The 57,671-nt window shown below is 40.5% G+C and carries 51 protein-coding genes and 5 pseudogenes (1 of these 56 cut by a window edge); 43 read left to right on the forward strand and 13 right to left on the reverse strand.

Features of this window, described 5'->3' with window-relative positions; translation table 11 throughout:
• The 12 genes and pseudogenes from urtC to NSS70_RS08365 all read left to right on the forward strand — a co-directional run.
• A protein-coding gene (urtC, locus tag NSS70_RS08310) for an urea ABC transporter permease subunit UrtC (protein ID WP_311067166.1) crosses the window boundary here: on the forward strand, positions 1-1,027 show its 3' portion. 38 nt of this gene lie to the left of the window's left edge; 1,027 of the gene's 1,065 nt are visible here — the last part of the coding sequence; its start codon lies off the left edge, out of view; it ends in the stop codon at positions 1,025-1,027.
• Complete coding sequence (gene urtD / locus NSS70_RS08315; protein WP_094245566.1) at positions 1,002-1,751, forward strand: urea ABC transporter ATP-binding protein UrtD; 750 nt, start codon at positions 1,002-1,004, stop codon at positions 1,749-1,751. The genes urtC and urtD overlap by 26 nt, the downstream gene beginning before the upstream one ends.
• The gene (gene urtE, locus NSS70_RS08320; RefSeq protein WP_066248741.1) at positions 1,745-2,446 is read left to right on the forward strand and encodes an urea ABC transporter ATP-binding subunit UrtE; all 702 of its coding nucleotides are present in this window, start codon (positions 1,745-1,747) and stop codon (positions 2,444-2,446) included. The genes urtD and urtE overlap by 7 nt, the downstream gene beginning before the upstream one ends.
• 210 nt (positions 2,447-2,656) lie before the next feature.
• On the forward strand, positions 2,657-2,959 hold the full coding sequence (locus tag NSS70_RS08325) for an urease subunit gamma (protein WP_063386861.1): 303 nt from the start codon (positions 2,657-2,659) through the stop codon (positions 2,957-2,959).
• Between the two features lie 13 nt (positions 2,960-2,972).
• Positions 2,973-3,296 (forward strand): urease subunit beta, encoded by a 324-nt coding sequence (locus NSS70_RS08330; RefSeq protein WP_063386862.1) that lies wholly within the window; start codon positions 2,973-2,975, stop codon positions 3,294-3,296.
• Positions 3,293-5,002 carry an urease subunit alpha gene (gene ureC / locus NSS70_RS08335; RefSeq protein ID WP_063386863.1) on the forward strand — a complete coding sequence of 570 codons (1,710 nt, stop codon included), beginning with the start codon at positions 3,293-3,295 and terminating at the stop codon, positions 5,000-5,002. Before NSS70_RS08330 ends, ureC begins: the two co-directional genes overlap by 4 nt.
• Positions 5,003-5,013: 11 nt before the next feature.
• Positions 5,014-5,463 carry an urease accessory protein UreE gene (gene ureE / locus NSS70_RS08340; protein ID WP_063386864.1) on the forward strand — a complete coding sequence of 150 codons (450 nt, stop codon included), beginning with the start codon at positions 5,014-5,016 and terminating at the stop codon, positions 5,461-5,463.
• The gene (locus tag NSS70_RS08345; protein WP_340733535.1) at positions 5,456-6,139 is read left to right on the forward strand and encodes an urease accessory protein UreF; all 684 of its coding nucleotides are present in this window, start codon (positions 5,456-5,458) and stop codon (positions 6,137-6,139) included. The genes ureE and NSS70_RS08345 overlap by 8 nt, the downstream gene beginning before the upstream one ends.
• Positions 6,140-6,306: 167 nt before the next feature.
• Entirely contained in the window at positions 6,307-6,915 is a 609-nt protein-coding gene (ureG, locus tag NSS70_RS08350) for an urease accessory protein UreG (RefSeq protein ID WP_063386865.1), read from the forward strand.
• Positions 6,916-6,917: 2 nt separating this feature from the next.
• Positions 6,918-7,727 carry an urease accessory protein UreD gene (locus NSS70_RS08355; protein WP_339211317.1) on the forward strand — a complete coding sequence of 270 codons (810 nt, stop codon included), beginning with the start codon at positions 6,918-6,920 and terminating at the stop codon, positions 7,725-7,727.
• A gap of 26 nt (positions 7,728-7,753) precedes the next feature.
• Positions 7,754-8,386: a HoxN/HupN/NixA family nickel/cobalt transporter gene (locus NSS70_RS08360; RefSeq protein ID WP_327859255.1), complete on the forward strand. Its 633-nt coding sequence runs from the start codon at positions 7,754-7,756 to the stop codon at positions 8,384-8,386.
• Between the two features lie 100 nt (positions 8,387-8,486).
• Positions 8,487-9,338 (forward strand): annotated as a pseudogene (locus NSS70_RS08365) (ABC transporter substrate-binding protein); the annotation flags it as partial.
• Positions 9,339-9,518: 180 nt separating this feature from the next.
• Here NSS70_RS08365 and NSS70_RS08370 read toward each other — a convergent pair.
• Positions 9,519-10,262 (reverse strand): DUF3784 domain-containing protein, encoded by a 744-nt coding sequence (locus tag NSS70_RS08370; protein WP_242009367.1) that lies wholly within the window; start codon positions 10,260-10,262, stop codon positions 9,519-9,521.
• Between the two features lie 220 nt (positions 10,263-10,482).
• Here NSS70_RS08370 and NSS70_RS08375 point away from each other — a divergent pair, with 220 nt between their 5' ends.
• A complete protein-coding gene (locus NSS70_RS08375; RefSeq protein ID WP_340881267.1) occupies positions 10,483-11,280 on the forward strand; it encodes an ABC transporter ATP-binding protein in 798 nt (265 codons plus the stop codon).
• A 141-nt stretch (positions 11,281-11,421) separates the two neighbouring features.
• Here NSS70_RS08375 and NSS70_RS08380 read toward each other — a convergent pair whose 3' ends face one another.
• The gene (locus NSS70_RS08380) at positions 11,422-12,759 is read right to left on the reverse strand and encodes a 5'-deoxyadenosine deaminase (RefSeq protein ID WP_339199658.1); all 1,338 of its coding nucleotides are present in this window, start codon (positions 12,757-12,759) and stop codon (positions 11,422-11,424) included.
• A 176-nt stretch (positions 12,760-12,935) separates the two neighbouring features.
• Between NSS70_RS08380 and NSS70_RS08385 the strand changes: the two genes are divergently transcribed.
• From NSS70_RS08385 to NSS70_RS20840, 13 genes and pseudogenes are all read left to right on the forward strand, one after another.
• Positions 12,936-13,298 carry a Na-translocating system protein MpsC family protein gene (locus NSS70_RS08385; RefSeq protein WP_340881269.1) on the forward strand — a complete coding sequence of 121 codons (363 nt, stop codon included), beginning with the start codon at positions 12,936-12,938 and terminating at the stop codon, positions 13,296-13,298.
• Positions 13,299-13,467: 169 nt separating this feature from the next.
• On the forward strand, positions 13,468-14,310 hold the full coding sequence (locus tag NSS70_RS08390) for a creatininase family protein (protein ID WP_340881271.1): 843 nt from the start codon (positions 13,468-13,470) through the stop codon (positions 14,308-14,310).
• Between the two features lie 52 nt (positions 14,311-14,362).
• Entirely contained in the window at positions 14,363-15,703 is a 1,341-nt protein-coding gene (locus tag NSS70_RS08395; RefSeq protein ID WP_340881272.1) for an FAD-binding oxidoreductase, read from the forward strand.
• Positions 15,704-15,826: 123 nt separating this feature from the next.
• Complete coding sequence (locus tag NSS70_RS08400) at positions 15,827-16,837, forward strand: ABC transporter substrate-binding protein (RefSeq protein ID WP_063386891.1); 1,011 nt, start codon at positions 15,827-15,829, stop codon at positions 16,835-16,837.
• Between the two features lie 42 nt (positions 16,838-16,879).
• Complete coding sequence (locus NSS70_RS08405) at positions 16,880-18,238, forward strand: amidohydrolase family protein (RefSeq protein WP_340881274.1); 1,359 nt, start codon at positions 16,880-16,882, stop codon at positions 18,236-18,238.
• Positions 18,231-19,466, forward strand: a complete 1,236-nt coding sequence (gene codA / locus NSS70_RS08410; RefSeq protein WP_094245579.1) for a cytosine deaminase — start codon at positions 18,231-18,233, stop codon at positions 19,464-19,466. Before NSS70_RS08405 ends, codA begins: the two co-directional genes overlap by 8 nt.
• A gap of 93 nt (positions 19,467-19,559) precedes the next feature.
• On the forward strand, positions 19,560-20,258 hold the full coding sequence (wrbA, locus tag NSS70_RS08415) for an NAD(P)H:quinone oxidoreductase (protein ID WP_063386893.1): 699 nt from the start codon (positions 19,560-19,562) through the stop codon (positions 20,256-20,258).
• Positions 20,259-20,319: 61 nt separating this feature from the next.
• Complete coding sequence (locus NSS70_RS08420; RefSeq protein WP_340881277.1) at positions 20,320-21,345, forward strand: XdhC family protein; 1,026 nt, start codon at positions 20,320-20,322, stop codon at positions 21,343-21,345.
• Between the two features lie 142 nt (positions 21,346-21,487).
• Positions 21,488-21,688, forward strand: a complete 201-nt coding sequence (locus NSS70_RS08425; RefSeq protein ID WP_340856242.1) for a hypothetical protein — start codon at positions 21,488-21,490, stop codon at positions 21,686-21,688.
• 100 nt (positions 21,689-21,788) lie between these two features.
• Positions 21,789-22,658, forward strand: a complete 870-nt coding sequence (locus NSS70_RS08430; RefSeq protein ID WP_340881279.1) for an FAD binding domain-containing protein — start codon at positions 21,789-21,791, stop codon at positions 22,656-22,658.
• Positions 22,659-22,708: 50 nt separating this feature from the next.
• Positions 22,709-24,964, forward strand: coding sequence for a xanthine dehydrogenase subunit D (gene pucD, locus NSS70_RS08435; protein WP_340881281.1), 2,256 nt, complete (start codon positions 22,709-22,711; stop codon positions 24,962-24,964).
• Positions 24,946-25,476, forward strand: coding sequence for a (2Fe-2S)-binding protein (locus tag NSS70_RS08440; RefSeq protein ID WP_082829479.1), 531 nt, complete (start codon positions 24,946-24,948; stop codon positions 25,474-25,476). Before pucD ends, NSS70_RS08440 begins: the two co-directional genes overlap by 19 nt.
• A 764-nt stretch (positions 25,477-26,240) precedes the next feature.
• Positions 26,241-26,312 (forward strand): annotated as a pseudogene (locus tag NSS70_RS20840) (IS3 family transposase); the annotation flags it as partial.
• 384 nt (positions 26,313-26,696) lie between these two features.
• On the opposite strand, the gene NSS70_RS08445 reads toward NSS70_RS20840, so the two are convergent.
• Positions 26,697-27,086: a hypothetical protein gene (locus NSS70_RS08445; protein ID WP_340881283.1), complete on the reverse strand. Its 390-nt coding sequence runs from the start codon at positions 27,084-27,086 to the stop codon at positions 26,697-26,699.
• Between the two features lie 177 nt (positions 27,087-27,263).
• Between NSS70_RS08445 and NSS70_RS08450 the strand changes: the two genes are divergently transcribed.
• Positions 27,264-28,514, forward strand: a complete 1,251-nt coding sequence (locus NSS70_RS08450; protein ID WP_339192832.1) for an IS4 family transposase — start codon at positions 27,264-27,266, stop codon at positions 28,512-28,514.
• Positions 28,515-29,647: 1,133 nt separating this feature from the next.
• On the opposite strand, the gene uraH is transcribed toward NSS70_RS08450, so the two are convergent.
• The 4 genes from uraH to NSS70_RS08470 all read right to left on the reverse strand — a co-directional run bounded on the left by uraH (position 29,648) and on the right by NSS70_RS08470 (position 33,937).
• The gene (gene uraH, locus NSS70_RS08455; RefSeq protein WP_094245585.1) at positions 29,648-30,010 is read right to left on the reverse strand and encodes a hydroxyisourate hydrolase; all 363 of its coding nucleotides are present in this window, start codon (positions 30,008-30,010) and stop codon (positions 29,648-29,650) included.
• Positions 30,011-30,281: 271 nt separating this feature from the next.
• Positions 30,282-30,791: a 2-oxo-4-hydroxy-4-carboxy-5-ureidoimidazoline decarboxylase gene (gene uraD, locus NSS70_RS08460; RefSeq protein ID WP_340881284.1), complete on the reverse strand. Its 510-nt coding sequence runs from the start codon at positions 30,789-30,791 to the stop codon at positions 30,282-30,284.
• A 20-nt stretch (positions 30,792-30,811) separates the two neighbouring features.
• Positions 30,812-32,134, reverse strand: a complete 1,323-nt coding sequence (locus NSS70_RS08465; RefSeq protein ID WP_340881285.1) for a nucleobase:cation symporter-2 family protein — start codon at positions 32,132-32,134, stop codon at positions 30,812-30,814.
• A gap of 186 nt (positions 32,135-32,320) precedes the next feature.
• Positions 32,321-33,937 (reverse strand): PucR family transcriptional regulator, encoded by a 1,617-nt coding sequence (locus NSS70_RS08470; protein WP_339229162.1) that lies wholly within the window; start codon positions 33,935-33,937, stop codon positions 32,321-32,323.
• A gap of 178 nt (positions 33,938-34,115) precedes the next feature.
• On the opposite strand from NSS70_RS08470, the gene allC reads away from it, so the two are divergent.
• From allC to NSS70_RS08495, 5 genes are all read left to right on the forward strand, one after another.
• Positions 34,116-35,363 (forward strand): allantoate deiminase, encoded by a 1,248-nt coding sequence (allC, locus tag NSS70_RS08475; protein WP_066249038.1) that lies wholly within the window; start codon positions 34,116-34,118, stop codon positions 35,361-35,363.
• Between the two features lie 20 nt (positions 35,364-35,383).
• Positions 35,384-36,628, forward strand: coding sequence for a pyridoxal-phosphate-dependent aminotransferase family protein (locus tag NSS70_RS08480; protein ID WP_340881288.1), 1,245 nt, complete (start codon positions 35,384-35,386; stop codon positions 36,626-36,628).
• Positions 36,629-36,829: 201 nt separating this feature from the next.
• Positions 36,830-37,552, forward strand: a complete 723-nt coding sequence (locus tag NSS70_RS08485; protein ID WP_066249032.1) for an ABC transporter ATP-binding protein — start codon at positions 36,830-36,832, stop codon at positions 37,550-37,552.
• A 14-nt stretch (positions 37,553-37,566) separates the two neighbouring features.
• The gene (locus NSS70_RS08490; RefSeq protein WP_339195139.1) at positions 37,567-38,412 is read left to right on the forward strand and encodes an ABC transporter permease; all 846 of its coding nucleotides are present in this window, start codon (positions 37,567-37,569) and stop codon (positions 38,410-38,412) included.
• Between the two features lie 17 nt (positions 38,413-38,429).
• Complete coding sequence (locus NSS70_RS08495) at positions 38,430-39,482, forward strand: ABC transporter substrate-binding protein (RefSeq protein WP_066249026.1); 1,053 nt, start codon at positions 38,430-38,432, stop codon at positions 39,480-39,482.
• A 4-nt stretch (positions 39,483-39,486) separates the two neighbouring features.
• On the opposite strand, the gene NSS70_RS08500 is transcribed toward NSS70_RS08495, so the two are convergent.
• Complete coding sequence (locus tag NSS70_RS08500) at positions 39,487-40,848, reverse strand: IS4 family transposase (protein WP_094245809.1); 1,362 nt, start codon at positions 40,846-40,848, stop codon at positions 39,487-39,489.
• 224 nt (positions 40,849-41,072) lie between these two features.
• Here NSS70_RS08500 and NSS70_RS08505 point away from each other — a divergent pair, with 224 nt between their 5' ends.
• Positions 41,073-42,422 (forward strand): allantoinase, encoded by a 1,350-nt coding sequence (locus NSS70_RS08505; protein WP_339212499.1) that lies wholly within the window; start codon positions 41,073-41,075, stop codon positions 42,420-42,422.
• A 408-nt stretch (positions 42,423-42,830) separates the two neighbouring features.
• Here NSS70_RS08505 and NSS70_RS08510 read toward each other — a convergent pair whose 3' ends face one another.
• Positions 42,831-44,072 (reverse strand): MFS transporter, encoded by a 1,242-nt coding sequence (locus tag NSS70_RS08510; RefSeq protein WP_130158205.1) that lies wholly within the window; start codon positions 44,070-44,072, stop codon positions 42,831-42,833.
• A 334-nt stretch (positions 44,073-44,406) separates the two neighbouring features.
• On the opposite strand from NSS70_RS08510, the gene NSS70_RS08515 reads away from it, so the two are divergent.
• A complete protein-coding gene (locus NSS70_RS08515) occupies positions 44,407-44,583 on the forward strand; it encodes a hypothetical protein (RefSeq protein ID WP_165381953.1) in 177 nt (58 codons plus the stop codon).
• Here NSS70_RS08515 and NSS70_RS20845 read toward each other — a convergent pair.
• Together NSS70_RS20845 and NSS70_RS08520 are read right to left on the reverse strand one after the other, a co-directional pair.
• On the reverse strand, positions 44,572-44,685 hold the full coding sequence (locus tag NSS70_RS20845) for an HAD hydrolase family protein (RefSeq protein WP_130158207.1): 114 nt from the start codon (positions 44,683-44,685) through the stop codon (positions 44,572-44,574). The two genes, NSS70_RS08515 and NSS70_RS20845, sit on opposite strands and share 12 nt — an antisense overlap.
• A 40-nt stretch (positions 44,686-44,725) precedes the next feature.
• Positions 44,726-45,667: a Gfo/Idh/MocA family protein gene (locus NSS70_RS08520; RefSeq protein WP_063386903.1), complete on the reverse strand. Its 942-nt coding sequence runs from the start codon at positions 45,665-45,667 to the stop codon at positions 44,726-44,728.
• Between the two features lie 245 nt (positions 45,668-45,912).
• On the opposite strand from NSS70_RS08520, the gene NSS70_RS08525 reads away from it, so the two are divergent.
• Positions 45,913-46,092: a hypothetical protein gene (locus NSS70_RS08525; protein ID WP_340881292.1), complete on the forward strand. Its 180-nt coding sequence runs from the start codon at positions 45,913-45,915 to the stop codon at positions 46,090-46,092.
• A 246-nt stretch (positions 46,093-46,338) separates the two neighbouring features.
• A pseudogene (locus tag NSS70_RS08530) lies at positions 46,339-47,704 on the forward strand (ISLre2 family transposase).
• 324 nt (positions 47,705-48,028) lie between these two features.
• Here NSS70_RS08530 and NSS70_RS08535 read toward each other — a convergent pair.
• Positions 48,029-49,198 (reverse strand): IS256 family transposase, encoded by a 1,170-nt coding sequence (locus NSS70_RS08535; protein WP_339199677.1) that lies wholly within the window; start codon positions 49,196-49,198, stop codon positions 48,029-48,031.
• Between the two features lie 239 nt (positions 49,199-49,437).
• Between NSS70_RS08535 and NSS70_RS08540 the strand changes: the two genes are divergently transcribed.
• From NSS70_RS08540 to NSS70_RS08555, 4 genes and pseudogenes are all read left to right on the forward strand, one after another.
• Positions 49,438-51,609, forward strand: coding sequence for a YhgE/Pip domain-containing protein (locus NSS70_RS08540; protein ID WP_062679142.1), 2,172 nt, complete (start codon positions 49,438-49,440; stop codon positions 51,607-51,609).
• Positions 51,610-51,872: 263 nt separating this feature from the next.
• Positions 51,873-52,010, forward strand: coding sequence for a LacI family DNA-binding transcriptional regulator (locus NSS70_RS08545; protein ID WP_233504918.1), 138 nt, complete (start codon positions 51,873-51,875; stop codon positions 52,008-52,010).
• 246 nt (positions 52,011-52,256) lie between these two features.
• Positions 52,257-52,735: pseudogene (locus tag NSS70_RS08550) on the forward strand (PH domain-containing protein).
• Between the two features lie 112 nt (positions 52,736-52,847).
• Positions 52,848-53,054, forward strand: a pseudogene (locus NSS70_RS08555) (PH domain-containing protein); the annotation flags it as partial.
• Positions 53,055-53,083: 29 nt separating this feature from the next.
• Here the strand turns inward: NSS70_RS08555 and NSS70_RS08560 are convergent.
• Positions 53,084-54,862 carry an IS1182 family transposase gene (locus tag NSS70_RS08560; protein ID WP_339195154.1) on the reverse strand — a complete coding sequence of 593 codons (1,779 nt, stop codon included), beginning with the start codon at positions 54,860-54,862 and terminating at the stop codon, positions 53,084-53,086.
• 216 nt (positions 54,863-55,078) lie between these two features.
• On the opposite strand from NSS70_RS08560, the gene NSS70_RS08565 reads away from it, so the two are divergent.
• The 3 genes from NSS70_RS08565 (at position 55,079) to csx20 (ending at position 57,356) form a co-directional block, all read left to right on the forward strand.
• Entirely contained in the window at positions 55,079-55,459 is a 381-nt protein-coding gene (locus tag NSS70_RS08565; protein ID WP_339195156.1) for a hypothetical protein, read from the forward strand.
• 137 nt (positions 55,460-55,596) lie between these two features.
• On the forward strand, positions 55,597-56,967 hold the full coding sequence (gene csx2, locus NSS70_RS08570; protein WP_339199690.1) for a TIGR02221 family CRISPR-associated protein: 1,371 nt from the start codon (positions 55,597-55,599) through the stop codon (positions 56,965-56,967).
• Positions 56,964-57,356: a CRISPR-associated protein Csx20 gene (gene csx20, locus NSS70_RS08575; RefSeq protein WP_339195163.1), complete on the forward strand. Its 393-nt coding sequence runs from the start codon at positions 56,964-56,966 to the stop codon at positions 57,354-57,356. The genes csx2 and csx20 overlap by 4 nt, the downstream gene beginning before the upstream one ends.
• Positions 57,357-57,671 lie beyond the last annotated feature (315 nt).

The following is a 57,671-nucleotide window of genomic DNA, read 5'->3' on the forward strand; positions in this document are numbered from 1 at the left end:
GATTTTACTTCTGGCCCCGTTTTATTTAACCGAATTCCGCTTAGCGTTGCTCGGAAAATTTCTTTGCTATGCGATCATTGCAGTAGGAATCTGTCTTATTTGGGGGTACACCGGGATATTAAGCTTAGGTCACGGCGTGTATTTTGGGATTGGAGCTTATTGCATGGCGATGTATTTAAAATTGGAGGCTTCAAAAGGAGCGTTGCCGGATTTTATGGAATGGAACGGAGTGCAGGAGCTTCCGTGGTTTTGGAAGCCCTTCTTTAATCCTTTCTTTTCCATAATGGCAGCAATTTTCATACCAGCTATGCTGGCAGCGGTTTTGGGCATGCTTACGTTTAAAAACCGGATCAAAGGCGTCTATTTTTCTCTTTTGTCACAGGCAGTCGTTGTTGTCGTCGTCACACTTTTAATTGCCAAACAGGATTTGACAGGCGGTACAAACGGATTAACCAATTTTAGCACCGTTTTTGGGTTTTCTTTATCCTCACCAATAGTACAAATTGTTTTATATGCTATTACCGTTTTCGCTTTGTTTGCCATTTTTATGTTATCTGTTTGGATTACCAAAAGCAGACTTGGCCATGTATTAATTGCCATTCGGGACGGCGAAAACCGCCTTCGGTTTTTAGGATTTGATCCGGCTGTTTTTAAAGTGTTTATTTACAGTTTATCGGCTTCGTTTGCCGGAATAGCTGGCGCGTTGTTTGTTTTGCAGGTCGGTCTCATTTCTCCTTCGATGATGGATATTATCCCTTCAATTGAAATGGTTTTATGGGTAGCCATCGGCGGCCGTCATTCGTTATTCGGCGCCATAATCGGAGCGATTTTAACAAACGGAGCCAAAAGCTTTTTCAGTGAAACATATCCGGATGTTTGGCTTTTCTGCTTAGGCATTCTATTCATTTTGATCGTTGTTTTTTTCCCGAAAGGAATTGCCGGGTTGTTCGAAGCTTTTCCAAAGCGTATTGCGAAATTTTTTGAAAAAGGTGTGAAAAAAGGTGAATCCGATTCTGTCGTGTCATGATATTATTGTTGATTTTGACGGCTTTAAAGCGCTTCAAGGTGTCAATTTAGATGTTCATCACGGAGAAATTCGTTTTTTAATTGGTCCGAATGGTGCGGGCAAAACGACTCTTCTTGATGTCATCTGCGGCAAAACAAAAGCAGCAGATGGAAAAGTGATGTTTCAAGGAGTAGATTTGACAAAGCGGAGAGAGCACGAAATCGTTCGGCATGGAATCGCTAGAAAATTTCAAAATCCGTCCGTTTTTACTGAATTAACCGTATTTGAAAACATGGAGTTATCGATCAAACAAAATAGAAATCTTGTTTCCGTTATGAAGGCGAAATTAACCGCGGATGAAAAAGACGAAATTACGGCAATGCTTGAGAGAACCGATCTTTTAGATCGAGCTTATGACCCAGCAGGCTTGCTGTCCCACGGCCAGAAACAATGGCTTGAAATCGGCATGCAGCTGCTGCAAAAACCGGAAGTTTTACTTCTTGATGAACCGATTGCCGGCATGACTGGGGCGGAAAGGGAAAAAACCGGCTTGTTTATTCAAGAAATAGCTGAGAAATGCGCAGTGCTGATTGTTGAACATGATATGGATTTTGTTCGGAATTTTGCTGAACAGGTAACAGTTATGCATGAAGGGAAAATTTTGTGTGAAGGTTCCATGGAGGAAGTGCAGCAAAATGAGCTTGTTGCAGAGGTTTATTTAGGAAGGGAGGCAAAGGTGTGCTAAAAATATCTAGTTTGAAAGCAGGATATGATGAAACGATGGTGTTGAATAATGTCCATCTTGAAGTTGAAAAAGGAAAGGTCGTTTCCATTCTTGGAAGAAACGGGGCGGGAAAAACAACATTGATCAAAACGATTATTGGATTGTTAAAGCCGATGGACGGGACTATTTATTGGAATGATCAGGAAATTACACATGAGCTTCCGGAAAGGAGGGCAAAAAAAGGAATCGGATATGTTCCCCAAGGCAGGGAGATTTTCTCTTCGCTGACTGTGGAAGAAAATCTCATTTTAGGCTTTGAAGCTGTTTCGAAAAAGATAGAAAAAACGCTTGTTTTAGAGGAAATTTTCGAGCTTTTTCCTGTTTTAAAGGAAATGTTGAAGAGAAAAGGAGGAGATTTAAGCGGCGGGCAGCAGCAGCAATTGGCCATTGCGAGGGCTCTTGCCGGGCAGCCCGAGCTATTATTGCTGGACGAACCGATGGAAGGGATTCAACCATCTATAGTAGAGCAAATACAGGAGGTCATTGTAAAAATTGCGTCCAAAAAAGGAATTGGCGTCGTTTTAGTTGAGCACAGCATAGATTCAGCCTTTGCCTGTTCTGATGAATACTATATTTTGGACAAAAGAACTGTTGTATCAAAGGGTGTAGTAAAAAACACAAATATTGAAGACATTCAACAATATTTAGTAGTTTAAATTAAAACTTCCTCCTTCCCCTAGAAAAATTTTTTTAAATTTTCCATGTTAAAAAATGTAACATAACACTTGGTGTTTCACATGGTGTGGATTATATTTGTAATAAAAAATAACATAAAAACAAACACCTTTTATCTTCAACCCATTGAGGGAAATGGAATGTAAGAAAATCGTGTTATTTTTGATTGTCTGTTAGAAAGGGAGAGTGTTATGAAGCTGACAGCCCGAGAGCAGGAAAAATTGATGGTCGTTGTTGCTGCAGATTTAGCGCGCAGAAGGCAGAGAAAAGGCTTGAAGCTGAACTATGCGGAAGCAGTGGCCATCATCACATATGAGATTATGGAGGGCGCAAGGGAAGGACGGACGGTTTCGGAGTTGATGCAATATGGCACAAAAATTTTAACTAGAGATGATGTGATGGAAGGCGTTCCGGAAATGATCGAAAATATCCAGGTGGAGGCAACATTTCCAGACGGAACGAAGCTTGTAACCGTCCATGATCCGATCCGGTAAAAGAGGTGAAAAAATGATTCCAGGGGAATATCGATTAAAATCAGCTCCGATTGTTTGCAATAAAGGGAAAGAGGCGATCAAGCTCAATGTTGTCAATAGAGGGGACCGTCCAGTACAAGTCGGTTCGCATTTTCATTTTTTTGAAGTAAACAGGGCGCTCGAATTTGACCGGCAGCTGGCGTTCGGCAGGCATTTAAACATTCCGTCCGGAACGGCGGTAAGGTTTGAGCCGGGCGATGCGAAAATCGTAGAGCTCGTTGAATTTTCGGGAAAAAAAGAAGTGTACGGTTTAAATAATTTGACGAACGGACCGTTGACAAAGGAGGCGGACAAATGAGTTTTCAAATGCCGCGCAAACAATATGCCGATATGTTCGGCCCGACAACTGGAGACAGCATTAGATTGGCTGATACGGAACTCTTCATTCAAATCGAAAAAGATTTTACCGTATACGGAGATGAAGTAAAATTCGGCGGTGGGAAAGTGATTCGCGACGGAATGGGACAGCATCCATTTGCCGAAAGGAAAGACGTGATGGATCTTGTTCTCACAAACGCCATTATTATTGATTATACAGGTATTTATAAAGCGGATATCGGCATAAAGGATGGGAAAATTGCCGCGATCGGAAAGGCGGGAAATCCATTATTAATGGATGGCGTCACAATGGTAATCGGAGCTTCAACCGAAATCGTTGCGGCAGAAGGAATGATTGTTACGGCAGGCGGAATCGATACCCATATTCATTTTATATGCCCTCAGCAAATTGAAACAGCTTTGACATCTGGAATTACAACAATGATAGGAGGAGGAACGGGGCCTGCAACAGGGACAAATGCAACGACTTGTACACCGGGTGAATGGAATATTTATAGAATGCTGGAGTCAGTTGAACATTTTCCTATGAATTTCGGCTTTTTAGGGAAAGGAAATTCATCCGGAAAAAAAGCGTTAGAGGAGCAAATCAAAGCAGGTGCAGTTGGTTTAAAACTGCATGAGGACTGGGGTTCAACACCGGCGGCGATCGATCAGTGTTTATCCGTAGCTGACGAGTATGATGTGCAAGTTGCCATCCATACAGATACGTTAAATGAAGCCGGTTTTGTAGAAGACACCATTGCAGCGATTAAAGACCGGGTCATTCATACATACCATACGGAAGGCGCAGGCGGGGGACACGCCCCGGACATTATGAAAATGGCCAGCCTGCCAAACGTTTTGCCTTCTTCGACAAATCCGACAAGACCGTTTACAGTCAACACGCTCGAGGAACATTTAGATATGCTGATGGTTTGCCATCATTTGGATCCGGCTATTCCTGAAGATATCGCCTTCGCCGATTCCCGCATTCGCAAAGAAACGATTGCAGCGGAAGATATTCTTCATGACCTTGGCGTATTCAGCATGATCAGTTCCGACTCGCAAGCGATGGGAAGGGTCGGCGAAGTGATTACGCGGACATGGCAAACCGCAGATAAAATGAAAAAGCAGCGGGGCTCCTTAAAGGGAGACGGCCAAGATCATGACAATTTCAGAGTGAAAAGATATGTGGCAAAATATACGATCAATCCTGCGATTGCCCACGGAATATCTGAATATGTCGGCTCTGTAGAAGTCGGCAAATTGGCGGATTTAGTTGTTTGGAATCCGGCCTTTTTTGGGGTGAAGCCGGAAATGATCATCAAGGGCGGAATGATTGCCTATAGTTTGATGGGAGACCCAAATGCATCCATTCCAACTCCGCAGCCTGTTTATTACCGTCCGATGTTCGGATCATTTGGCAAAGCTGTCTCACAAACATCGATCACATTTTTGTCAAAAGCAGCAATAAAAGCCGGCATTCCCGAAAAGTTAAAGTTGCAAAAATTTGTGAAACCCGTCAAAGGAGTTCGTACATTGACGAAAAAGGACATGGTTTTTAATGGTGAAACTCCTTCTATCGAAGTCGATCCACAAACGTATGAGGTAAAGGTGGACGGTGAATTGATCAATTGTGAGCCGGTTGAAGTTGTTCCGATGGCGCAAAGATATTTTCTGTTTTGAGGTGAAGACGGATGATTATTAAAGAAACACTTGGAAATATTTATGCAAAAGCAGTAAAGGAAAAACATGTGGAGCGCGTCTATTTAAGAAGCGATGATCTGCTCAAAAGAATTCAACGAGTGAAAACAGACCACGGGAACGAAATAGGGATTCGTTTAAAGGAGGAAAAGAAGCTGGCAGATGGTGACATTTTATATGAAGATGAAAACAATATGATCATTATTTCTGTCCTGCCTGAAGATGTCCTTGTCATTTGTCCGGCTACGCTGAAAGAGATGGGAGAAATTGCACATCAAATCGGCAACAGACATTTGCCGGCTCAGTTTGAAGGAAATGAAATGATCGTGCAATACGATCATCTTGTAGAACAACTTGCAAACGAGCTGAACATTCCTTGCAAACGGGAGAAACGAAAAATAAAACAACCTTTTCGATATGTCGGACATCATCACCATGATTGATTGGCTGCCTTTATTGCAGATAAGCGATTCAAACTTTCCTTCCGGAGCCTTCTCCCACTCGTTCGGATTCGAAACATATATTGTTGAGCAGAAAATAAAAGATGCAAGTACATTTAAAAGTTTTTTAAAAACGTACATTGACAAGCAGCTCGTCTATACGGACGGACTGGCTTGCCGGCTTGCATATCAATTTGAAAAAGAAGGGAAACAAGAGGAGCTTTGGAAGCTGGATGAGATTCTTTACGCCAGCTCAATGGCTAAAGAAACGAAAGAAGGGAACCGAAGAATTGGCGAGCAAATGCTGAAGCTTTGTTTAAATATTTACCCTCATCCAACACTGCAACAATATGCTCAAAAAATAAAAGCGAAGAAGCTTTACGGACATGCGGCTCTCGTTTTTGCCATTGTCGGGATAAAAATAGGAGCGGATGAAAAAACAACGCTTGTAACGTATTTGTATTCCACTATTCAAACGCTTGTACAAAACGGAGTCCGCGGCATTCCGATCGGTCAAAAAGAAGGGCAGCTGCTATTAAAAGATTTGCAGGAGGATGTGAGGAGAGCTGTTTTAAAAATTGGCAAACTATCGATCGACGATTTAGGTGCGCAATTACCTGGCCTTGAAATTGCACAAATGAGGCATGAGCAATTGCATGTAAGACTTTTTATGTCTTAACAGACTGTTTTCAGAGTTTCATTATTTTTACAAACTCTCTGCATGCTTGGCTGAAGCGAAAAGGCTGGAAAGCGTAAGAAGCGATCTGCTTCTTTTCAAAAAAAACTGCAAAGCTTGATCAAAAGATAAGGGGGGAAAGATTTGGGGCTAATCCCGAATCAGTCAAAATGGAACCTATACGAATCGGAATTGGAGGGCCAGTAGGAGCCGGCAAAACGCTGCTAGTGGAAAAATTGACTCGCTATTTGTCAAAGGAATTCAGTGTTGCTGTTGTCACTAATGATATTTATACAAAAGAGGATGCCTTATTTTTAATAAAAAACAGCGTTCTTCCGGAGGATCGGATTATCGGCGTCGAAACAGGCGGCTGTCCCCATACGGCCATTCGTGAGGATGCATCGATGAATTTTGCGGCAATTGATGAGTTAAAAGAAAGACACGAGGATTTAGATATGATTTTTGTTGAAAGCGGCGGAGATAACTTAGCGGCAACCTTCAGCCCGGAATTAGTCGATTTCTCCATTTATATCATTGATGTTGCCCAAGGGGAAAAAATCCCAAGAAAAGGGGGACAAGGGATGATTAAGTCTGATTTGTTTATCATCAATAAAATCGACCTCGCTCCTTATGTCGGTGCAAGTCTTGAAATCATGGAACAAGATACGAAAATGATGCGGGGGGAGCGACCGTTCTTTTTTACTAATTTAAAGGAAGAAATTGGTTTAGATAATGTGATCAATTGGATTAAACGAAATGCGCTGCTGGCAGGGTTGTAGAAATGGAAGGAATTTTGCAGATTCGCGCGGAGCAAAAAGGGGAGCGGACCGTAATTACGGATCACTTTTTTCAGGGAGCTTTGAAAATGACAAAGCCGGTCTATACGGAATCGTCGATACCGATCGTTTATGTGATTCATGTCGGCGGCGGATGTGTAGACGGGGATGAATACGCACAAGAAATTTCCTTAGGTGAAAAGGCAAGGCTTGCGGTGACGTCACAATCTTCAACGAAAATTTATAAAACACCGAAAAAACCTGTCAAGCAGAAATTCTTGTTTACATTGCAAAAAGACAGCGTGCTGGAATGTTTGTCAGATCCGTTGATCGTTTATGAACAGGCTCGCTTTGAGCAGGAAACCATCGTCCATATGGAAAAGGGTGCAGCCTTTTTGTACAAAGAAATTATTACGCCGGGCTGGTCTGAAACCGGGCAGCCGTTCTGTTTCGATGCAATTCGGCTAAAATTAAAAGTTTATAAGGAAAATCGATTGATTTTGTTCGATCATTTTTATCAACAAGGGGATCGGGGAATTGATCAATTATTGAATATGGAAGGCTATACACATTACGGTTCGTTCCTCGTTATTTCTGACGAAGTGGATGATAAATTAATGGAAAAGATTTCATGCCATTTGCAGGGAGGACCGTTTGATGGACGGATCGGCATTTCAAGATTTTTGCCATCTGCCTTTATGATTAGAATTTTAGGAAACCATACCGATCACATTGAGGGGCTGTTTTTGGAAGTTCACCGATTGGCGAGAGCTTATCTATTAAAAGAACCTCCAATCCTATTACGAAAATATTAAAGAGATAAATAGAAGAGGTGAAAAATGTGTCAGTCAATTTTTTATCCGTGCTTTTTTTCGGATTGATTCTCGGGATGAAACATGCAACTGAACCGGATCATGTGATTGCTGTGTCCACAATTGCCAGCAGGACAAAAACTTTAAAGAAATCCAGTTTAACAGGAGTATATTGGGGAATTGGACACACCGCTACCCTTTTGTTGATCGGGATGATCGTGATCGGATTAAAAACAGCTATTCCGGAGAAGGTTTCATTGACATTGGAATTATTCGTCGGGATTATGTTAGTGATTTTAGGAATTTTAAGTCTTCGCGATGGCAGGCACAAACTGGCGCGAAACGATGAAACGGAATTTACAAATATTAAATCATTGATCATCGGTTTTATTCACGGTTTGGCAGGAAGCGCGGCAATGGTGCTGTTAACGATGACAACTGTTGAAAGCTATTTTCAAGCGTTTTTATACATCTGCATTTTCGGAGTCGGGACGATCATCGGCATGTTTTGTTTTACAACCATTCTCGGCCTGCCGTTTATTCTCGGAAGCAAAGTGAAAAAATATGTTCCGTTCATTTGCTCGCTTGCCGGAGCAATTAGTATATTATACGGCATCTTTTATATTTATGAAATCGGCTTTAAAGACGGATTGTTTATATAAATCGATTAATTGCTTAAAACCTCGTTTGGATCACTCCATCCAAATGGGGTTTTTTCATGTGTATTGGGATTATTTACAAAATTATTAAAGTATTATTAAAACACCTATTATTTTTACGCCGCACAGCGGTGGAGTGATGGCGCTTCAAGTATTTAATGAGACTGAAAAGTTTTTGATTGGTGCCTATACGAGTGAACCGGATGTAACTGATGCCGGGAACTCCCTTACGATCGGCATACCGCCGCGTTATGACGGCTACGTGGAACCTTTTACAGATTATGCTATGAAACGGTTTGGCAAAAAATTAGCCGCTCTTCCGCCGTCTACACAATATGGGAAAGACTGGGCAAAAACTTTGCTTCCACAATGGGAAAAGAAGGGCGGAAAGGTTGTATATCATTCATCCATTGATTTTTCAAAGGAAACCGACTTTTTCACCATTGTCACAAATGCTCTTAAAGAAAAAACGGATGTTCTATTTATAGGCGGAGCTTCAGAACCTACCGCAAAAGTGGCAAAGCAAGCTAGAGAGCTAGGATTTAAAGGCGGATTCATTATCATGGATCAGGCAAAACTGGATTTTATGGAAAAAATAACAGGTTCCTATGACGTATTAGAAGGTTCTGTTGGAGTGCTGCCGCTCGTAAAATCTAATGATCCGGGAGCGCCGGCATTTGCCGAAAACTATCGAGCAAAGTTTAAAGATGAACCTAGCTCTGAATCAGGGCTCAACTATATCGCTACGTATATTTTCGTTGAAGCGATGAAAGCGGCAAAAACTGTTGACGATGCGGAAGCTATTCGCAAACATATGCAAGATGGACTGGATAATCTGCCAAAAGACAAACGCGTATACGAGATTCCATCAATCGGTGATGACGGAAGATTGGAAGTGAAACGAAAAATCGCGGTAGTAGAGGATGGTCAAATTGTTTTAAAAGTAGTAGATTAATAGGTTTTCCGATAGGATTGAGCAATGATTGAAAATTTAAGAGGCTTCCTGAATGGGGAGCCTCTAAATACATGTTCCAATGCACTGTTAATGAATATTCGGATATCGGGCATGAAAAAGAGAATTGCTGTAAAGTTTCCAGTTATATATTTATAGATCAGGGTTCCATGTGCACTATTATCATTCGCTTATCTTTTCCAGTAATTGGTCATACAGCTTTTGCGTTTCGTCCCTGTCTTTTTGATTCAAAATGATATAATCATCATCTTTTTCGATATATACATACGGTGCACGCCCTTTGTAAACAAACAATTTTCCTCCTCCACCGTATGGCTCTTTTAGCCGAAAAGATCCTTTCAAACGATCAAAAGCCGCAAAGCCATTACTTTTGGCAACGACCTCGGGAAGTTCATCCAACAGCTTCACACGGTCAATCTCATCAATCGGCCATTCCACCCCATATAAACCCGTTACCTTCAACTGTCGGTCATTTATGATCACATCATGCTCCTTAAGTCCCAAATAGCCTAAAACGATAACGAATGTGATCACAATAGCCGCAACAATTCCGGTAATCCAATAATATTTTTTCCGTTTATGCTTTAGTTCATATTTTTGTACATAGATCGAACCGCCGAGCAGTACGATGAGAAACAGCAGCATGCCTATTTCAAATCCATATGGGATTTGAAAAAGTGCTAAAATGACCGAAATGAACAAAATGATGAACGTATAAAACAGCAATCTACCAATTGCCTGCGGATAACCATTTTCAATTAATTGCTGCTGTTCTTCTTCTGGTCTGTTGTAGAAGCCCGATATTAAGCTGTAATCTTGCTTCTTTACGACTAAATACGTCAGGCCCCCGTGTATGATAAGTGTGAACCCCATAGTGATTAAAAAAACGATCGTATCTGTTGACACAATGGTTCCCCCTTACGCTTTACAAAACATTTTGATTATTTCTACGGTTTTATCTTACAAATGTTTCACTCGCATAAATACCTAATGGAACTAAACCAATCTGAAGAAAGAAGAAAACACTTTTGATGGAAAAATCAGATTTTTCAATGATCCTCTCTTCCCTTCAACAGAAATTTTTGGAATAATAATTATAATGTAACGTATGGAGAGGAGCAAGCGTATGGTGATTGCACTTGAAAATGTTTCGCTCATTCGCAACAAAAAATATATTTTGGAGAATATAAATTGGAATGTTGATGAAGGCGAGCATTGGTGTATTTTAGGAAGAAATGGAGCGGGGAAAACAGCATTGCTCAATTTGTTAAACGGCTATTTGTTTCCTTCAAAAGGAACGGTTTCCGTCATTGGATTTACTTTTGGAAAGGCAGATTTTCGCGAGGTTCGAAAAAAAATCGGCCTTGTCAGCTCATCGCTCCAAGAAAAAATTTACGGACATGATCTTGTTGAAGAAGTTATTTTGAGCGGAAAATTCGCGTCAATCGGCTTATATGAAACACCGGATGAACACGATTTAGAAGAGATGGGGTCATTGATGACGCTATTCGGGGTGGAAAAACTAAGCGGGCGTACATATGACAGCCTTTCCCAAGGTGAAAAGCAAAAAGTGCTGATTTTGCGGGCGCTTATGCCTCAGCCGAAGCTCCTTATTTTAGATGAGCCGTGCAATGGTCTTGATATATTGGCGAGAGAAGAACTTTTAGGGCTGATTGAAACAATTGCCAAAAGGCCAAATGCGCCAACGATCCTGTACGTGACGCATCATGTTGAAGAAATTTTGCCTTGCTTCACCAATTCCCTGTTATTAAAGGAAGGAAAGGTTTTTGCTGAGGGAAGAACAGAAGAGCTGCTTTCAAGTGAACGATTGTCAGACTTTTTTGAAGCAGGCATCGAGGTGGAAAATTTTCATGGCCGATATTATGCGAAGCTTTTGCAAAACAATCATAATAGATTGTCATAGGGAGAGTGGGGCTGTCCAGAAAGTCAAATCCCCATTGAAAACAAAAAATCATAAACACCGATATATCAACGTTTCTAACACATTAATGGGGGCGTCAATAATCCGTAAAAACGACTTATTAGACACCCCCTTTTTCGGATTTCAGTGGAAAACTGCTTTTTCTTTTTTGAGCATTCTTTTGATCGAGCGGTCTGCTTCTCTTAAAACAATTTCCTTGTCGAGTGTTTTTATTTTTTTGTTTTCCATTACAATCTCCCCATTTATAATGGTTGTTTCTACATTATCCCTTGAAGCAGAATAAACGATCCGCGAAATCGGATCAGCTTCAAAGGAAGGGAAAGTATGAAAATGATGTAAATTTAGAATCACTAAATCTGCTTTTTTGCCGATTTCAATACTGCCAATCTCTTTTTCCAATCCGACCGCTTTTGCCCCGCCGATGGTCGCCATTTTAAATACCTCTTTTGCTTTCATTGCGGAAGGGCCGTGCTTCGGCTTTTGGATGAGGGCTGCAAGCTTCATTTCCTGAAACATATTTAAATTATTGTTGCAAGGCGCTCCGTCTGCGCCTAAGCTTAACGAAACTCCCATTTCCATCAGCCCGGGAATATCCGCAATTCCTGAAGCTAATTTTAAATTAGACCCGGGGCAATGGCTAACATTTACTCCTCTGTCTTTAATGATTTTCTTTTCTTTTTCATCCAGCCAGATGCAGTGCGCCAAAATCAATCGTTTATTGGCAAGTCCAAGATAGTCAAGATATTCGATATTTCGCATCCCTGTCTGCTGTTCAACCAGCCTGATTTCTTCCTGATTTTCCGCTGCATGAGTATGAACTTTTACTTGATATATTTCAGAAAGCCGTTGAACTTCTTTTAACAGTTCTTCTGTACATGAAAGGACAAATCGGGGAGAAAAGGCATATTGAATTCTTCCGTTTGCAAACATATGCCATTTTTCAAGCAAATCAACGCTTTCTTGGAGAGAATCAGTTGTTTTTTCGCGAAGCTCCATTGGCACATCGTCGCCACGATCCATCATCACCTTGCCTGATAAAGCTCTGATTCCGCTTCCTGCAATCGCTTGAAACGCTGCTTCTGTATGGTGAACGGTTTCCATATCGACAATCGTTGTGGTCCCGCTTTCAATCAATTCTCCAATGCCGAGCAATGCGGAATAATAGATCGATTCCTCATCATGTGCTGCTTCCAATGGCCAAATTCGTTTTTTCAGCCAATCTAACAATTCTAAGTCATCCGCCCGTGAGCGGAAAAGTGTCTGACATAGGTGAACATGGGTTTGAATGAAGCCCGGAATGACGGTCCGATTTTCTGCATTGATGATTTGATCGGCGTCACATGCAAGATTTTTCCCTATGTTGCTTATGATGCCATTTTCGATGAAAATATCTCCCGTGAAAATTTCATCCGCATGATTCATCGTAATAATTTGTGCGTTTTTGATCAACAGGCTCTTCATATTCCTTTCTCCTTGCTATAAGTATTGAAATTCATTCTAAGAATGTATGCAGATAAATTCAATAAAAGTGTAAGAATTTATGACAAAAATAAAAAAATGTGGAAAAAAAGTTAACAAAGAAATAATCAAACATTTTGAAAAATTGTAAAATCATTTTTAAGAAAAGAGGTGGTTTTTTGAAAGACAAAAGCCTTTTGACAGAACAGAGGCAATCATTAAAAAAAGATATTGCGAGAATTTACAACGAAGTAAATAAAGAAATTTTTCAAACAGGTGTGATTCAACTGCGAGTTGAAGTAACGGATGAAAAAATTTTAATTTTCGGGTTGCATAAACGGGATCCTGCTTTGCAAATTCTTGAAAAAGTAGATGGAGCTTTGACAATGTGGGCAGATTCGTTATTAATTGATGAATTTAAAAAGCGATTTAAATATAAAATGGAAACAATTGTCGGACTAAACGTTTTTTCGGTTTTAAAAGTTTATGATCCTTCCACTGGCTCAGCATGCATGACAATTATTCTTAAAAAAATGAGTTAGCTTGAAGGACGTTTTCCGTCCTTTAGGCTATCCATAGATCATTCGGTATTGTTTTGATCCTGTTTACGGGATGGAAACAAGCCGTAGGAAAGAAAAAACTTATTGTTTTTCTTTTCCTGCTGCTTTTCTTTTTTCACAAAAGTAATCATTTGTTCGGAGGGGAAACGGCATGGAATTTCGCTACCAGGGAGAAGCATTTGAACAGAAATTTTTTGCAAGACTAACGAGTAAGGAAATTGCTGAATTGCCAAAGCAAAATGCTTTAATCATTTTGCCGGTTGGTGCAGTTGAACAACATGGGCCTCATTTACCGGTATTTACTGATTCTTTAATAGCGGAGGGGATTTTGCATTCAGCTTGCAAACATTTAAAAGAAGAAGATAATATTTGGATTTTGCCTCCAATTGCGTACAGCAAAAGCATCGAACATCTCGGATATGCAGGAACCATCTCATTATCTGGGAGCACTTTAGAGGCAATGATCAAGGATATTGCCGCAAGTCTGAAAAAAAGCGGATTTAGAAAATTTGTCTTATTTAATTCACATGGAGGAAACCATGATTTACTCAATTCCGTTGCCCGCGATATCCGCATTGAAACAGGTTTGATGACTTTCCGGTTGAACAGCTATGACTTCAATGTCTCAGAGGATCTCATTGAGGAAAAAGAGGCTGCATACGGAATCCACGGGGGAGAAATCGAAACATCCTTTATTCTTTCCTTCAAAACCGATTGGGTGAAAAAAGAGCTTTGTCCCGATGAGTTCATCCAGTTTCCGGAAAGCGCAAAGCATCTTCAATTAAAAGGCAACCATTATGTTGCTTGGAGGATGGAAGATATTTCGAAATCCGGGGTTTTAGGAAATGCAAAAAAAGCTTCAAAAGAAACGGGAGAAATCATCGCCAACCGTTTGGGTGAAAAGCTGGCGGTTGTTTTGCGGGAAATGGCGGAATTCGAAATGGATGATCTCATCAACATTTCTACCGAAAAGCAGTACAGTCCTTTGACATAGAAAGGATGATCAATTGTTTCAAACAAAAAGAAAACTTTGGAGGTGTGGAAGTATGGCTTGGAAAAAAGAAATACAGCAGCTTTTAGGGAAGGAAAAAGTTCTGTTCGATGCAGCTTCAAGAGGAAAATTTTCTAAAGATTATTATTGGTATTCACCCATTCTCACACAAAAGCTAAAGGATAAACTGGCCGATTGCATCGCCTTTCCGGAGTCAGAAGAGGAATTAGTTTCGTTAATATCATTCGCCGTAAAAAGAAAAATTCCGATTACGGTCAGAGGTGCTGGAACAGGAAATTATGGTCAGGCCGTACCTCTTCAAGGCGGTATTGTGATCGACATGACGAGGTTTCATCAAGTACTTGAAATCGGCGAAAACGCTGTAACGGTACAAGCGGGAATAAGAATCGGCAAGCTTGAACGGATATTAGAGCGAAACGGAAAAGAGCTGCGAATTATGCCGAGCACATATATTCAAGCAACGATTGGCGGTTTTGTGGCGGGAGGATCGGGAGGAATCGGCTCCATTACATGGGGCAATTTGTGGGATGGCAATGTGCACAGCGCTTCGGTTTACACAATTGAGGAAAAGCCGAGAAAAATTGTTGTTTCAGGCGATAAACTCGAGCAATATATTCACAATTACGGAACTTTAGGTGTCATGACAGAGCTGCAATTGCCGATCGAGGAGAAAACAGATTGGATGCAAGCAATGGTTTTTCATGACCATTTAGATGAAGCGATAAATTTCGCCCATCAATTTTCGGGCATAGAAACTATGAAAAAAAGGCTCTTATCAGTATGTGAAGGAGCTTTGACAAAGCATTTCGCTCCTTTAAAACAATATATTTTGCCTGAAAAAACGTTAACGATGATTGAGGTCGATGAAAAAGCAAAAAGTGAATTTGTCGAACTCGTTGCCGAACATAAAGGAATATTGGCACATACCATTCCTGCCAAGCAGTATCGAAAAGGGGTCCGCCTTTCGGATTTTACTTGGAACCACTCCACGCTGTGGGCCTGCAAAAATGAAGACAATATTACTTACTTGCAAGTTGAGTTTGATATTCAACACCTTTATCATCAAGTCCATTTGTTAAAAAAGGAATTTGGTGAAGAAGTTCTTCTTCATTTTGAATTTATAAAAAGAAACGGAGCAATTATTCCAACGGCCTTGCCGGTCGTTCGCTTTACAAGCGAGAAACGGCTGTATGAAATCATACAATTTTTCCTGAATATAGGAGCTAAAGTGCATGATCCGCATACTTATTTGTTGGGATTCGGCGGTTGGAGTTTACGAATGGATGAAATCATAAAAATCAAGCAAAAAAATGATCCGTTTCATTTGCTGAATCCAGGAAAAATAACGGACGTCACCTCTTATGCACAAGTGTAACGATGGGAAAATGAATTGAAACGGCTGAAATATACCGAAAAAAGTTCTTATTATCGGCACTAGGTTCTTGGCATGAAGCAGAAATGTAACTAGAAAAATATCAAAAATGGTAGGAGGATTCGTATGCAGGCAAAAGGGAAGGGATATACAAAAATCTTCATTTTATTTCTACTCGTTCTTTTAGCTGGATGCGGCAGCCAATCAGCTTCAACTAATAACGAAGAAGTCAAAGAGGACTCAGAAAAATTGGAAAAAGTGAAGCAAGTCACGAACTGGTTTGCCGAACCGGAACATGGAGGCAACTATGCAGCTTTGATGAAAGGCTTTTATAAAGAAGCAGGCATTGATATGACAATAGAGCCAGGCGGGCCGCAAGTTTCCCCCATTCAAATAGTGGCATCTGGGGAAGCCGATTTTGGAATCACTCAAGCTGACGATATTTTATTAGCTCGCGATAAAGGAATACCCATTGTGGCGATCGGAGCCATTTTTCAAGTGAATCCGCAGGCGTTGTTGTACCATGCTGATCAAAATATTAAAGATTTTTCCGATTTGAATGGGCGAACGGTGTACACGGCACCTGGAACAGGGTACTGGGCATATATAAAAAAGGCTTATCAGCTCGACAATGCGAAAGAAATGGCATATAGCGGACAGTTGACTCCATTTATAGAGAATAAAGAGTCAGTTACCCAATGCTACATTACGGCGGAGCCTTTCGCTTTAAAGCAGCAAGGAATCGAAACGAAATATTTACTGATTCACGATTCCGGCTACCAGCCTTATGGCAATGTAATATTTACAACCGAAAAAATGGTCAAAGAAAAACCTGAACTCGTCAAACGGTTTATGGAAGCGACAACGAAAGGGTGGGAGTATTATAAAGATCATTCGGATGAAGTAAATCCATTTATACATGAATATAATCCTGATTTATCAATGGAGGCGCTCGAATATGGGGCTGAACAGCAGCTGAACTTAATTTTCGGGCACGATGCGAAAGACCACGGCTTCGGCTATATGTCTCAAGAACGGTGGAACACCTTGCAAAATCAACTCTATGAACTAGGTTTAATTAAAAAGAAAGAAGATATCGCCAATGCCTACACAAACGAGTTTTTGGCGAAAAATTAAAAATGCGCCTCGGAGCAAGTTGGGCAAAAAGGGGAGAAAGCTATGAGTCAACTGCATTTGCTGAATGTTTGTCTGCCGCTTGAAGATCCTGGTTCTCTCTTTGAAATCATCATTAACGATGATCGATATGAAAAAATCACAAAGCAGCCTTCTTATCTTCAGCGCGAAGACTTTAAAACTTTAGAGGCCCTTAACTCATCCTCCGATTCATTCATTGATTGTCAAGGATATGTGTTGCTGCCCGGCTTTGTTGATGCTCATATGCATTTAGATAAAGCCTATTCTCTCAGGAAAGTTCCGAACGCAAGCGGGACGCTTCAAGAAGCAGTAATAAATTACCGGAAGCAATCTCCCCATTTCACGGTGGAAGAAATTGAGTATCGGGCGATGAAAACTGCACTGAATGCACTAAGCCATGGTACAACAGCCATTCGCACACATGTCAATTTTGAATTGCCTTTAGGGGAAGACGTCGTGTTCCGGGCGTTGACAGCTGTTTTAAACGTAAAAGAAAAATTAAAACAATACATTACGATTCAAGTCATTCCAATGTTTTTACTGCCTGACGACGATTCGAAACGAGAGCTGGAATGGATTGAACAAGCGATCAAAATGGGGGCTGATGGAATTGGCGGAGCTCCTCATTTAGCTGAAAACCCTGAGAAGCAAATTGACGGTTTATTTTCATTGGCGGAAAAGTACGACAAACCGATTGATTTGCATGTAGATGAAAGTGATGATCCGAACGTATGCACACTGGATTATATTATCCAAAAAACAATGGAGCGGCAATTTCACAATCGAGTTGTAGCCGGCCACCTTTGCTCTTTGGCGCCAATGGAACAAGAAAAAGCTCTTTCTTTAATTAAACGGATGGCGGCGGCACAAATTGGAGCGGTGACGCTGCCGGGTGCCAATATGTACTTGCAAGGTCGATTTGATCAAGGGATTGTCCGCCGCGGCGTCACAAGAATTCATGAAATTTTGCAAAGCGGGGCGACGCTTGCGGCTGCTTCCGATAATGTTCATGATCCATTTCATCCATTCGGGAAGGCGGATTTGCTGCAAATCGGTTTGCTAACTGCATATGTTGCCCATTTAGGAAGCGGTGAAGGCCTAAAACAAATTATTCGGATGATTACCGAATATCCGGCCAAATTATTAAATTTAAATAATTACGGTGTAAGATGCGGAGCGAAGGCAAGCTTCGTTCTATTAAAAGCTAGATCAGTAGAAGACATCTTTACGAATCTGCCTGTTGAAAGATATGTGTTCCGAAACGGAAAACTGCTCTATCAATCTAAAAAAGCTGAACATTGGAACGATCGCCAGTTGTTGATGTATCAGCACGAGACGGAAAGCCAATATGTAAAATTTGAAAGGAATTTACAATATGTATGACCTTGTATTAGAAAATATCAGACTGCCCAATCAAGAAAGGCATCATTTTATCGGGATTCAAAACGGGATCATTGCTGAAATTTCCCCTTATCCCCTGCAAGGAAAAGCAGTGATAGACGGCTGTGGAGATTTAGCCATGCCGCCATTTGTCGAACCACATATTCATCTTGATACGGCATTTACTGCCGGAGAGCCGAGCTGGAATCAAAGCGGCTCGATATTAGAAGGAATTTTATTATGGAACGAACGGAAGCAAACTTTGACGATGGAAGATGTCTACGAGCGAGCCAGGAAGGCGCTGAATCAGTTAATGAAATTCGGTGTTTTATATGTAAGAGCGATCGCGGATATTTCCGATGAACGCCTCGTTGCTTTAAAAACATTGCTGAAGCTGAAATCAGACTTGCAGGATATCATCCATTTGCAAATCATTGCTTTTCCTCAAAATGGTTTACTCTCTTGTCCGGAAAATCAGGAACGGATGCTTGAAGCAATCAAGCTGGGCGCTGACGGGGTAAGTGCTGTTCCTCACTTGGAAAGAACGAGGGAGGAAGGGATCGAATCCATTCAATTCTGCTTTTCTTTGGCTGAAAAATACGGCCTATTTCTTCATTTCTTTTGTGACGAAATCGATGATCCGCAATCGAGGTTTATTGAAACAGTTGCATCATTGGCGATTTCATCAGGACTGGAAGACAAAGTGACTGCAAGTCATGCGTGTGCAATGGCCTATTATCCGGATAATTATGCTGCCAAATTATTAGATTTGATTGCGAGTTCCAAAATTCATATTGTAGCTTGTCCTCTGATCAACACGGCAATGCAAGGAAGATATGATTCCTATCCTAAAGGGCGAGGGATTACGAGAATAAAAGAGATGCTGCAAAAAAATATCAATGTTTGCATCGCCCATGACGATATCATGACCCCGTTTTATCCGTTAGGTAACGGGAATATATTGCAGGCTGCACATATGGCTGCTCATGCAGGTCATTTAACGGGAATGAAGGAATTGGAGGAATTGATTAACATGATATCGATAAACGGAGCTAAAGCTCTGCAAATTAACGATTACGGAATAAAGGTAGGAAATGAAGCAAATATCATTACGTTCCCGGTTGATCATGCTATAGATTTGATTCGCCTTCAGCCCCATTGCCGCTATGTGATAAAGAAGGGCAGAGTTTTGCTTCACACCAATCCGATGGAAACCGTTTTTTATATGTAATTTAAAAGGCTTTGATTCTGTCCCAATACTGATATAGAAATATTCAAATCGGTTTTTATTTGTAATTTTAAAAGGTTAGGAGCAGAAAGCTTTATGGCAAATATTTTAGTTGTTTTTTATAGTGCTTTCGGACATATAAGACAAATGGCGCAATCAGTTTGCGAAGGAGCAAAGGCGATTGAGAAAACAGATGTACGATGTGTAAAAATTCCCGAATTTACTGATCGTTTAATTCCGGCTATTAGAGAAAATCCGTTGATGATTGATAAAAAAGGAATTTCCGCAACATTTCAAATTGGAAAGAGAAAAGAAAATTATGAGCGTGAAAGCGAAAAGCAGAAAATATTTAAAACAGCGGAAATAGAAGATTTCCACTGGGCAGATGGAGTGATATGGGGATTTCCGACGTATTTTGGATCGATGCCGTCCCAAGTTAAATATTTTTTAGAAACTATCGGCGACCTTTGTGTGGAAGGCGTACTGGAGGGAAAGCCCGCGGGCATCTTTACAAGCGCTGGTTCCATTCATTCCGGGCATGAAGCGGCCATCTTAACATCCATCGTACCGCTTCTCCATTTCGGAATGATCATTATCGGATTACCTTATACTCAAAATCCGGAATATTTAACGGACGCCCCCATTGGCGGAACTCCGTATGGACCAACAGTTTTAGCCGGCCCTGATGGTTCGCGAAAGCCGTCTGATGAAGAATTAAAAATGGCCGGTCGCCTGGGGAGAAACGTGGCGTATATTGCCAACGCATTGTGTATGCAAAGAGAAAGAAACAGTTGATGATTGCGTTTGAACAAAACAATCATTCTCATTACTTTTCTTTCATAAGAGGGGAATTGTTATGGACTATATCCATGAAATTTTAAAGATTGCAACAACTGAGCCAAAAAAAGCTGTGCTTGCCACTATTATTGATGTGGAAGGCTCCTCTTACCGAAAAGAAGGAGCAGCAATGCTGATTCAGGAGGATGGGGAAACAATCGGCGTAATAAGCGGCGGTTGCCTTGAAAATGACCTGCAAGAAAGGGCGAAGCTTTTGCTTGAGGGCGAGTCGCAATGTATCGTATATGACTTGAAAAGCGAAGATGACTTGTCGTGGGGAAAAGGCGCCGGCTGCAACGGCGTCATACGCATCCTGTTGGAGTGCATCGATGACCGTTTGCGAAAGCATTTATCCCGGCTGCATGATTTGCTTCAAAACGGCAAGGACGTTTTCATCCTAAAACAACTCGGCAAAAATTTTTCCGTAAGCAATTATTTATTTTTTACAGAAGACACGGAAACGTTCGGGGAATGGGCTGGTGCGGTACCGAAACAAATCGATGCCATAGCTGCGCAAGAGAAAAGCGGATTAGTTTGGGTCAATGAACTGTCCTCATATGTATATGTTCAGCGATTTGAGCCTAAACCGAGATTGATTATTTTCGGTGCCGGTTCGGATGCTGTACCACTGTCGCATTTCGCTTCGCGGACCGGTTTTTCGGTTATCGTTAGTGATTGGAGAGAAGCGTTGTGCAATAGATGGCGTTTTCCTGATGCCGATCAGCTTATCATCGCTTTCCCGCGGGAAGCGGCAACGAAAATATCTTTTTCCCCCCGCGATTTTGTTGTGCTGCTGACACACCAATTTCAACAGGATCAAGAGCTTTTAAAGCTGTTGTTGCAGCAAAACCTGCGATATATCGGGGTCATCGGTTCAAAAGAACGGACAAAACGCTTGCTGGGAGATCAGGAAATTCCCCGAAACGTTCATTCACCTGTCGGCTTGTCTATTGGGGCAGAAGGCCCTGAAGAAATCGCGATCAGCATTTTAGCAGAATTAATTCAATTGACAAAGCTTCGATCTCCTCAGAAGGTGCGTGCATAATGAAGCCGCAATCACATTTCACAAAAAACCAGGCGCTAATCGGAATGCCAAAGTCACTTGACCAATAGACGAACCGATGGTTATGTACCGACGCGGTATCTAAACTTGTCAAGCCCCTTTTTAGAGTTCTTTTAAAGGCGGCTTGGAAAAGTCGATAGCAGAGCAAGCGGTGCAATTGCACCAAACAGCCGTTTATTCAACTGGAAATCATCAACGATCTCATTTTTCAATACGAAACTTGATACGCAGCAATAAGTTGTTTGATGAGGATGCTGCCAAGCTGGATCGCTTGCCGAGTCCGCCGATTTTGTTATCCCTATTTAAGGAAGCGGACAGGCGATAATGGTGCACAATCGGTCAAATGCGGACGTCCACAAGGCATTTCCGTTTCCTATCGCAATATGGTTGCAAAAGCACGTTATTTTACTATCAAAGGAAGGGGGATGAAGTTGAAAACATTGTCCTCAAAAATATGGATGCCAACAGATTTAAGAGAAGCATGGCGATTGCGGCAGCTATTGCAATTAGAATCACACTTTATAGCCGGCGGAACATTATGGCAAACAAAATGGGAAAAAGGAGCACCGCAGCCATCTCATTTAATCAGCCTTGAGAACATAAAAATTTTAGAAGCGATATATGAAAAAGAAGATGGCGGCCAAAACTTTCTTCACTTGGGGGCGCTTATCCGATTGGCTGACTGCCTCCGCTATCCCATTATAAAAGCGAAATGGCCTTTATTGACCAAAGCTGTCAAGACCATTGCTGCACCAGCCGTGCGCAATCTTGGAACGATTGGCGGAAACGTCGCCTCAACAATTGGTGATGCCATCCCCGCCCTGTTAGTGATGGAAGCGAAAATCGGTTGTTTTGATGGGGACGACATAAAAAAAATCGATTTAGACCATTGGTTGAATGAAGAATTCAAGGATGATCTTATAACGGAAATAGTGGTGCCGGAAATTTCAGCTCCGCCATCATATGTCCATTTTTATCAAAAAATTGGGAGGAGAGAGGCGTTTTCAGGCTCTGTCGTCACCATTGCAGGGATAATCGGCCAAAATGACAACGGAACAATTGACTTTGCGCGGTTGGCAGCAGGCGGAGGCGAGAATCGTCCAAGGCGATTAAGAATAACGGAGCAATTGCTGGCCGGACGCAAGGTTGAGTCCGCTTTGCTAAAAAAGGTGCATGAGGCGGTCTTTTCTGAATTTCAACCTGCCGGCGATGCATTTTTTTCAGCGGATTACCGCAGGCGGGTCGCCGCCAACATAGTCATAGCAGAATTAAAAAAATTAGAGGAGAAAGATTAATATATTCAGATACGAGCTTTTTCAATTTGGATTATGAAGAAGGGAAGGGATTGAGATTGAAACAAGTGTGCATCAGACCTGACGGAGTAGAAAAAGTAACTGGACATTTAAAGTTTTTAACAGATCTTTCGTTTCCGAATATGCTGTTTGCAAAAATTTTGCGAAGCGAATATCCGCATGCCAATATCGTTTCGATCTCAACGGAAAAAGCGGAGGAATTGCCGGGAGTTCGGGCTGTCATTACTAGCAAGGATGTTCCAGGTTTAAACGGGTTTGGCTTAATCTTTCCTGATCAGCCTGTTTTATGCAAAGATAAAGTTCGTTTTGTCGGCGATGCTGTCGCGGCTGTTGCTGCGGAAACAGAGGAAATCGCCGAAGCGGCGCTTCAGCTGATCGAAGTGGAATATGAGCCGCTGCCGGTTGTTGATGATCCGGAACAGGCTATGCTCCCTTCTTCTCCGCAGCTCCATCCGAACGGGAATATCCTACACCAAGCATCTTATCAAAGCGGCAATGTGGAAGAAGCATTTCAATCATGCGACTGTATTGTAGAGGAAACGTATCAACTTCCAAGGCAAATGCATGCGTACATGGAAACAGAGGGCGGGGTGTTTGTTCCGGAAAAAGACGGCACTTTGACGGTGTATGCCGGCACTCAGCATGGATATAAAGACCGATATCAATTAGCCCGCATTTTAAATATGCCGGAAGAAGACATCCGCGTCGTCTCAAGCCCGCTTGGCGGCTCTTTTGGAGGAAAAGACGAATTAAACATCCAGCCGTACGGAGCCTTATTGGCGCTGAAAACGGGATTTCCTGTAAAAATTCATCAAACGAGAAGGGAATCGGTGCGGTCAGGAATCAAAAGGCATCCGATGAAAATTAAAATGAAAACAGGTGCGAAAAAAAACGGCAAAATCATCGCCCATCAAGTGCGAATTATAGCGGATACCGGCGCATATGCAACGTTAGGTCCTGCAGTATTGGATTTTGCGGTTGAACATGCGACAGGCCCATACATGATCCCGAATATTCAAGTTGAAGGCTATTCGGTTTTTACGAATAACGGCGTTGCCGGTGAATTTAGAGGCTTTGGTGGAAACCAAGTAACCTTCGCATTGGAAGGGCAAATCGATCGCTTGGCGGTCAAGCTTGGAATGAGTCCGCTTGAACTCAGGCAAAAAAATCTGCGCCAGGCACATGATCCCGGTCCTGTCGGGCAAAAAATCGCCCCAACTGACGGCGCTCAACAAGTTTTAAAACAGATCAGCCAATCGAAACTATTAAACAGCTGCCGAAAACAAGATCATAACGGCTTGATTAAGACAGGCGTGGGGGTGGCAATCACCATGCACGGCGGAGGGCTGGGCTATGGACGTTTAGATCCGGCTGGCGGGAGAATTTCATTGAACGAGGAAGGAAAAATCGAAATTGCTTTTGGGTTTGAAGAATTTGGCCAAGGCTTGCTCGCAGTGATTGAACAAATTGCCATTCAAGCAATAGGCTGCTCCCGAGAGGATTTACACATTGTCATCGGCGATACGGACAAAGTCCCGCGTTCAGGCTCATCAACTGCTTCAAGGGGTACGAGCATGGTTTGGCAAGCCATTCAACGGATGAAAGCTCCGTTTCAAAACAACCTGTTGGAAAGAGCCTCACAATGTACGGATGTACCCGTCAGTCAATTAAAAATAGGCGAAAAAGGTGTTTGGCACCAAGATGAGCTGCTGATTTCATACAAAGAACTGGCAAAACAAACGATAGACAAGCCGCTGATCATTGAAACTCGATTTGACTTTCCTGCAACCCCTTGCTCCATACCAGGCGGACATTTTTTATATTCGTTTGCAGCTTGTGCCGTTAAGGTGGAAGTGGATCTGGCAACTGGATTTGTTCGTGTAAAACAATTAGAGCAAGCCATTGCCGCTGGTCCTGTTATTTTTCCGCAAGGATATTTGGGACAAATTGAAGGCGGATCCGTGATGGCGTTAGGCTATACATTAACGGAAGAAGCGCTGATAGAAAAAGGAACATATGTAACGGAAAACTTTGATACGTATTTAATTCCGACGATAAAAGATGTCCCCCTTTCGATTGACATCACCGCAATCGAGGAACTGTGCGAAGAGGATGATTATGGGCCAAGAGGCGTCGGGGAAATTGGCACGGTTGCTGTTGCCCCTGCCATCGCAATGGCCATTTATGATGCGACTGGCATCTGGGTGAATAGGCTGCCGGTATCAAGGGAAGAAATCGTCAATAAGATGATGGAAACGGAGATGAGCAAATGGCTGACAAGCAAATGAGCGCAAGCATAAAATTACCGTCTGAAGAACGAATGCGCATGTCGATTTTTGTGAATGGCAAAAAGAAAGAGCTTGAGATTCATCCGGCCGCTCGGCTAGTTGACATTTTAAGAGAGCAGCTGCATCTGACTGGCACAAAGATTTCCTGCGGAATTGGCCGCTGCGGCGCTTGCTCTGTCATCATGAACGGCAGGCTAGTGAATGCCTGTTTAGTTAGAGCTTATCAAGCAAATGAAAAAGAAATTGTTACAATTGAAGGACTTGCGGAAAAAGGGCTTCATCCGATTCAGCAGGCGTTTTTGGAAGAGGGAGGTTTCCAATGCGGATATTGCACCCCAGGAATGATTATGGCTGTCAAAGCGATTTTGGATCAATATCCGAATCCAACTAGTCAGCAAATAGTTGACGGTTTATCAGGAAATCTTTGCCGATGCACAGGCTACTCCGGTATTATTAGAGCAGTTCAAAAGCTTGCTGAAAAAGAAACATCTCGCTTAGACAGCAAATGTTAAGAAGGCGGAGCAGTTCGGCGATTTTTTTTAACATGATCAGTTGAAAGAAATTATAGATTTTAGCGTTTTTCGGCTTGTTTCCTTGTCTGCAGCGTTAAAAATTTATGGCTATCGCCGAATGAAATTCGTCATACATCGAAAATAAGTGACCCATAAACGAATGTATGCCTGATGAAAACAGCCGGTATTCAATCTGTAATTCGTTGTAAAAAGAACCGTTACGTTTCATCATCAGCGGTGCATGTGGCTGAGAATGTATTAAATCGCAAATTTTTTAGCAAGTAAGCCAAATGAAAAATGGCTGACGGATGTCACGGAATTCAAGATAGGAAACGGTAAAAAAGCGTATTTGAGTGCAATTCTAGATCTGTATAGTTATGTATTAGGGCATTCGAACAATCATCAACTTGTGTTTCAAACAGTTGATCACGCTATCGCAAGGGTCAAGTCCAAATGATGTGTAAAACATCACACTCCCTGCCCAGAACCTAGATTCCTGGCAAATCACCGCTTTTTTTTTACACAACATTCAGGGCTTAATCTATCACAAGTTTAAAAGAACATAAACAACTTTTGATTTATAGTACATCTCATGGGCTTGAGAAGCGAATAATCGAAGCAAAGCGAACACATAGTATGTCAAGAGTGGGACGCTGCATGGAAAACGACCCAATGGAATCTTTTTGGGCAACCTGAACGTGTGAAAGGTATGATCTGAAACGATATGAAACGTTTAAAGCGTTACAACAAGCGATTAAGAGTTTTATAATAACAAACGCGATCAAGAAAAATTAAACGGCTTAAGCCCATTAGATTTTAGAGCTCAAGCCGTTTAAAGCAATTTTATGATGTCCACTGTCTGCTTGACAGGGGACAGTTCAACTTTTGGACAATCCCTTTAAGAAAGTTATTTTCTTTTTAATAAAATAGCTAATATCAATGATGTTTGTAGAGAAATGATAATTAAAAGAGATAGTATTAATTCACTATCTAAAGAAGTATCATAATTAAGTATATAAAATAAAATGACCGATACAACTAGAATAAGAATAAAGTTGGCAATCGTTTGTATCATAGACTTACCACTCCAACTAGATTAATAAGATAAAGTTAATGCGTATGATTTTGTATCTGTTGTGGAAGTTAGCGTGATTGATAAACCTGCTGGATAAACTGATATAGTAGGTGTTCCAGCAATTCTTTGATGACTATTTTTATATTTATTTGGGAACATATACATATTGACCAATATGCCCTTTGTGTTTTGTATGACTAGTAGAAGGTTTTAAATCATATGAGCCAGCCACACCAGCACTTGGCTCCCAATTACTCGGAGAATACTTAATTGAATAATCAATCGAACGTCCATTTCCTTGAGGATCTTGAGAATATCTATGTGGGTGCTGTTTTACTGTTCCTCCGCTAGTTGGTAGATATAATCCTGAATTTGAAGGGAAACCAATAGTCATTTTATCAACTAAATGAAAAGAAGGTGTTTTTAACCATTGAAAGTTACCATATATATAAAATTTATCTTCTTTTGAACGATCACTAGTTACTTTATATACTGTTCCACCTAATTTTAAAGTTGAAGAAGCAATAGTTCCCATAGTACTAATTTGTCCTGGTTTAACATCTTTTGGTTCATATCAGTAGCATTGCATTAAGTTAATTTTAATTTGTCAAGCCCAATTTTATGTTAAATTTCATCTTTTTGGATATAAAAAAACTCCTTATAATTAGGATTGGCAGTCCTATCCAAATCCTAAGAATAAGGAGAAACCATTATGGATAAGAATACCACAGAATCCACAATAAATGAACTATTTAAAGAGATCGATCCAATAACTTTTTCAAAACTAATTAATGTGATTGACGTTGACAAATACATTAAAAAATTAACGGCGTATAAGTTTTTACAACTTTGTATCATCGCTCAGTTAAACGAATTGGAAAGCTTAACAAAATTGGCCAAACATTTGAAAGACAAGGAAGAGTTGCAGACATATCTGGAATTTGATGCAATTAGTACTTCGCAACTTTCTCGCAAATTAGGCCAATTATCCCCTCAACTGTTTGAAAAAGTATTTAAATATCTGGTCTTAAAGATCCAAGGGCAAATGAAAAATGCCCCGATCATCCGAAACATTGGTCGTCTTCTGGTCATTGATTCTACCACGATGAGCATGAGTTTGAGCCAATATCCATGGGCAACTTTTCGTAAGACAAAGGCTGGTGTTCGACTCCATTTAAAGGTTGTTGTAACGAAGGATATCACTGTTCCGGATCAAGGGATTATCTTACCCGCGAAACATGCCGATCGCACACAGATGGACGAACTCATTGAAATCGATCCAAATGCGATTTACTTGTTTGATCGAGGGTATGTCGATTACAAACAGTTCGACCGCTTATGCCGAGAAGGGGTGCGATTCATTACCCGGCTTAAAAAGAACGCAGAGATTGAAGTTTTATCGGAACGGATTCCCAATCCAGAACGTTTGATTTATAGGGATCAGATTGTCATTTTAGGAAATGACCGTAATCATACCAAAATGACTCATCCTCTCCGATTGATCGAAACGGTCGACAGCGAAGGGAATCCCGTGATCATCATAACCAATTGCTTTGATCTTTCTGCGGAAGAGATTGCAGATTTATACCGATATCGCTGGAAGATAGAGACCTTCTTTAAATGGATGAAACAGCACCTTAAGATAAAAAGATTTTATGGAAAAAGTCAAAATGCCGTTTACAATCAAATTTGGATCGCCCTAATCACCTATTGCTTACAGGCCATGCTCCAATTAAAAGTGAATCACGATGGTCCTTTATTAGAGATCAAGCGAACTTTACAGAATCTGCTTTTTAAAGGTTTTGACTGTTTTGTTCGCTCCCTTTTTAAAAAGCCAATTCGAACGTCCAACGGTCGGAAAAAATACCATTGGGAAAAAGATTTTGAAACCATCGTGTACCAATTTGAAGAAGGGGAGGTGGAACACCTAGACGATTTAGTTTATGATCCAATGTTTCTGTAATATATTACCAAATTGTGGAAATGGACTGCCGATTAAGACGTCATTGTCCTTTTAAGCTTGCTTAGAAAGATTGTATGTCTGAATATTCAGTTACATGAAATAACTGGAATTTTTATTGAGCTTGACAAACATTAAATTTTTTTATGCAACGCTACTGGGTTCATATATAGTAATAATTTCTGGTCCAGAATCTATAACTTTAGCTTCCTCTTCAATTAATTGTCTAGCAACTTCAATGGGCAGAGCATCAGCTTCTTCTTGAGTGTTGCCAACTTCATTTACAGATAGTTTAATTCTTCTTGTGTAAGACTGTCTTCATTAACATTTGCATCGTTTTCTGCAGCAAATTCTACTAAATTTAGGGAAAATAAAAATGCAATTACATAAACCTATTTTCTTAAGCATTTTAAAATCCTACTTATTTCTGATTTTTTAAAATATTAACACATTTACTAGTCTTTTTACAATATTAAAAAATTTATCCTCATATCCAAAGTGTTTGTTGAATGTAAAATAAAAGTAGCGAACCGCATTATTATGGGCGTAAGCCTGTTTGCTGATAGCCTGATGTATTTTATAGAGGAGATGAACGTAAATAGTAAATTTGAATATATATTGATGAGTTCCGTTTTTTCACGTTTTTCATATGGTCTTCTTTCATGCGCATGAAGGTTGCGTCTTTATCCGTTTTAGAATAGCTGTTACGGTTGCCAAAGATTTCTTTTTGTTCCTTGTATTTAACCTGCCGCAGGATAAAATCTTCTCGAATTTGCTTCACAAATTTCTTTCATTGACTGCGCTTATGTTGCTTGTCCTTATGTATGTTTGTATCTGTTTCCTTTTCGATTTCTTCTGATAACTTTTCCACTTTTTCTTCTAATTTCTTAGCGGCTTCCTCTAGGTTTGGTTCTCATCTTTATCTGTATTGATTGTTTTTCTTTTGTTTCGCTCCAGCTTCCAATTGTTGCTCATAAAATCGTCCTTTCTGAAATATTGTGAGGCAACTTTCTTTTACTAGAAGGGACGATTTTTTTTGCTTTTTTAAATAAAGGGAGCCTCCCAAAAGTCAGTTACGCTGCTTTTGGGAGGCCCCGTTTTTTCATGACGTTGTTGAAGAAAGTATTTGTATCCGATTAACTTCCCCGATACACTTGATACCCCCACGGTGAAATAAGCAATGGAACATGATAATGGGCATTTGCATCAGAAATGCCGAAGCGGACGACGACGTGATTAAGAAACAGCGGCTCCTTCAAGGATAAACCTTTGTTTTTAAAATAATCTCCAATGTAAAACAGAAGTTCATAAGTTCCCGGTGTTAATTGCTGCTCAGTGATGAGCGGTTCGTCAACCCGACCGTTTTCGTTTGTGAATGCGGTTTTGAGCAGCTGTTTTTCCGTTTCGTTTTGATCTGTAACAGAAAACAGCTCGATTTTGACGTTTTGTGCAGGCGTACCGTGAGTTAAATCTAAAATATGTGTTGTTAATCCTTTCATATTCCATCTCCTTATTGACCTTTTTATTTGCCTCGTTTTTCATTTTGGAAGCCCGTTTTGTTACTTTGGAAGCGCTTGTCTGACGGGGCATGGCATTTGAATCACGGCTTTCTTTCACTATTTAACAAGCGTGTAATTTCTTTGGTTATTATTTCTCAGCAGATTCAGTTGTACCGCCATTTATGGCGCTTAAAAAGAATATGGCTTCGTACTGTGCAAAAGATCAAAAATAACGAAAGTCAATTTGTTCTATCAAAATGGAATGTACGTGTCAGCATAGGTTTCTCTCTTCTTTCACTATATCCTTCAGTCGAAAATAGGCAATTTTTTTAATTTCTGCTATTGCTTGCTCTATCTCTGCTTCCGCATTGTTTTTGATTCGCTGTTCAATCGATGCAAATATTTCCTGCTTTGTTTTGCCGCGCACAGCCAAAATAAACGGGAATTGAAATTTTTCCATATACGTTTCGTTCAATTTTAACAATCGATCGTATTCTTCATCTGTCAGTTTTTGCAGTCCCGCTTTTTGTTGTTCTGTTTGCGAAAATCGGGTCATTTTTGTTCTTGCGCCTAAAGCAGGGTGATTGCGAATAAGCGCCAATTTTTCGTGTTCGTCAGCTTGATCCACGATCTCAGCCATTTTGGAAAAAAGCGATTGCACGGAAGAAAACGGGCGGAATTTTTCTGCTTTTTCTGCCACCCATGTTGAATCTTCAAATATCCCGCCTAGCTTCTCAATAAATTCAGCCGCACTGAGTTGGTTAACTTGTTCTATGTCCATTCGGCTTTCTCCTTTCGTTTTTAAAATTTGATCGTTGTCGGTTTTAACTGTTCGGCAGCAGAAGATTTTTTCAGTGAGAAATGGTGAAAAAATAAGTTTAAAAAGATGGCTGTAAGACTGCCTGTTATAATCCCATCACTAAAAAGAATTCGCAGCATAGGCGGCAGCTGTGCAAACAAATCAGGAACAACTGTGGAACCCAATCCGAGGGAAATGGAGCAGGCAATTACTAACAAATTGCTTTGCTGTTGAAAATCAACAGTGCTTAACATTTTAATGCCTGAAGAAACGACCATGCCAAACATGATCACCATTGCTCCCCCTAATACAGATGTTGGGATCATCGTAGCAAAAGCAGCAATTTTCGGAATAAATCCAAGGGTGACAAGTATAAAGCCGGCAACGATCGCAACGCTTCTCGTTTTTATATTTGTCAGCTGCACAAGTCCGACGTTTTGAGCGAACGTGTTGTACGGGAAAGCGTTCAAAAAACCGCCGATGATGAAAGCCAATCCTTCGGCACGATATCCGCGCGCAAGATCTTGGTCGCTAAGATCTTTTCCGCAAATTTTGCTTAGGGCTAAAAAAGCGCCAGTCGATTCAATCATGATGACAATGCCCACTAATGTCATTGTTAAGATCGGCACAAGCTCAAAAGTAGGTGTACCGAAATACAAAAATTTCGGAGAATGAATCCATGAAGCTTGCATTACTTCTTTCACATCAACCTCTCCCATAAAAGCCGCGGCGATCGTACCCGCGATAATCCCGATAAGCACAGAGATTGCCCGAAAAAAGCCTGTGAAAAATCGATTCATAAACAAAATCAAAAGAAAAACCCCAAATGAAAGGAGCAAATTTTCCGGATCGCCAAATTTCGGACTTCCTGCACCGCCCGCCATGTTTTTAATCCCGACCGGTATTAAGGACAGTCCTATAAGGGTGACAACTGTACCTGTCACGACCGGCGGGAACAATAATCTTGTTATTTTGCCAAAGAGCGGAGCAAAAAGAATAATGAATATTCCTGCGGCAATGATCGATCCATAGATTGCATTGATGCCGTACTCTTTTCCGATCCCGATCATCGGTGTAACAGCAACAAATGAAGCACCTAATATGGCAGGTAAACCAATGCCGAAATATTTTGTTTTGAACGCCTGCAGCAGGGTGGCGATTCCGCATGTCAATAAATCAATCGCAACTAGATATGACAGCTCCTGCGTCGAAAGGTTTAACGCTCCTCCGACAACAAGAGGAACAACAATGGCGCCTGCATACATCGCCAGTACATGCTGCAAACCAAGTGAAAAAAGATGAATTCCTCCATTTTTATTTGTCAAGTGACCTCTCCTCCTCTTATGTAAAAAAATCTAACATTAGATGTTATTTGTTTTTCATAATAAAAGAACGATGTAGTGAAGTCATTGGTTGAATTACATAATCGTTTTTGCAAAATTTAGTTAATGTATCTAAAGCTTTATAGACAAATTACATTTTCATTTACTAAAGCTCTTGCCTCAATTTTTTTATAATTGAAGCAAATTTTTTATGCGGAATGCCAAGCGGAGGCTAATAGTGGCTTCTGGATCCTTTAAGCTTTTTCCGATGAGCTCCTCGCATTTTTCTAATCGATAGATCACCGTATTGCGATGAACGAAAAGCTTTTTGGCTGTTTCAGAAATTTGACAATGATTTTCCAAAAATAAAAACAACGTTTGCAGCAGAGCCTGTTTTTCAGTGTCTGCCGGGTCTGAAAGGTTTGTCAAAATCTGTTCGTAAAAATCAATCAACTCTTCTTTTGGAATCATTTTCAATAACGTATAAATATCTTTTTTCTTATGAATTTGAATGAATTCTTGATTTCCGGAATACTGTTCTTCTTCCAGCACTTCCAACGCTTCTTTATAGCCTTTTTTTACATCTAAAAATTGCTGGCAAAGACTGCCGATGCCGAATGAGACAGTCCGTTGAAACCTGCTTCTAATTTTCGCTTGCAATTCCTTTAAAAACGGCATGATGGAAGAATGAAGCTCCAGCCATGATTTTTGAATCGGGAAGAGCAAAATGCCTACGTTCCCCTTCACAAAAAAATGAACAGGATTTGGGAACGCATCAGCTTCTTTTTCCATAAATTCAAAAATCCGTTCATTTTCTTTATGGAATTGTGTAAACGTTAATGATTTTTTTCTTTCATCCAATTTTCCTGCTGCACAAAAATACGATTGATCATTGCGAATTTTAAATTCTTTTGCTTTAATGACAATCTCTTCTTTTGATTGAAAGGCGCCATCTGTAAAATTGATAAAAAATTCATTTTGAACTTTTCGTTTATGTTGTTTAAGAGCATTTTTTTTCATCAATTCAAATGAAATGACATTTGTCGCTTGTTCAATCGTCAACACAAGCGAAGGACTGTGAAAAGGAATGGCATCAAAAACAATTAAACATCCGCTGTTGCTTTCATGAGTGTAAATGGGAAAAACGGAAACAGTTCGTTTACTAGAAATAATGGAAAAACAAGTGTAAGAGCTTGGCTGTAAGAAAAAGCGAAATCCGTCTGTGTACATTTCCTCGATTTCCGGCAGACTCGATGTAACGGAAGATGAAGAAGCAATCATTTGAAAGTGCTGATCCAACAGTAAAATTGGACAGCCGATCAAGTTTGCCAAATTTTCCAGTAATGAGACGAGCCCTTTTCCTCTTAAAATATGGTTTGTAAATTGCTGATGGATTTCAATCGCATTGAGCAATTCGTTTGTCCGTTTGTCCAATATATAGCTTAATGTCTGGTTCACAACCTCTCCTAACGTAACCTCAATCGGCAATTCAATAATTGGGAAATTTTTTTCATTTGCATACTTCAGGCAAGCCTCCGGAATTTCTTCCAAAAATCGCTTCATTTTAATTGCCAACCCTGCACATTGCTGATCCGCCATATTTTTGATGAGTGCGAGCAGATCATTCGGATTGTCTTTTAAATGAAAGGCAGTTGTTACAAGCAGTTCATTCGGTTTCAGAAAATCGATGATATCCGGTGCATCCATCATATTGACGCTGAAAACTTCTCGATCTTTTCCGTTATGGCCGGCGATGAGCTTGGCATTTTTCATAACGGGAATTTTTAATATTTCGGAAATTTTCATTTTTTCAGCCCCTTTGTCTTCAAATTTTAGTGAACATGCACAAAAGATGGTGAAATTTATATCAAAATTGCCAATGTATATGAAAAAGAATAACGATAAAATAAAGTAAATTCACATTTTATGGAATAAAATATAACAAGGATATTTGCTTATTTTGAATAGAAAAGAGGGAAGAGACATGACAGTTCATTTACTTGGGCCCATTCAGCTTGAAGAGGAAGTTGAAAGGCTGATCGAATGGCTTGCAACATTCGGTAAAACGGAAAAAGGCGGAGTTACCCGGCTGTTATATAGCGAACAATGGCTGTCAGCGCAGGAAGCGTTGAAGGAGAAAATGGAGGAATGCGGATTAGCTCCATATTTTGATGACGTCGGCAACTTGTTCGGCCGAGCAGAAGGATCATCTCCATCCTCCAAAACAATCTTAACTGGTTCGCATATCGATACGGTTATTGAAGGAGGAAAATATGACGGCGCATACGGCATTATTGCCGGCTTGTTGGCGACTCATTATTTATTAAAGCGTTTTGGAACACCAAAAAAAACGATTGAGGTCGTATCCTTATGTGAAGAGGAAGGCAGCCGGTTTCCGCTTACATTTTGGGGGTCAGGCTCTGTAACGGGGAGGCGCTCTTTTAAACATATACAAAAAATTGTTGATTCTAAAGGGATTTCGTTTGTGCAAGCAATGAATGAATGCGGTTTTGGACAGGAAAGATTTCGCCAGCCATTTCGAAACGATATTCAATGCTTTATTGAGCTGCACATCGAACAGGGCTCTGTGTTAGAAAAAAAGAAAAAATCGTTGGGCATTGTCAGCGACATTGTTGGTCAACGCCGCTATCAAGTAAAGGTTGTCGGTGAAAGCAACCATGCAGGAACAACCCCGATGTCCTGCCGGAAAGATGCGGTGGCCATTGCCTCTGAACTGATTACCTATTTAATGAAACAAGCCAAACAGGTGTGCGACCAACTAAGAGTGACCGTCGGCAAAATAAAGGTTGAACCTAACGTTCCGAATGTGATTGCAGGTGAAGTCGTTTTTACGATCGATATCCGTCATCACGAAGAAGAACTATTGGAGCAATTTTGTTCAACATTTTCACGTCATTTTAAAAATGTGAGCGCACAATACAATGTCGATATTTTGTTAAATGAATGGCTGAACGTCAAGCCGGTCAAAATGGATCAACAATTGCTGAGACTGTCAAAAGAAATTGCAGAAGAGCAAAATCTGTCTCATGAAATCTTGGTTAGCGGAGCGGGACATGATTCGCAAATGTTCGGAACCTATTGTCCGACTGCGCTTTTTTTTGTCCCGAGTCATAACGGAATCAGCCACTCGCCGAAGGAATATACCGCAGCGGCTCATTTAGAAAGCGGCGTTAAGTTTTTAATCCATTATTTATATAGATTGGCATATTAAAAGAAAGGATTGTGGACGAAATGAAATTTCTGCCTCTACAGACACCTAATAGAACGATCATGACACCGGGGCCTGTTGAAGTCGATCCGAGAGTTTTGCAGGCGATGAGTACGCCGATTTTAGGCCAATTTGATCCTGCATTTACTTCGATCATGAATGAAGTAATGGAAATGCTTCGCTATTTATTTCGTACGGACAACAAATGGGCGTTCCCTATCGATGGAACCTCCAGATCGGGCATTGAAGCGATGCTGGCGAGCATTATCGAACAGGGCGATAAAGTGCTGATCCCGATATACGGCCGGTTCGGCTATTTATTAACCGAAATATGCGAACGTTACGGGGCTGATGTCACTACAATTGAGCGTGAATGGGGAACGGTGTTTGACCCGGAGGATGTATTTAGAGAAATAAAGAAGGTTCAGCCGAAAATAGTCGCGATCGTCCATGGGGAAACCTCAACGGGGTGCATGCAGCCGCTTGAGGAGATCGGGAAAGCTTGCCGGGAGATGGATGTAATTCTTGTAGTCGATGCGGTTGCGACAATTGGAGGAACGGACGTGAATGTCGACGAATGGCAGCTTGACGGCGTGATCGGCGGGACGCAAAAATGCTTATCGGTTCCATCAGGGATGGCTCCCATCACATATAATGACAGAATTGAAAAAATCGTTTTGTCGCGTAAAAAGGTAGAAAGAGGAATTCGGACGGAATTGGATCAGCAAATGGCCACAGGTCAAACAATTATTAGCAACTATTTTGATTTAAGCCAGCTTCAAGATTATTGGAGCCCGCGGCGATTAAATCATCATACGGAAGCTACATCAATGCTTTACGCATTGCGTGAAGGCTTGAGGCTTATTATGGAGGAAGGATTGGATAATCGATTTGCACGCCACCGCCTCCATGAACGGGCATTAATGGCCGGGCTGGAAGCAATGGGACTCACATTGTTCGGCGATAAACGCTTTAAACTGCCGACCGTCACATGCGTCAACATACCGCAGGGCGTCGATGGAGAATCCGTGCGCCGCATGCTGCTGGATGAATTCGGGATTGAAATTGCCAGCTCGTTTGGCCCGCTCCACGGAAAAATCTGGAGGATCGGTACAATGGGCTACAGCTGCCGCAAAGAAAATATTCTCAAGCTGCTGACAGCATTGGAGGCAGTTCTCATCTATCACGGTGTTCGCATAAACAGAGGTGAAGGAGCACAAGCAGCGCTGAATATGTATGGGAAACAAAAAAGTAAAGTATCATCTTAGATATTTATGATACTTTTTAACATGTTGATCGAACAATTGTTACCAAAAACAGTTGTTCGATTTTTTTAATTTTTGATATTTTACACAAAATCTTTTTTAATTTTTATTTATTTTGACAGTGGATAAATCAAAGAATTACGTATAATATACCAATATAGTTTCATTTTGCGTTAATAAAAGTTACATAAAGGGATGAGAAATATGACATTGATAGTTGAAAATGTAAAAAAGTTTTATAATGATCATCTTGTTTTAAAAGGGATAAACCTTACTGTTCAACCGCATGAATTTATTTGTGTATTGGGAAGCAGTGGCGGCGGAAAATCAACTCTATTAAATTTGATTGCGGGATTTATTAAACCAGATGAAGGAGTGATTAAGGTAAACGGATCTTTTGTAACAAAACCTTCCAAGGAAAGAGGAGTCGTTTTTCAAGATCATGCACTATACCCTTGGTTCACTGTTTTAGAAAATATCGCTTTTGGACCAATCGTGCAAGGGATGCCAAAAAAGAAAGCATTGGAAAAAGCATTACGTTATATAGAATTAATTGGTTTATCAGACTATGCAAACCATTATCCTGAACAACTTTCAGGAGGTATGAAACAACGCGTCGGCATTGCAAGAGCTTTAGCCGGAGAACCTGAAATTTTGTTAATGGACGAGCCTTTTGGAGCGTTAGATATGTTTACCCGTGAAAATATGAGAACTGAACTAATTCGTATATGGAAAGAAGTAAAGCCTACTATTATATTTATTACCCATGATTTAGCTGAAGCTGTCTATCTTGCAGATAGAGTGATTGTCATGAAAAATGGAATGATTGCTACAGAATTAGAGATTCATTTACCCCGTCCTCGAAATTATCGTGATCCTGAATTTAGTATTTTGATGGAGAATTTAGAAGAGCATTTTGTCAGCTAGTTAGGAGGAAGCTTATGAAAAATATGGCGGCCAGACAAGAAGCAGTTTCTGTCTATACGAAAAAAGTGGGCAAGGTTAGAAATAAAAAATATTTACATGCTATTCCAATAATTGCTTTTTTTGTTTTATGGGAAGTCATTACAAGATTAAATATAAATTTTTCCATAGTAAATCCCGTTTTTTTTCCACCGCCTTCACTTATATTTCTAAATGGTGTAGAACTATTTCATTCAGGATTAATTATAGACAGTATTGTGTCGAGTACGATCCGAATAGTAATTGGCTTTGCAATCGGAGTTCTTCTCGGGGTGATTGCCGCATTATTGATAGGAAGGGTAGAGAAGATTGAATTTTGGTTTATGCCTGTCTTTAACATGATCGGTCCTATTCCAGCTTTAGCGTTGCTGCCTTTATTTATTATTTGGTTCGGAATTGGCGAAATTCCAAAAATTATATTAATTGCTTGGACAACATTTTTTCCAGTTATGACGAATACAATTGATGGAATTAAAAGTGTTCATTCTTCTTATATTCGTTCTGCATTAAGCTTAGGCGCAAATGATAGACAAATATTTAAGAAAATTATTATTCCGTCAACATTACCAAATATTTTTACTGGATGTCAAATAAGTTTAGGATTGGCTTTTTCAGCATTAGTGGTTTCAGAAATGATGGGTGCAAAAAGTGGTTTAGGGTATATTATTGTGGACGCTCGAAACTATATGAAAATTTTAAATATGTATGTAGCTATTATTTTAATAGGTATTGAATATAGTCTTTTTTCCTTGTTATTAAAAGTGATTGAGAAAAAACTATTGAAATGGAGAACAGGCGGATTTGAAAATGCTGTAGAAAAATAATAAGGGAGGAATTATAAATGAGAAAAATTTTTCTTTTTTGCCTAGTTTTTTTGACAATGTTTGCAATCGTTGCGTGCGGTTCAAACAGTTCGACAACAACTAGTGAAAATAGTAATAAAGCGAGTGATGAACTAGAAGTGAAGGATATAACATTAGTAGGGGTAAGAGATGCGCAAATTTCTTCACAACAAATCATTGCAGATAAGTTAGGATTTTTTAAGGAAGAAGGGCTAAACGTAACAAACCAATTAATTGAAAGCGGACCAGATATTGGACCTATGATTGCTGGTGGAAGTGCTCCGGTTAGTTTACAAACAAATTTTATGGATATTATTTTAGCTTCCTCAGGCGTTAAGGTGAAAATCGTAGCTCCGCTTGCACAAATTGCAGGAACACAAGCGGTTGTAGCGGGCAAGCATGCTGAAATTAATTCTCCAAAAGATTTGGAAGGAAAATCAATAGGTATTCCTAGTGGTGCTGATGTAATGATTGCAATTCAAAATATGGCCAACGATTATAATGTTGACATAAAAAAGATAAATTTTGTGAACCTAGCTCCTAGCGATGCTTTAACTGCTCTTGAAAAAGGTGATATTGATGCAATGGCTGCTTGGGAACCGTTTATAACGAAGGCTATCAACAGCGGAGGAAAACTACTATTTAGCGGTACGGTTGACAATTTTGATGAAAAAGAAAAATCTGTTGATTGGATGAGTGTTCATACAACACTGCAAGTAACGGATGATTTCCTAAAAGAAAATCCGAATACGGTAAAAGCAATTATTAGGGCTTTAATAAAAGCTACAGATTACATTAATAAGAATAGAGAAGAAGCAATTAAAATTTTAGCGCCTGAACTTCATTTAGAAGAAAGCGAGTTAAAGGAAATTATGAATAGAAATGTTTATACAATGCAAGTCGACGATTCCTTTATGAACAAAAGCAATGGTTCTGAAGTAGGAGAATATTTATTGAGTGTAGGAAATATCAAAAATATCCCAAATAAGAAAGATTATATTGATTTTTCATTATTAGAAGAAGTTGAACCGGAACTTATGAATAACAAATAACATCTCAACTTTCGCAGCTCAATTTTGGTAAATAAGCCTTGATATAATTAGGCAAAACTACAATCCATTTACGTAATTGACTTTCGATGAATTTTTTAATCTTTTGATTTACATTTTGAAGTGCATCTTCAAGAATTTCAATGAGTAGTTGAAGTGCAAAGGCCCAATCTAGTTCATCGATTTCATCACAAAGTTCATAAAAAATGCCGCCTAATGTTCGATAATCTGTACTTACTCGGTTTTGCCAAGACAAAACAATGTACCTTGTAAACACAATAGTGGTATGGCTGATCATGGAATCATAAGATCTTCCTTGGAACTCTTTTTGGAGTTTCAATAAGGATTTGACTGTTTTGAAGAATACTTCAATATCCCAACGTATCCCATAAATACGAATGATTTCTTGATCCGATAAAGTACAGTCTGTACTCAAAATAGCTAGCCACTGTCTCTTTTTATTACGATTACGGACAAATACCACTTTAACAGGTACGCCATTTGCCATCGTTGTGTGAATAGAGCGCAAAATACCCTTTTGATGTTGTGATGGTTTAGCTGTTTGGTATAGTTTTTTTAGGCTCACCCATTCACCGTTCACTTGATATCTTTGTTTTGTATCCTTCACCATTCCAATAACATCCAACCCTTGATCCACAATGGACTTGATCAAAGGCTGTTGGGTAAACCATGTATCCATTAAAACGTATGAGGCATCGATTCCTTGAGAAAGTGCCCGTTTAATCATATTGGGAATAACTTCCGGCGCTTTTTGTAAAGCTTCGACACGCCGCTTATAACCGGATGTACGCTTATCGATTCGGTTATCAATCCCATTGATTTGGGAATTCGTAGAGCTTAATAAAGCAAAATCAATAGGCAAAAATGTAGCACCATCTGACCAGCCGAGTGTAAGCATACGAAATCCTTTGTAATAACGCATTTTTTGAGAAGAATGATCGAAACAGCGAGCAAGCAGTTCAACCTTTTTACTGCGATTTCGTTCATAAGATGAGTCGTCCACGATCAGCACTTTCGGACGGTCGTGTCTCGTTAAACTACTTACCTTCATAATGGTGAAAGTACTCAAAACAAGTAAAAACCTGCGCCAATTGTATTGAGGGTTATTTAAGAAGCGATAAATAGCGTTTTTTTCCGGCAAATCTTTAGCTTTTTTACTTTGAAGAAGTCGAAACAAATTTTTGCCTTCAAAAACTAAACTAAAAACTAGCTGGAATAAATAGGCGCAGGAATAACCGAAACCCTTGTTAATTCCCACTTTCCTTAAATATTTTAAGATTTCAAGTTCATCAAATATAGCTTTTACTTCTTTTGGTAGTTGATTGTTCAGTCTGTTATTCGTTATCATAATAAGAGACACCTCACCTGCTTTTGGTAATGTTTTTTCTGGACAATTAAACTATACCAAAAGTTGAGGTGTTTTTTTTGCAAATTTTTATGTCAAGAAGTATTCGAAACAACCAACAAACCCATTAATCGTAAGGCTTAGAAATCCAATTTACTGTGAGAAAGTTGAGTAACATGAAAAAAGCATGATGGAAAAATTTTTATTTTAAATGGAGTTTGATAAAAATGATCTACGATCTTATAGTCAAAAACGGCAGCGTTGTGTTTCATGACGAAGTGAAAAAAACAAATTTAGCTGTTAAAGACGGCATTGTTGTTGAAATTGGCGATGACATTGACGGGGAAGCCGATGTCGTTTGGGATGCGGAAGGCCAATACGTTTTTCCCGGATTGATTGATGTCCATGTTCATTTCAATGAACCGGGCAGAGAGGATTGGGAAGGCTTTTCAACAGGTTCATCTATGCTTGCAGCGGGCGGCTGTACAACGTTTTTTGATATGCCGCTGAACGGTGTCCCTTCTACAACTGATCTTGAAGCTCTTCAACAAAAAGGAAAAATAGGCGAGGAAAAGTCATTCGTTGACTTTGGATTGTGGGGCGGGCTTGTTCCGGGCAATGAAAATGATTTAGCGCCTCTTGCGGAAAAAGGAGTTGTCGGATTTAAAGCTTTCATGTCTCCGAGCGGCAATAAAGAGTTCGCAGCGGTTGATGATAATACGCTCTTGAATGGAATGAAAACGATCGCCGGCTTGCGTAAAATTTTGGCTCTTCATGCAGAAGACGGCGCAATGGTGCAATTTTTGCAGAGAGAAAAAGAGCGGCAAGAAAAATTCGGTCCGGACGATTATTTACAATCAAGACCGATTGCTGCGGAATGGCTAGCTGTCAGAAAAGCCATTACATTTGCGGAACAGACCGGCTGTTCTTTGCATTTCGTTCATATCAGCAGTGCAGAAGCCGTTGAAGAAATCCAGCAAGCGAAGAAAAGAGGACTTGATGTCACTTTGGAAACGTGCCCGCATTATCTTTTGTTTGACCATGAACATACGAAAAAGCTTGGAGCGGTTGCAAAATGCGCTCCCCCATTGCGCGAATTAAGCGACCAAAAAAAATTGGTTGATTTGTTTTTAAAAGATCAGATTGACTTTGTCGCATCCGACCATTCCCCGTCGCCATGGAGCTTGAAAGAAGATGAAACGAATTTTTTCAATGTTTGGGGAGGAATCAGCGGGGGACAATTTACATTGATGGCGATGATCGAACTATCGGTTCGCTATCGCATTCCTTTTCCGAAGCTGATTCATTGGACATCTGCTAGACCCGCCAAACGATTTGGATTGGACGGGAAAAAAGGGGAAATTGCAAAAGGAAAAGACGCAGATTTTGTGATTATAAGTTTAAAAGATTCCTTCACAGTCGAGAAAAACAGTTTGCTTCAAAAACACAAGCATAGTTTATATGTCAATCATACATTTCCTTGCAAAATCTTTGCGACATTTCAACGGGGGAAATTGGTATTTGACAACGGGCGCATACGGGCTTCCAAGCCTCTTGGCCAATGGCTGAAGTTATGATGGAAAGGGTAAGGGGGCTGTCTAATAAGTCGATTTTCCGGCTTATAGACGCCCCTTTAATGTTTTAGAAACGTTGATATATCAATGTTTATAATGTTTCGCTTTCAATGGATTTTGACTTTCTGGACAGCTTTTTTTTGAACGTTTTCCGTATCCTCCATTTTGCAATCATGTTCCGTGAAAAGTTTTCAAAAAATTTTTTAGCACGTTATCTGCAGCCTTAAAGGACTTGTCGGAAAACCGAAACAGGAAGTTTGGTTAGGCAAATAAAAATGTGAACAGGGGATCTGCGAATATTGAGGTTGGCCCAATAAATAAATGAATAGGTCAGTCTTACGAATTTGTTCAGCTTTTTTGCCGAGTGACAACAGGTTCGAGGTCTCCAAAAAATCGCATAGGTGCCTTCTCCTAAATCGTTACCTTTTCTTTAGAAAATTCAGGAAGAAAGAAGGTGAGGATTGCTGAAATGACTAATATGATTATTGAAAAATAAAAAGCAACATTATAATTCCCGTGGTAACTGTATAGTAAACCCGGCACATAGGCTCCTAGTGCTGATCCAATTTGGTGGCTGAAAGATAGCCAACCAATGATAAAACCAACAGAGTGTTGTTTAAAGTATTGCGTGACCAACAATTGCGTAGGAGCAACAGTGGAAAAATCAACCAATCCAAAAACGATAGCGAAAATAATTAAAAGCAGAGGGTTATAGCTATAGAATAGAATAAACAACGATAATGCCCGTATAACATATAGACAGATGAGCATTTTTCGACTGCTCCAGCGATCTGCTAACACACCAGAAAATAGTATTCCTACAATATTAAAAGCAGCCAATATAGTTACTGCTGCACTAGTCGCACTTGTTGGAACTCCACACAACTGGGCATAAGGGATAAGATGTGTATCCATTAAACCTGTAGTGGTAAAACCGCAAACGCTAAATGGTAAAATCAAGAACCAAAATTGTTTTTTACGAAAAGCATCCCAAATTGAAAAATCATTGAATTTACTTGGCTGTTCAGTTGTGCTTTCTTCTTGATCCATTCCGCCAATTGGCAACATACCTTTTTCATTAGGATGGTTTCGTAAAATTAACAGGACAATTGGAAACACAACAATCATTAAAAAACATCCCAAGATGATGACCGTTGCTTTCCAATTCAACCATTGAATTAATAATAGAGATCCTGGTACCAACAGCATTTGTCCGGCTCCAAACCCTGCTTCGACAATCCCTAAAGCAAATCCTCGTCTTTCATTAAACCAGTTTGTAACGACTACTGTTGCAGCCACGTTTGATGCTCCGCCAACCCCAAGTGATACAAATATGGCATATAGAATAAACAATTGCCATGGATGATGGACAAAAGCTGTTAATAGAATACTAACTGCCACCAAAAAAGTACTGACAGAAAGGATTATACGAGGCCCAAATTTATCAACTAACCTTCCTATAAATGGTTGGGAAAGTCCATAAACGATAAAGCTTAATGTCGAAATTAGCGATACCGTCCCTCTGTCTATTGAAAATTCCCTTTCCCAAGGTTCGACAAAAGCCCCGAAAGAAAGACGAACACCTTGAACGGCTAAAAGAGATAAAAACGTGACAAATAAAATAACCCAAGCATAGTGAAATCGTAACATCATTTTAGTTTAGTCTCCTAACTTCAAAATTTTAAAGATTCAATATTTTTTCTATTCTACCGAATTGGATGTTTAAGTCAAGCCATTTTTTCCAATATTTTTCTCCGTCAATCGCGACAAAAATCAGTTCATATTCCGAGATGGTGGTTATTTTACAGAAGACGGTCTCAATGATTTGAATATGCCAACTGTCGTCTCACCCAATCGTGCAAAAATCTCTGTTGAACCGATGCAAATCAAAGGATTGGCAAAGTTTCCCTGGAAATAATCAATCAAGCATTAAAAATGAAATGCGTATATAACACTTTTTTGGGGTTTTTATCTTCACTATGAGGAATTGCAAGCAATACGAAAGAGAGAAGTTTGTTTGACGTCTGGAGGCCATTATTTATCATACAGCCAAATTGCCAATTATTTATGTTTCAAAAGAGCCGTGCCAACAATGATTGAACGTGCGGAAAAAGAAAATAGCGGAAAGAAAAACAGAAAGCCTCTTCTGCCTTTAAATGGGTAAAAGAGGCTTTGTCTTTGTTTGTGCATTTACAATTGCTTCACGGTTTTTTTCGCTAATCATATGATCATTTGTTAAAAGTGTGCCGTCTGAGTCGATTGCGATTCATTTCATTAGCATTTTTCCACTGGCGTTAGGAATTTCACTACATCGTCAACAGCTTCACAACTTGTTTTGTCCGTTCATGACTATTTATATCGGATTCAATTTTGCCGTTTTTCACGCAGTTTATAAATTCTTCTACTTCATAATACATCGTTTCAAATTTATGTTCCACGGTTAAATCTTTTATTTCACCGTTTCGATATTTGATGACAACTTTCTTCGGATCACTGATTTTGTCAATTTCAATAACACCTTTTTCTCCTTGGATCTCACTAGGGAAAAAGGAGTCTGTTATTTTGGAATACATTACGACTGCTTCAAAATTATCATAATTTAAAATCATACTTCCTTGACCGTCTGCACCGGTGGATAAGTAATAGTGATTTTTTACTATGGATTTTGGTTCGCCGACTAGATGAACAATTGGTGCTAAGCAGTATACACCCAAATCCATTTTCGAACCGTTTCCTAATTCCGGTTTAAAGGCGTTTTCAATAATTCCTTCTTTATATTTATCATATCGTGAAGAATATTGATTGTAATGGAAAACAAATCGTCTGATCGGAGCGATTTCGTCAAGATGTTTTTTTAAATTTAAAAAGGTCGGCGTAACGGTTGATTTCATCGCTTCCATAAACATGGCATTGTAAGTTTTGGCTGTTTGAATGACCTCATCCATTTCTTGCACGGACGTTACTGCCGGCTTTTCGCAAAGAACGTGAATTCTATTTTTCATGGCCAAAATACTTTGTTCGGCATGGAATTTGTTGGGGGATGCAATATAAACGGCGTCAATATTGCCGCTTTGAAACATTTCTTCAAGGTTGGTGTACACGTGTTTTATTTGATATTTTTCGGCAAACATTTTTGCTTTTTCCATTGTTCTCGAATAAACAGCGCCGAGGGAAAATTCCGGGTGTGCGCTTGCAGCTTTTATAAAATGGTCGGTAATCCAGTTTGTTCCTATAATACCAAATCTCATAACGAATCCCACCTTTATTGTTCATATTTGTACATGAATATCATATTATAACATGTTCTGCAGCAGCTTTTTTCGACTATCTGTTTTTTGAACTAACTTAAAACTCCATGTCAATAAAGACCAAAACATACTAACATAGTAAGAGCTGTCTGAAAAGTCCCGAAAAAAAGAGTAAACGACAGTTTCTTTGCCATCTGCTTTTCTGTTTTGATCGAATTTCTGAAAAAGATAAACAGGCATTCAGAGTGGGAGCAACCCAACTCGCTTGGTCAATCGGACCGACCATTACATTTATACTGGCCGTATTTTTAGTGCCCTTAGGATTGTTCGGTTCGGGATTGCCTTGGCACCGAACACGCAAGCGGGAAATTGAAAAAGAACGGTATGGAATTTTGGAAACGGAAGAAAAAGTTACGAATATTTAGAGAAGTTGCTTCACGACTTGCTTAAGCAGCTTGGTAATCCTTTGTCTCGCATCGTGTGAGTAAAATGTTTGTGGGAGAAATTCTTAGAATTCCCCGATGAGGGGGTTGGGAACGTAGGTTCGCAATCCCCCTCATCGGGGCCACCAAGCAAAGCGCGGTAGGATCCCAAGCAGGAAACATGAAAAAAGGACTCTCTCCCTGGTAAGATGTTCATTGACCACACCACAAACAGGAGGAGAGAGTCCCATGAATATTCAACAACATCTTACCACAAATTCGTTGACATGGAAAGAGATCGAACTTGATTTGTTTCGAGCCCTGCAAAACGCCTTCGCTGAGCTGTTTACGGCTCTGTTGGAGGACATCGACCGACAATTGGCGGAAACCCGGGACAAGCGCCGGTACCACTTGAAAGACAAACGACGCACCACGATTCAAACCCTGTTTGGCGAAGTTACCTTTGAGCGAAACTACTATTTAGACCGAGAACAAAACCGTTACACGTTTTTGCTTGACTCCTTTTTAGCGTTTGATGGATCACAGTCAATCAGCCCTTGTCTAGAAGAAACAGCGGTGGGATTGGCTATGGAGTGCTCTTCCTATCGCAAAGCGGCTCATACGCTTGCCCAGATGGTCGGGTATCCGGTGATGAGCCATGAGGCGATCCGCCAGTTGGTGCTCGAGGCTGAAGTTCCGCTGCACTGCCCGGTTGACCAGCGATATGGACGGGTGCTGTTTGTGGAGGCCGATGGACTGTTTGTCTCTCGCCAAGGGAAGGGAAAACGGGCCAAGGAAGACAAAATCCTGACCGTTCACGAAGGGTGGAAGCGCAACGGCTCACGGATCGAATTCGTGAATCAGCGCCATTACGTCCATGAGGGCAAGAGGGAGGTGTGGGAAGGCTTCGAGGAATTTTTGATGAACGAATATGCCTATGATCCGTGTCGGGATCTTCTTGTCATCAACGGGGACGGCGCTCCATGGATTACCGCATGCCGGGAGTATTTCAAAGGACGGGTCTGCTTCCAATTGGATCGATTCCACGTGGCGCGTGAGTTGCGCCAATGCCTCTCGGGCCATCCACGGTGGCAGGCGATTCGGCAAAAGCTGGCGAAGCAGGATGAAGAGGGGTTGCTTGTGGAACTGAACAGCGCCCTCGGCACGCTGGGGGACGAAGCGAAAGAACAACAGCTGGCTGCCTTGATCCACCGGATTGAATCGATGCCGGGATGCATCCGTGATTACCGGGAATGGCTGAAGGAGCAAGGAGTGGACACAACGGGCATGTATCCGATGGGGAGGGCTGAAAGCGTGATGAGCCAGCTGGCGTATCGGGTGAAATACCGCCGCAGTTGGACAGACAAGGGACTCAGGACGTTTTTCAAGGCAATGATTGCCCGGATGGATGGGATTCGTCTTTTCGGACGTCGTTTCGGAGAAGAATCGTCGCATCCGGCGGAGGAAACGGCATCTACCAAACAGACGATCGTGAACAAGGCGAAACAACGCGTCCGCCGTCTTCTTCAGGAGGTAACGCGGAAACAAGCCATATTTACAGCAATCGTCCGGGTCTCCGATCTATCATGCCCTGTCTGAACTCAAGGGATGGTAAAAAAAGGTATACATATCGGTCTGTCATGGCAAGGGATGAGAGTCCGAAAGCGCTTACGGATGAAATTCAAAAAAATGGTTCGCCAATCTATGACTTACACCTGTTTTCAGCGAACCAAAAAAGTTCCCACAAAATCTTGACTGACTCAAGCGGACACATAAACATTGGTACCGTCAAGAATTTTGTGTAATGTAAGATAGATAAGGTATCTCTGAAATGGATTTAGAATAGAGGGGGGATATTTCCTCCACACAAGAGACTGAATATTCAGTCTCTTGTGTGGAAAGGGAGAATCCCCTTATTTTGTTTATTTACAATATTTGGTTAATGATAACGTTCTTCAAACATTCGCTCGAGGGCTTCATGCGCTTCGGCAAATCCTCGCAACTTTCGCCCTGCCCATTTCTCATTAAAATCTTGAATGGTCAAATACACGATTTTTTCAGCGGCTTCTAAACTATTCAAACTGTTCATCGGTTTTAGGCGTTTCCGAATCTCCTTGATCGTTCGTTCGATGGCATTGGTCGTGTAAATCACACTTCGAATACTGCTTGGATAATCCATAAATGTAAGGAGGACATCCAACTCATTGGCCCAAGATTGGACTTCCCTTGGGTACTCGCGAGACCATTTGGATTGAAACTGTTGAAACATCTCCAATGCGATTTCTTTATTCGGAGAACGATAAATGAGTTTCAGATCCTCCGCCATTTCGAATTGGTCTTTTTTCCGAACACGACTGAGCGTGTTACGGACTTTGTGAACGACACAACGCTGTACATCGGCTTTCGGATACACCGCCTTAAAGGCTTCCTCTAGACCCGGTAGTCCATCGAATACGCCCAGAAGCACTTCCTTGACGCCTCTTTTGTAGAGGTTTTGAAGAATTTCCTGCCATACATAGGCACTTTCTTGTCCTCCCACAAAGAAATCAAGAATTTCGCGATACCCTTCTTCATTCACCCCTAACACCACATAAATGACTTCTTTCTCCACGGTTTCGCAACGAAGTTTTGCGTATAAGCCATCCAAATATAAGACCGAATAACGCTTGTGTAGAGGGCGAGTGTGCCATTTCTCGATGTCTTCCTTCACGACATCGGTAATACGACTGATTGTTGCGGGAGAATAGGCATTGCCTAAAATTCGTTCAATAAACTTGCCAATTTCACGCGTACTCATGCCACTTTGATACATCCTGATGATGGCTTCCTCCAGCCAGCCGGTGTGGCGTTGGTAAGGAGCGAACAATTGGGTTTGAAATTCTCCGTTTCGGTCTCTAGGGACCAAAAGACCTTCAATCCGGCCATATTGCGTATCTAGATTTCGTTGATAGTAGCCGTTTCTCATATTTGATGTTCCGGCCTGTTCTATTTCGAGGAAATTCTTGATTTCTTCCCGCATGATCAGTTCTAATTTTTCCTTTACAAACTGACGAATGACACTTTCCAGTTGATTTGCCCAGTCGACATTCGGTATACTTCTTTTAGACATAGGTAGGGTTCTCCTTTCTCTGGAATGTGTTGTGGTCCAAATCAGAGAATACCCTACCTTTTTTCTTTTGGTCTAGCAAAATGCTTTACACAAAATTTTATACATCATCTGCTGGTTAGCCAGCAGTTTTTTGTAAACATACTGTGCTCGTTTCCAATCCGCCGCTTATGTTTAGTTTTTTTTTCATTGGTTTATACTAACAAAAGCAGTTTAATCACACTAAAGGGAAGTTGAGGTTCGTGAAAAAGATATGGAATCTTTATGTTCACGATATGAAGCAAATAGCAACAAACTGGGTAGCGGCGGTATTGGTAGGCGGATTGCTTCTTCTGCCATCGCTTTATGCGTGGGTGAATATCGAAGCTTCTATTGATCCGTATGCCAACACGAGAAACATTAAAGTAGGAATTGTCAATGAAGACAAAGGGGCAAAAATTCAAGGACATGCGTTTAACGCCGGAAAAGAAATTGTTAGGGCGCTACGAAACAATCATGACTTAGGCTGGAAATTTGTTGGCAAACAAGAAGGAATGAAAAACGTCCGCTATGGCGATTATTTTGCGACGATCGTCATTCCAAGCGATTTTTCAGAAAAATTGGCTACCATTGTGCAAGATAGGCCGGAGCAGGCCGTCATTCATTACTATGAAAATGACAAAAAGAACGCGATTGCGCCGAGAATCACATCCAAAGGAGCAAGCACCATCACCGAGCAAGTAAGCGATCAATTTGTCGCTGTTGTCAACAGCGTTTTGTTTTCTATCTTTCATGAAGCGGGGGTGGCATTAGAACAACAGCTGCCAGATATTCGCCATTTTGAGACCCTGATTTTTCAGCTGCAGACGAAGCTGCCGGAAATCAAGCGGCTGTTAAACCAATCGATGTCCGACGCGAAAGAGGCGGAACGGCTCGTCAATAAAGCGGAAAAAACGCTTCCCGAAGCGAAACGGATCGTCAACAGCGGCATTGCGTTTCTTGATGAAATGAATCAGTTTTTCACGAAAGCGGAAGCAAAAGCAAAGACATTGACGCCGCAAATCACGGAAAATTTGCGTACGCTGCAGCAAATCGCCATGTCCATCTATGCCGTAACTAACAAGCTGCAAGAAAACCTTTCCCTTGCCCAGCAGCGGCAATGGCTTTCCGACGTCCAGAGCATGGCCGCAGCTGGGGAACAAATGGCAGATGAAGCGCAAACACAGCTTCGCATATTCAATAACATGATCGAAAAGCGAGCTTTCTCTCGCACGGCTTCCGCCAATATGGAACAATTGTCCGGCCGTCTGACAGGCATAAAATCCAATTTAAGAGAAGCACAACGCCTTGCCAAGTTAGCGTACGAGCAAAGTGAAAACGGGGCGCAGCTAGGCAACCATCTTCTCACCGACCTAAATGAGCGGGCGGCAGCTGCGGTAAAGCAAGTCGATCGGGTGATGAATGAATACGAGCAACATATCGCACCACTCATGAAAGAAAAAATGAACGAAACGAAGCAGACGCTTCAAGACGCCCGCCGCATACTCGCGGACATCGCCAACACCATTCTGGAATTAGAGCGGTTTCTTCAGCACGCCGGCAGCGGTCTCAAGCAGGGGGAAGAAATGTTGCAGACGGCAAGCGATCAGTATCCGTTTCTTGCGCGGAAAGTCAACGATATCGCTTCCTTTCTTGTAAAATTGAAAAAAGAGACAAACATCTACGACATCATTCGTTTATTAAAAAATGATCCAAGAGCAAAAGGTGAATTTTTGGCCCATCCCGTCGACTTAAAGACGCATAGATTGTTTCCGCTTCCGAACTATGGATCGGGGATGAACCCGTTTTATACCGTCTTGTCCATATGGGTGGGCTGTCTGCTGTTAGTGTCGTTACTTTCTACCGAACCTTATGAGGCAGAAGGGTATACCAGCAGAGAAATTTATTTTGGCCGGCTGCTGACGTTTTGGACATGCAGCAGTATTCAGGCGCTTATTGTCACGTTAGGAGATGTATTTCTTTTAAAGAATATTTATATTCATGACTCCGGCTGGTTCATCCTCTTTGGGCTGTTATGCAGCTTTGTGTTTATTGTCATTGTCTTTACGCTCGTATCAGTATTCAGCGACGTCGGCAAGGCGCTGGCCATCGTCCTGCTCGTTTTCCAAATCGCCGGAGCAGGGGGGACGTATCCGGTTCAGCTTATTCCGGAATTTTTCCAAAACATCAACCCGTTTTTGCCGTTTACGTATGCGATTGATTTGATGCGCGAAGCAGTCGGCGGCATTGTGTGGGGAAAAGTGAAAAACGATGCGGTTCGTCTCATGATGTTTGCCGTCCTGGCTCTCTTATTAGGTACGCTTCTGAAAGAACCGTTGAACAAATACATGCATTCGCTGCATGCGAAAGCGAAAAAAAGCGGATTGTTTCATTAAACCATGCGGCATAGGCAAAATGACCGCCTGGCTTTTTTGTTTATATCCGATGACGCCATCGATGGGAAACAGAAACAGCCAGCGCGGATATGGACGCTGTTTTAAAAAAAATAGATTCGTTACGGCGGAAGGCACGGATTTGATTCGTGCCTTTTTTCATGACGAAGTTGCAAATGATTTGACAAATGAATGCATGTATAATATCCATCTTGGAATGAGGCTTTGAAAACGAACCGGACCAAACGGTATAGAGGCTAACTTTAGTGGGCTACACCATTAAAGACATCGCGTTGAGGGCTGGTGTTTCGAAGTCGACGGTTTCGCGCATCATTTCGGGAAAAGGGGTTGCAAGTCCAGAGACGCGTGAAAAAAGTATTAAAGATGAAGGAGCTGCAGTATAAACCAAATGCCTTGGCAAGGGCGATGGTTTCGCAGCGAACGAACAATATAAGCGTAGTGGTTTATCATTCACGTTCTCCAATGGCTTCGATCCTATAATTTTTCTTGAAACATGCTCATTTTCCTGCTTTTCCAAAAGTTTGTTATTCTACAGTAACAGATAGTTAAAGATGGAAACTTCTTGTATACTAAATACGTATAACCATTACGTCGATGGATTGTCTTTGTTTAAGGGGGATAGAGAAATCATGAATGGAGAGCCCGGAAAAAGAATCTCCGAACGAGCGCTATCGGTATGGCGGATATACGGCATGATCGGATTGGCCGTTTCTTTTATCGTCTTTGCGGCTATCATTGTCCTTATTATCGTTTTTGACGGACCGAAATGGATTATTCCGATGCTGATTATTATATTGATTGGAGTAGGCTATTTTTTTATCTTCTTTATTCCCGCATTGCGTTGGCGGAGATGGCGTTATGAAGTGCGTGAACAGGAAATCGAGATTCAAAAGGACTGTTTGTCGTGAAACGTACATTGATTCCAATGATTCGGGTCCAGCATGTTGATTCAAGTCAAGGGCCATTATTAAAAAAATACAGACTGGCATCCGTCACCATTTCCACTGCCGCAACGGTGCATGAAATTCCGGCACTTGATGAGGAGGAAGCGGAGGAGCTGCGTTATTCTATTTCCAGATTGGCGAGGGTGGCGGATGAAGATGTCTAAGAAAAAACGACTGCACCCCATTTCCGTTGTAGCCAATATCGTAAAACAACTGAAAGACGCGATTTTACCGATCATTCTCGTCATTATTGTCGGGAATAAAACGATTTCCTCTATGTGGGATATCGCCGTGCCGTTTGCCATTATCATTTATACGATTGTCATTGGAATTGTTTCTTGGATTCGCTTTACCTATCGTTTGGAAGAAGGGGAATTGCGAATCGAATATGGCGTTTTTGTAAGAAAAAAACGGTACATTCCTTTTGAACGCATTCAAGGCATTTCCATATCACAAGGCTTTCTGCAAAGAATGTTTGGAGTTGTAAAAGTAAATGTAGAAACAGCTGGCAATCAGCTGGGAGAAGCGGAGGGCTTGTCTAAAAAGTCCATAAAAACAGAGCGAATGGAGAAAACAATGAGTTTTTCCATTCGCTCTGTTTCCTTATTTTTGAAATTGGTTTGGGAATTTGCGGCCCATTTCAGTATGTTGTGGGCCATTGCCACAATCCCGAATTCTGTTCGGACTTTATGAAGCCCCCGTAACAGAAATCGAGTGAAACGCAAATTGCCCTTGATGTTACCGAACACACTTTCGACATCCACTTTACGCTTCGCATAAAGAGCTGCCTTTTGTTCGTCACCAAGAGCTGCTTTGGCTTTCGCTTTCATTTCTTCATAAATCGTGTTCCAATATACTCGACGATTTCCTTTGGCTTTCGTACACCCATTCTTCAACGGGCAATCCGTACAATCTTCACACTCGTACACTTTCAAATCTTGTATGTATCCAGATGCATTTTTTCTTTTTTGATAATACTTGAATACGACTTTCCGATTGTTCGGACAGATAAAGCAATCGTCTTCTTCGATGTATTTCCAGTTTTGTACTTTTGATAAATCCTTTTTAAACTTTTTACTTTGTTCCTTCAAATAGGTTTGGTATGGGGCTAATAATTCAAAACGAGGTTCTTTTTCTTCGCCAATCGCATATAAATAGTTTTCTTCACTCGCATATCCTGCATCGGCAATGACATACTTGAGTTTCTTTTCCTTCGGCATCGATTCCAATAACTTTTCCATAAATGGTTGGAAACAGCGAGTATCTCCTGGATTTTGATAAATTTCAAATCCCACGATAAATTGATGTTGTGTGGCGAGTTGAACATTATAACCCGCCTTGAGTTGGCCGTTTTTCATATGGTCCTCTTTCATTCGCATAAAAGTGGCCTCATGGTCGGTTTTCGAGTAGCTATTTCGTTCACCTAGAATCTGTTTTTGTACTTTGTATTTTCGTAATCGTGGAAGATAATCCGTTTGAATCGTTTTCAGTTGTTTGGTGAGTTGGGATTTTTTAGAGCGAAGTTCTTTTTTTCTTTCTTTGTCTTCTTCCTGTTTATAATCTTTTTCCAAAGCTTCTATTCTCTCAGAAAGTTGTGCCGATGATTTTTCTAATTCTTCTTCTAATTGTTCTTCTTTTAATTCCTCCAAGGCGATTTGGTGCGCTTCTTGTAGAAACGATTGAATTTTGGCTCGTAGTTTCTGATCATATTTTTCTACGGATTTTCGCCATACAAACGTATATTTGTTGGCATTCGCTTCTATTTTCGTACCATCCACAAAAATATGGTCGAGGTCGATAAGTCCTTGTTCTACTAGTTGAAGGACAAATTGTTCAAATACAGAATCCATCATGTTTGACATACGAACACTACGAAAATCATTTATTGTGCGATGGTCAGGGGTTTGCAATCCCGCCAACCACATCATCGGAAGATTTTCTTTCACCATTTGCGCTATTTTCCGACTTGAATAAACATTTTGAGTGTACGCATATAAAATCACTTTCAATAACATTTTAGGGTGATAGGGTGCACGACCCCCACCAACATAATGAGTATACAACACTTCATCCGGAATCGATTCCACCATTTCATCCACTAAACGGGCGACATGATTTTCAGGAATATACATTTCGATATCTAAAATGCTCATGACTTGACGATTGCAATAAGGTTGGAAAACTAGTTTTTTGCGTTTCTTATTCTTTTGAACCTCTATTTTTTGAATACCCTCTAGAGTCATTTCTAATTGCGTGTTATAATTTTCTTGAATAGTCATTTGATTATTCATAAGAAATCGTCCTTTCTGTAGAATGTTTTTTGGTCAATTTCATTCTATAAAAAAGGACGATTTTTTTGTACCCTAAAAACAGAAAAAAGGGCTGAGCCCAAGGTCGATTCAATCGACTTTTCGGACAGCCCCATCGTTGCCTTTGATCATTTCTCCGTTTTCGTTTACAAAAATGAGGCGAGCTTATATCATTTATCCACCTTTTTCGATTTAAAGATGAAGCTCGTTTCGCCGACTGATTACATTGAAAAGTATAAGCAATATGTACAAAAAACATTCGGCATTGATATTGAACAGCAGGAAAGTGTTAGGATTTTCTTGAAAATGAAAGACTGGTCGCCGCTTCCGCATAGTAAAATGAATTACATGCCTTTAAATAATTATAAAAAAACCCTCGTATTACCGACTGTTCAATCGCTGCTCAATAACGAAAAAGAGCAACGTCAAAGCAAGCAAAAAAATAATCACCAGTCGTACAAAACAAAAAAGAAAAATCCATCAAACTGTTCCAATAAACACAAAGTAAACGATCGGACTCAAAGTATAAACACTGCCCTTGCGGATCAGTTGAAAAAAATATATCGACAAGAAAAATAATAATCTCTGTTAAGCGTTAAAGCGTTTCCTTCATTTTTTCAAAAGAAGCTTTTGTTTGAGAGAATTTACCCGTGCCCCCATCAAGTGTAGGGAGATGGTGGGGGCATGTCATGAAAGAATAGAGAGGAGATCAAATAATGGCAAAAGTACTCATCTCGCCCCTCGGTAAAGGGATACGGGAAAAAGAAAAAACAACCGCTGGAGGAAAATACATAAAAACTACTTATAAATTTGCAAACAGTGATAAGGGGTATGACACTTCGTTTATCACATCGGCATTAAGTGAACATCTGCAATTGGATAAAATTTTTATGATTGGAACGGATCAGTCGATGTGGGAGGAAGTTTATTATTATTTTGGTGAAGTAAAAGAAAATTCGTATGGAGAAGACGTGTACTTAGAACTTGATGAAAAAAAATCAAAGGGAACGCTAACGGAAGCAGATCTGACCTGTGTCAATGAAGCGATTGACCGTTATTTGAAAAAAATGAACCCTTCAGCAACTGGGGGATCTTGTTGCAAGCTGATTCAAAATGGAAAAAATACAGAAGAGATTATAAAAAATTTTCTGATCTTTATGGAATTTAGCCAGCTTATCAAGCCCGGTGATGAAGTGTATTTAGACATCACTCATTCCTTTCGTTCGATTCCCCTGTTTTTGTTTGTGTTGATTGACTTTGTGCAAACCTTGCGAAAGGACGAAAACATTCAGCTGTCGGGTGTATACTATGGCATGTTGGAAGCAAAAAACGATAATGTGACTCCTGTTGTTGATTTGAAGGCGTTGTTTGAAGTGACCCAATGGACTCGGGGGGTTTATGAATTTATTCATTATGGTCATGCGGATCTTTTCGCTGAGTTAATCGATCATGAGAGTTATAAAGAAAGCTTAAAACATATATCCAATTTGGCGGATTTAAACCACATTAAAAGTTTAAAAAGTAAAGTGGATCAATTTCGCTCCAATTTTGAAAAAGGATACGAGCATAAAAACGGTCTACCAATTTTCCCGTACCTTAAACCACATTTGAATCGTTTTTTTGATTATTTTAAAGGAGCTGACACTGATGCCAAATTCCAATTCCAATTGGCAAAGTGGTTTTTTGATCATAAACGGTATGCCAACGGTTATATTTGTCTAGCAGAATCGATGATTACCCATGTGGCCTATGTTTATAGCAAAGTGGAAAGAAACTTAGATGTTGGGAAACGTATAGTTCGGGATAACATTAAAAAGTTGATTAATCATTATTTACAAACAAATTCAAACGAGCATTATCAGAAAATGCATAAACTTTACAAATGTGTTTCTAAATTTCGCAATGACATCGCCCATGCCGGGTTTTTATCTGAAAATAATAGCGAAGATGTCATCACTAAAGCCCATCAGTTCATTAAAGAAACAGAGAAACTTTTTTTCTCAAGTAATGGAAAGAGATTAATTGAGCAGCTCCCCCGTGAGTATCCTTATTCCACACTACAAACCCAGAGGAGTCGTAGCAAATGAAAGTATTGGTTATCATGTCACACAAGTTAACAGAAGGACAAAAGCAGGAACTTTGCCAGCGGTTCAACGCTGAATCCTTCATCGATTTTCCTGAACCCTTAAAAAAGCAATGGATGAATATTCCGCCTGTTGGTCCGTGGCAAAACGAATTCCTAAAAGAAATCAAAGAATGGTTAACCAACCAGCTGGCAAAGGGGGATAAAGTGATCGTTCAAGGGGAATTTGGCGCCACTTTTTCCCTTGTTTATTGGCTCAAAAAGAACGGTTATGCGGTGTATTATGCCACAACGGAAAGAAAAGTCGTTGAAGAAGTAAAGCCCGACGGCACAGTAGAAACGATACGCCGCTTTCAACACGTCTGTTTTCGCGAATATCCCGACATCGATTAGATGCAAAAAATGTCATACCGGTGTCGTCGACCTCCAGTCGTAGGGGGTCGACGACAAAATGAAAAAAAGAGAAAACAGCTGAAATTTATTAAGTTTAAAAGAAAATACGGTTTTACAAAAGTCAAGAGAAAGTCAAGAGAATTAGAAGAAGGAATTTTCAAATCATGTCGAATGTTGATTTATCAAGCAATTTTAGGGTTTAGATCTTAACTATAAGGAATTGAAACTGCTATTTGCCGCCATTCGTTTTTGTACCGTCATCAGTTTTTATCTTAACTATGAGGAATTGAAACCCGTCCGACATCGCTTATGGTG

The sequence above is a fragment of the Aeribacillus sp. FSL K6-2848 genome, from assembly GCF_038004325.1.
In the GTDB taxonomy this organism is placed as follows: Bacteria; Bacillota; Bacilli; order Bacillales; family Aeribacillaceae; genus Aeribacillus; species Aeribacillus composti.

Bases quoted from the DNA above. Each gene is read 5' to 3' on its own strand.
- NSS70_RS08325 (WP_063386861.1), top strand. From the start codon at position 2,657: ATGAAGCTGACAGCCCGAGAGCAGGAAAAATTGATGGTCGTTGTTGCT.
- NSS70_RS08330 (WP_063386862.1), top strand. From the start codon at position 2,973: ATGATTCCAGGGGAATATCGATTAAAATCAGCTCCGATTGTTTGCAAT.
- ureC (WP_063386863.1), top strand. From the start codon at position 3,293: ATGAGTTTTCAAATGCCGCGCAAACAATATGCCGATATGTTCGGCCCG.
- ureE (WP_063386864.1), top strand. From the start codon at position 5,014: ATGATTATTAAAGAAACACTTGGAAATATTTATGCAAAAGCAGTAAAG.
- NSS70_RS08345 (WP_340733535.1), top strand. From the start codon at position 5,456: ATGATTGATTGGCTGCCTTTATTGCAGATAAGCGATTCAAACTTTCCT.
- ureG (WP_063386865.1), top strand. From the start codon at position 6,307: ATGGAACCTATACGAATCGGAATTGGAGGGCCAGTAGGAGCCGGCAAA.
- NSS70_RS08355 (WP_339211317.1), top strand. From the start codon at position 6,918: ATGGAAGGAATTTTGCAGATTCGCGCGGAGCAAAAAGGGGAGCGGACC.
- NSS70_RS08375 (WP_340881267.1), top strand. From the start codon at position 10,483: ATGGTGATTGCACTTGAAAATGTTTCGCTCATTCGCAACAAAAAATAT.
- NSS70_RS08380 (WP_339199658.1), bottom strand. From the start codon at position 12,759: ATGAAGAGCCTGTTGATCAAAAACGCACAAATTATTACGATGAATCAT.
- NSS70_RS08390 (WP_340881271.1), top strand. From the start codon at position 13,468: ATGGAATTTCGCTACCAGGGAGAAGCATTTGAACAGAAATTTTTTGCA.
- NSS70_RS08395 (WP_340881272.1), top strand. From the start codon at position 14,363: ATGGCTTGGAAAAAAGAAATACAGCAGCTTTTAGGGAAGGAAAAAGTT.
- NSS70_RS08400 (WP_063386891.1), top strand. From the start codon at position 15,827: ATGCAGGCAAAAGGGAAGGGATATACAAAAATCTTCATTTTATTTCTA.
- NSS70_RS08405 (WP_340881274.1), top strand. From the start codon at position 16,880: ATGAGTCAACTGCATTTGCTGAATGTTTGTCTGCCGCTTGAAGATCCT.
- codA (WP_094245579.1), top strand. From the start codon at position 18,231: ATGTATGACCTTGTATTAGAAAATATCAGACTGCCCAATCAAGAAAGG.
- wrbA (WP_063386893.1), top strand. From the start codon at position 19,560: ATGGCAAATATTTTAGTTGTTTTTTATAGTGCTTTCGGACATATAAGA.
- NSS70_RS08420 (WP_340881277.1), top strand. From the start codon at position 20,320: ATGGACTATATCCATGAAATTTTAAAGATTGCAACAACTGAGCCAAAA.
- NSS70_RS08430 (WP_340881279.1), top strand. From the start codon at position 21,789: ATGAAGTTGAAAACATTGTCCTCAAAAATATGGATGCCAACAGATTTA.
- NSS70_RS08440 (WP_082829479.1), top strand. From the start codon at position 24,946: ATGGCTGACAAGCAAATGAGCGCAAGCATAAAATTACCGTCTGAAGAA.
- NSS70_RS08445 (WP_340881283.1), bottom strand. From the start codon at position 27,086: ATGGGAACTATTGCTTCTTCAACTTTAAAATTAGGTGGAACAGTATAT.
- NSS70_RS08450 (WP_339192832.1), top strand. From the start codon at position 27,264: ATGGATAAGAATACCACAGAATCCACAATAAATGAACTATTTAAAGAG.
- uraH (WP_094245585.1), bottom strand. From the start codon at position 30,010: ATGAAAGGATTAACAACACATATTTTAGATTTAACTCACGGTACGCCT.
- uraD (WP_340881284.1), bottom strand. From the start codon at position 30,791: ATGGACATAGAACAAGTTAACCAACTCAGTGCGGCTGAATTTATTGAG.
- NSS70_RS08470 (WP_339229162.1), bottom strand. From the start codon at position 33,937: ATGAAAATTTCCGAAATATTAAAAATTCCCGTTATGAAAAATGCCAAG.
- allC (WP_066249038.1), top strand. From the start codon at position 34,116: ATGACAGTTCATTTACTTGGGCCCATTCAGCTTGAAGAGGAAGTTGAA.
- NSS70_RS08480 (WP_340881288.1), top strand. From the start codon at position 35,384: ATGAAATTTCTGCCTCTACAGACACCTAATAGAACGATCATGACACCG.
- NSS70_RS08485 (WP_066249032.1), top strand. From the start codon at position 36,830: ATGACATTGATAGTTGAAAATGTAAAAAAGTTTTATAATGATCATCTT.
- NSS70_RS08490 (WP_339195139.1), top strand. From the start codon at position 37,567: ATGAAAAATATGGCGGCCAGACAAGAAGCAGTTTCTGTCTATACGAAA.
- NSS70_RS08495 (WP_066249026.1), top strand. From the start codon at position 38,430: ATGAGAAAAATTTTTCTTTTTTGCCTAGTTTTTTTGACAATGTTTGCA.
- NSS70_RS08500 (WP_094245809.1), bottom strand. From the start codon at position 40,848: ATGATAACGAATAACAGACTGAACAATCAACTACCAAAAGAAGTAAAA.
- NSS70_RS08505 (WP_339212499.1), top strand. From the start codon at position 41,073: ATGATCTACGATCTTATAGTCAAAAACGGCAGCGTTGTGTTTCATGAC.
- NSS70_RS08510 (WP_130158205.1), bottom strand. From the start codon at position 44,072: ATGATGTTACGATTTCACTATGCTTGGGTTATTTTATTTGTCACGTTT.
- NSS70_RS08520 (WP_063386903.1), bottom strand. From the start codon at position 45,667: ATGAGATTTGGTATTATAGGAACAAACTGGATTACCGACCATTTTATA.
- NSS70_RS08535 (WP_339199677.1), bottom strand. From the start codon at position 49,198: ATGTCTAAAAGAAGTATACCGAATGTCGACTGGGCAAATCAACTGGAA.
- NSS70_RS08560 (WP_339195154.1), bottom strand. From the start codon at position 54,862: ATGAATAATCAAATGACTATTCAAGAAAATTATAACACGCAATTAGAA.
- NSS70_RS08565 (WP_339195156.1), top strand. From the start codon at position 55,079: ATGAAGCTCGTTTCGCCGACTGATTACATTGAAAAGTATAAGCAATAT.
- csx2 (WP_339199690.1), top strand. From the start codon at position 55,597: ATGGCAAAAGTACTCATCTCGCCCCTCGGTAAAGGGATACGGGAAAAA.
- csx20 (WP_339195163.1), top strand. From the start codon at position 56,964: ATGAAAGTATTGGTTATCATGTCACACAAGTTAACAGAAGGACAAAAG.